This window comes from Shewanella sp. KCT (assembly GCF_007636505.1).
GTDB lineage: Bacteria > Pseudomonadota > Gammaproteobacteria > Enterobacterales > Shewanellaceae > Shewanella > Shewanella halotolerans.
Window position 1 is genome coordinate 115,144 of the sequence record NZ_LVDJ01000005.1, and the last position, 56,054, is coordinate 171,197.

Annotated in this window: 56 protein-coding genes (2 of these 56 only partly in view); 31 read left to right on the forward strand and 25 right to left on the reverse strand. The window is 56.0% G+C overall.

What is annotated here, in order from left to right; all coding sequences use genetic code 11:
- Positions 1-1,686: the 3' portion of an LTA synthase family protein gene (locus AYI87_RS09075; protein ID WP_144201405.1), read on the forward strand. The gene continues 303 nt to the left of window position 1, outside the view; the window shows 1,686 of its 1,989 coding nt (coding positions 304-1,989); its start codon lies off the left edge, out of view; its stop codon occupies positions 1,684-1,686.
- Here the strand turns inward: AYI87_RS09075 and AYI87_RS09080 are convergent.
- Positions 1,679-2,173, reverse strand: coding sequence for a hypothetical protein (locus tag AYI87_RS09080; RefSeq protein WP_144201407.1), 495 nt, complete (start codon positions 2,171-2,173; stop codon positions 1,679-1,681). The genes AYI87_RS09075 and AYI87_RS09080 overlap by 8 nt on opposite strands.
- Positions 2,174-2,231: 58 nt before the next feature.
- A complete protein-coding gene (gene bioH, locus AYI87_RS09085; RefSeq protein ID WP_144201409.1) occupies positions 2,232-3,011 on the reverse strand; it encodes a pimeloyl-ACP methyl ester esterase BioH in 780 nt (259 codons plus the stop codon).
- Positions 3,012-3,042: 31 nt separating this feature from the next.
- Here bioH and AYI87_RS09090 point away from each other — a divergent pair, with 31 nt between their 5' ends.
- Positions 3,043-3,801 carry a ComF family protein gene (locus tag AYI87_RS09090; protein WP_144201411.1) on the forward strand — a complete coding sequence of 253 codons (759 nt, stop codon included), beginning with the start codon at positions 3,043-3,045 and terminating at the stop codon, positions 3,799-3,801.
- Here the strand turns inward: AYI87_RS09090 and AYI87_RS09095 are convergent.
- The 8 genes from AYI87_RS09095 to hslR all read right to left on the reverse strand — a co-directional run bounded on the left by AYI87_RS09095 (position 3,795) and on the right by hslR (position 11,863).
- Entirely contained in the window at positions 3,795-4,277 is a 483-nt protein-coding gene (locus AYI87_RS09095; protein ID WP_011867422.1) for an MgtC/SapB family protein, read from the reverse strand. The two genes, AYI87_RS09090 and AYI87_RS09095, sit on opposite strands and share 7 nt — an antisense overlap.
- Positions 4,278-4,427: 150 nt before the next feature.
- Positions 4,428-4,625 carry a helix-turn-helix transcriptional regulator gene (locus AYI87_RS09100; RefSeq protein WP_011867421.1) on the reverse strand — a complete coding sequence of 66 codons (198 nt, stop codon included), beginning with the start codon at positions 4,623-4,625 and terminating at the stop codon, positions 4,428-4,430.
- The gene (locus AYI87_RS09105) at positions 4,622-5,047 is read right to left on the reverse strand and encodes a hypothetical protein (protein WP_144201413.1); all 426 of its coding nucleotides are present in this window, start codon (positions 5,045-5,047) and stop codon (positions 4,622-4,624) included. Before AYI87_RS09105 ends, AYI87_RS09100 begins: the two co-directional genes overlap by 4 nt.
- 254 nt (positions 5,048-5,301) lie before the next feature.
- Complete coding sequence (locus tag AYI87_RS09110) at positions 5,302-6,528, reverse strand: dicarboxylate/amino acid:cation symporter (RefSeq protein WP_144201415.1); 1,227 nt, start codon at positions 6,526-6,528, stop codon at positions 5,302-5,304.
- A 334-nt stretch (positions 6,529-6,862) separates the two neighbouring features.
- Entirely contained in the window at positions 6,863-8,656 is a 1,794-nt protein-coding gene (locus AYI87_RS09115; RefSeq protein WP_144201417.1) for a hypothetical protein, read from the reverse strand.
- 208 nt (positions 8,657-8,864) lie between these two features.
- Positions 8,865-10,406, reverse strand: a complete 1,542-nt coding sequence (locus tag AYI87_RS09120) for a phosphoenolpyruvate carboxykinase (RefSeq protein ID WP_144201418.1) — start codon at positions 10,404-10,406, stop codon at positions 8,865-8,867.
- A 190-nt stretch (positions 10,407-10,596) separates the two neighbouring features.
- Positions 10,597-11,457, reverse strand: a complete 861-nt coding sequence (gene hslO / locus AYI87_RS09125) for an Hsp33 family molecular chaperone HslO (RefSeq protein ID WP_144201420.1) — start codon at positions 11,455-11,457, stop codon at positions 10,597-10,599.
- 13 nt (positions 11,458-11,470) lie between these two features.
- A complete protein-coding gene (hslR, locus tag AYI87_RS09130; protein ID WP_011867415.1) occupies positions 11,471-11,863 on the reverse strand; it encodes a ribosome-associated heat shock protein Hsp15 in 393 nt (130 codons plus the stop codon).
- A gap of 262 nt (positions 11,864-12,125) precedes the next feature.
- Here hslR and gspC point away from each other — a divergent pair, with 262 nt between their 5' ends.
- The 12 genes from gspC (at position 12,126) to AYI87_RS09190 (ending at position 23,767) form a co-directional block, all read left to right on the forward strand.
- Positions 12,126-13,043: a type II secretion system protein GspC gene (gspC, locus tag AYI87_RS09135; protein WP_144201422.1), complete on the forward strand. Its 918-nt coding sequence runs from the start codon at positions 12,126-12,128 to the stop codon at positions 13,041-13,043.
- Positions 13,044-13,065: 22 nt separating this feature from the next.
- Positions 13,066-15,189 (forward strand): type II secretion system secretin GspD, encoded by a 2,124-nt coding sequence (gspD, locus tag AYI87_RS09140; RefSeq protein ID WP_144201424.1) that lies wholly within the window; start codon positions 13,066-13,068, stop codon positions 15,187-15,189.
- A complete protein-coding gene (gene gspE / locus AYI87_RS09145) occupies positions 15,182-16,753 on the forward strand; it encodes a type II secretion system ATPase GspE (protein ID WP_144201426.1) in 1,572 nt (523 codons plus the stop codon). Before gspD ends, gspE begins: the two co-directional genes overlap by 8 nt.
- Positions 16,754-16,755: 2 nt before the next feature.
- Positions 16,756-17,976: a type II secretion system inner membrane protein GspF gene (gene gspF, locus AYI87_RS09150; RefSeq protein WP_144201428.1), complete on the forward strand. Its 1,221-nt coding sequence runs from the start codon at positions 16,756-16,758 to the stop codon at positions 17,974-17,976.
- A gap of 71 nt (positions 17,977-18,047) precedes the next feature.
- Positions 18,048-18,482 (forward strand): type II secretion system major pseudopilin GspG, encoded by a 435-nt coding sequence (gene gspG / locus AYI87_RS09155; protein ID WP_011867410.1) that lies wholly within the window; start codon positions 18,048-18,050, stop codon positions 18,480-18,482.
- A 20-nt stretch (positions 18,483-18,502) separates the two neighbouring features.
- Entirely contained in the window at positions 18,503-19,081 is a 579-nt protein-coding gene (gene gspH, locus AYI87_RS09160) for a type II secretion system minor pseudopilin GspH (protein ID WP_144201430.1), read from the forward strand.
- The gene (gene gspI, locus AYI87_RS09165; protein ID WP_144201432.1) at positions 19,074-19,478 is read left to right on the forward strand and encodes a type II secretion system minor pseudopilin GspI; all 405 of its coding nucleotides are present in this window, start codon (positions 19,074-19,076) and stop codon (positions 19,476-19,478) included. The genes gspH and gspI overlap by 8 nt, the downstream gene beginning before the upstream one ends.
- Positions 19,459-20,241 (forward strand): type II secretion system minor pseudopilin GspJ, encoded by a 783-nt coding sequence (gene gspJ, locus AYI87_RS09170; protein ID WP_144201434.1) that lies wholly within the window; start codon positions 19,459-19,461, stop codon positions 20,239-20,241. Before gspI ends, gspJ begins: the two co-directional genes overlap by 20 nt.
- Entirely contained in the window at positions 20,234-21,232 is a 999-nt protein-coding gene (gene gspK / locus AYI87_RS09175; protein ID WP_144201436.1) for a type II secretion system minor pseudopilin GspK, read from the forward strand. The genes gspJ and gspK overlap by 8 nt, the downstream gene beginning before the upstream one ends.
- Before the next feature lie 84 nt (positions 21,233-21,316).
- Positions 21,317-22,507: a type II secretion system protein GspL gene (gene gspL, locus AYI87_RS09180; protein ID WP_144201438.1), complete on the forward strand. Its 1,191-nt coding sequence runs from the start codon at positions 21,317-21,319 to the stop codon at positions 22,505-22,507.
- A 1-nt stretch (position 22,508) separates the two neighbouring features.
- On the forward strand, positions 22,509-22,985 hold the full coding sequence (locus AYI87_RS09185) for a type II secretion system protein M (protein WP_011867404.1): 477 nt from the start codon (positions 22,509-22,511) through the stop codon (positions 22,983-22,985).
- Positions 22,986-23,005: 20 nt separating this feature from the next.
- A complete protein-coding gene (locus AYI87_RS09190; RefSeq protein ID WP_144201440.1) occupies positions 23,006-23,767 on the forward strand; it encodes a type II secretion system protein N in 762 nt (253 codons plus the stop codon).
- 78 nt (positions 23,768-23,845) lie between these two features.
- On the opposite strand, the gene AYI87_RS09195 is transcribed toward AYI87_RS09190, so the two are convergent.
- Positions 23,846-24,136, reverse strand: coding sequence for a DUF1145 domain-containing protein (locus AYI87_RS09195; RefSeq protein WP_144201442.1), 291 nt, complete (start codon positions 24,134-24,136; stop codon positions 23,846-23,848).
- Positions 24,136-24,723, reverse strand: coding sequence for a 16S rRNA (guanine(966)-N(2))-methyltransferase RsmD (rsmD, locus tag AYI87_RS09200; RefSeq protein WP_144201444.1), 588 nt, complete (start codon positions 24,721-24,723; stop codon positions 24,136-24,138). Before rsmD ends, AYI87_RS09195 begins: the two co-directional genes overlap by 1 nt.
- A gap of 248 nt (positions 24,724-24,971) precedes the next feature.
- On the opposite strand from rsmD, the gene ftsY reads away from it, so the two are divergent.
- The 4 genes from ftsY to rpoH all read left to right on the forward strand — a co-directional run bounded on the left by ftsY (position 24,972) and on the right by rpoH (position 29,548).
- On the forward strand, positions 24,972-26,597 hold the full coding sequence (gene ftsY / locus AYI87_RS09205) for a signal recognition particle-docking protein FtsY (RefSeq protein WP_144201446.1): 1,626 nt from the start codon (positions 24,972-24,974) through the stop codon (positions 26,595-26,597).
- Positions 26,598-26,716: 119 nt separating this feature from the next.
- Complete coding sequence (gene ftsE / locus AYI87_RS09210) at positions 26,717-27,418, forward strand: cell division ATP-binding protein FtsE (protein WP_144201448.1); 702 nt, start codon at positions 26,717-26,719, stop codon at positions 27,416-27,418.
- 14 nt (positions 27,419-27,432) lie between these two features.
- Entirely contained in the window at positions 27,433-28,398 is a 966-nt protein-coding gene (ftsX, locus tag AYI87_RS09215) for a permease-like cell division protein FtsX (protein ID WP_144201450.1), read from the forward strand.
- A gap of 292 nt (positions 28,399-28,690) precedes the next feature.
- The gene (rpoH, locus tag AYI87_RS09220; protein WP_144201452.1) at positions 28,691-29,548 is read left to right on the forward strand and encodes an RNA polymerase sigma factor RpoH; all 858 of its coding nucleotides are present in this window, start codon (positions 28,691-28,693) and stop codon (positions 29,546-29,548) included.
- A 39-nt stretch (positions 29,549-29,587) separates the two neighbouring features.
- Here rpoH and menE read toward each other — a convergent pair whose 3' ends face one another.
- The 5 genes from menE to AYI87_RS09245 form a co-directional block, all read right to left on the reverse strand.
- Positions 29,588-31,144 carry an o-succinylbenzoate--CoA ligase gene (menE, locus tag AYI87_RS09225; RefSeq protein WP_144201454.1) on the reverse strand — a complete coding sequence of 519 codons (1,557 nt, stop codon included), beginning with the start codon at positions 31,142-31,144 and terminating at the stop codon, positions 29,588-29,590.
- Entirely contained in the window at positions 31,141-32,199 is a 1,059-nt protein-coding gene (gene menC, locus AYI87_RS09230) for an o-succinylbenzoate synthase (RefSeq protein WP_144201456.1), read from the reverse strand. Before menC ends, menE begins: the two co-directional genes overlap by 4 nt.
- On the reverse strand, positions 32,196-32,993 hold the full coding sequence (menH, locus tag AYI87_RS09235) for a 2-succinyl-6-hydroxy-2,4-cyclohexadiene-1-carboxylate synthase (RefSeq protein ID WP_144201458.1): 798 nt from the start codon (positions 32,991-32,993) through the stop codon (positions 32,196-32,198). The genes menC and menH overlap by 4 nt, the downstream gene beginning before the upstream one ends.
- Positions 32,993-34,696 (reverse strand): 2-succinyl-5-enolpyruvyl-6-hydroxy-3-cyclohexene-1-carboxylic-acid synthase, encoded by a 1,704-nt coding sequence (menD, locus tag AYI87_RS09240; protein ID WP_144201460.1) that lies wholly within the window; start codon positions 34,694-34,696, stop codon positions 32,993-32,995. The genes menH and menD overlap by 1 nt, the downstream gene beginning before the upstream one ends.
- Positions 34,697-34,818: 122 nt before the next feature.
- Positions 34,819-35,247 (reverse strand): Lrp/AsnC family transcriptional regulator, encoded by a 429-nt coding sequence (locus tag AYI87_RS09245; RefSeq protein WP_144201461.1) that lies wholly within the window; start codon positions 35,245-35,247, stop codon positions 34,819-34,821.
- Positions 35,248-35,416: 169 nt separating this feature from the next.
- On the opposite strand from AYI87_RS09245, the gene yjeH reads away from it, so the two are divergent.
- Both yjeH and AYI87_RS09255 read left to right on the forward strand, forming a co-directional pair.
- Positions 35,417-36,676, forward strand: a complete 1,260-nt coding sequence (yjeH, locus tag AYI87_RS09250) for an L-methionine/branched-chain amino acid transporter (RefSeq protein WP_144201463.1) — start codon at positions 35,417-35,419, stop codon at positions 36,674-36,676.
- Between the two features lie 156 nt (positions 36,677-36,832).
- Positions 36,833-37,552, forward strand: coding sequence for a class I SAM-dependent methyltransferase (locus tag AYI87_RS09255; RefSeq protein ID WP_144201465.1), 720 nt, complete (start codon positions 36,833-36,835; stop codon positions 37,550-37,552).
- Positions 37,553-37,629: 77 nt separating this feature from the next.
- Here AYI87_RS09255 and AYI87_RS09260 read toward each other — a convergent pair whose 3' ends face one another.
- Together AYI87_RS09260 and AYI87_RS09265 are read right to left on the reverse strand one after the other, a co-directional pair.
- Positions 37,630-38,082, reverse strand: coding sequence for a TerB family tellurite resistance protein (locus AYI87_RS09260; RefSeq protein WP_144201467.1), 453 nt, complete (start codon positions 38,080-38,082; stop codon positions 37,630-37,632).
- A gap of 91 nt (positions 38,083-38,173) precedes the next feature.
- Entirely contained in the window at positions 38,174-38,692 is a 519-nt protein-coding gene (locus AYI87_RS09265) for a DUF2780 domain-containing protein (protein WP_011867388.1), read from the reverse strand.
- A gap of 165 nt (positions 38,693-38,857) precedes the next feature.
- Between AYI87_RS09265 and AYI87_RS09270 the strand changes: the two genes are divergently transcribed.
- The 3 genes from AYI87_RS09270 (at position 38,858) to AYI87_RS09280 (ending at position 42,398) form a co-directional block, all read left to right on the forward strand.
- Positions 38,858-39,571: a hypothetical protein gene (locus tag AYI87_RS09270; RefSeq protein ID WP_041406790.1), complete on the forward strand. Its 714-nt coding sequence runs from the start codon at positions 38,858-38,860 to the stop codon at positions 39,569-39,571.
- 48 nt (positions 39,572-39,619) lie between these two features.
- The gene (locus AYI87_RS09275; protein WP_144201469.1) at positions 39,620-41,038 is read left to right on the forward strand and encodes a tetratricopeptide repeat protein; all 1,419 of its coding nucleotides are present in this window, start codon (positions 39,620-39,622) and stop codon (positions 41,036-41,038) included.
- A gap of 76 nt (positions 41,039-41,114) precedes the next feature.
- The gene (locus tag AYI87_RS09280) at positions 41,115-42,398 is read left to right on the forward strand and encodes a hypothetical protein (protein WP_260865113.1); all 1,284 of its coding nucleotides are present in this window, start codon (positions 41,115-41,117) and stop codon (positions 42,396-42,398) included.
- Here the strand turns inward: AYI87_RS09280 and AYI87_RS09285 are convergent.
- A complete protein-coding gene (locus AYI87_RS09285) occupies positions 42,388-42,738 on the reverse strand; it encodes a hypothetical protein (RefSeq protein ID WP_144201473.1) in 351 nt (116 codons plus the stop codon). The genes AYI87_RS09280 and AYI87_RS09285 overlap by 11 nt on opposite strands.
- A 141-nt stretch (positions 42,739-42,879) precedes the next feature.
- Positions 42,880-43,872 carry a LysR substrate-binding domain-containing protein gene (locus AYI87_RS09290; RefSeq protein WP_144201475.1) on the reverse strand — a complete coding sequence of 331 codons (993 nt, stop codon included), beginning with the start codon at positions 43,870-43,872 and terminating at the stop codon, positions 42,880-42,882.
- A gap of 110 nt (positions 43,873-43,982) precedes the next feature.
- Here AYI87_RS09290 and AYI87_RS09295 point away from each other — a divergent pair, with 110 nt between their 5' ends.
- Positions 43,983-45,185: a multidrug effflux MFS transporter gene (locus tag AYI87_RS09295; RefSeq protein ID WP_144201477.1), complete on the forward strand. Its 1,203-nt coding sequence runs from the start codon at positions 43,983-43,985 to the stop codon at positions 45,183-45,185.
- Positions 45,186-45,263: 78 nt separating this feature from the next.
- On the opposite strand, the gene AYI87_RS09300 is transcribed toward AYI87_RS09295, so the two are convergent.
- Positions 45,264-46,217: a putative porin gene (locus AYI87_RS09300; RefSeq protein ID WP_144201479.1), complete on the reverse strand. Its 954-nt coding sequence runs from the start codon at positions 46,215-46,217 to the stop codon at positions 45,264-45,266.
- Positions 46,218-46,441: 224 nt separating this feature from the next.
- On the opposite strand from AYI87_RS09300, the gene AYI87_RS09305 reads away from it, so the two are divergent.
- On the forward strand, positions 46,442-47,044 hold the full coding sequence (locus AYI87_RS09305) for a tRNA-uridine aminocarboxypropyltransferase (protein ID WP_144201481.1): 603 nt from the start codon (positions 46,442-46,444) through the stop codon (positions 47,042-47,044).
- Positions 47,045-47,232: 188 nt separating this feature from the next.
- On the opposite strand, the gene AYI87_RS09310 is transcribed toward AYI87_RS09305, so the two are convergent.
- Complete coding sequence (locus AYI87_RS09310) at positions 47,233-49,338, reverse strand: putative bifunctional diguanylate cyclase/phosphodiesterase (RefSeq protein WP_144201483.1); 2,106 nt, start codon at positions 49,336-49,338, stop codon at positions 47,233-47,235.
- Positions 49,339-49,606: 268 nt separating this feature from the next.
- Between AYI87_RS09310 and AYI87_RS09315 the strand changes: the two genes are divergently transcribed.
- Both AYI87_RS09315 and AYI87_RS09320 read left to right on the forward strand, forming a co-directional pair.
- A complete protein-coding gene (locus tag AYI87_RS09315) occupies positions 49,607-49,954 on the forward strand; it encodes a hypothetical protein (RefSeq protein WP_144201484.1) in 348 nt (115 codons plus the stop codon).
- Positions 49,955-49,965: 11 nt separating this feature from the next.
- Positions 49,966-50,601, forward strand: coding sequence for a class I SAM-dependent methyltransferase (locus AYI87_RS09320; RefSeq protein ID WP_144201486.1), 636 nt, complete (start codon positions 49,966-49,968; stop codon positions 50,599-50,601).
- A 72-nt stretch (positions 50,602-50,673) separates the two neighbouring features.
- Here the strand turns inward: AYI87_RS09320 and AYI87_RS09325 are convergent, their stop codons facing one another.
- Positions 50,674-51,384: a flagellar brake domain-containing protein gene (locus AYI87_RS09325; protein WP_144201488.1), complete on the reverse strand. Its 711-nt coding sequence runs from the start codon at positions 51,382-51,384 to the stop codon at positions 50,674-50,676.
- A gap of 213 nt (positions 51,385-51,597) precedes the next feature.
- On the opposite strand from AYI87_RS09325, the gene AYI87_RS09330 reads away from it, so the two are divergent.
- From AYI87_RS09330 to AYI87_RS09345, 4 genes are all read left to right on the forward strand, one after another.
- Positions 51,598-52,929 carry a M16 family metallopeptidase gene (locus AYI87_RS09330; RefSeq protein WP_144201490.1) on the forward strand — a complete coding sequence of 444 codons (1,332 nt, stop codon included), beginning with the start codon at positions 51,598-51,600 and terminating at the stop codon, positions 52,927-52,929.
- 53 nt (positions 52,930-52,982) lie between these two features.
- Complete coding sequence (locus tag AYI87_RS09335) at positions 52,983-54,374, forward strand: M16 family metallopeptidase (RefSeq protein ID WP_409928969.1); 1,392 nt, start codon at positions 52,983-52,985, stop codon at positions 54,372-54,374.
- A 203-nt stretch (positions 54,375-54,577) separates the two neighbouring features.
- A complete protein-coding gene (locus tag AYI87_RS09340; RefSeq protein ID WP_144201494.1) occupies positions 54,578-55,129 on the forward strand; it encodes a hypothetical protein in 552 nt (183 codons plus the stop codon).
- The gene (locus AYI87_RS09345) at positions 55,113-55,622 is read left to right on the forward strand and encodes a hypothetical protein (RefSeq protein WP_144201496.1); all 510 of its coding nucleotides are present in this window, start codon (positions 55,113-55,115) and stop codon (positions 55,620-55,622) included. The genes AYI87_RS09340 and AYI87_RS09345 overlap by 17 nt, the downstream gene beginning before the upstream one ends.
- Positions 55,623-55,637: 15 nt before the next feature.
- Here the strand turns inward: AYI87_RS09345 and trmL are convergent, their stop codons facing one another.
- A protein-coding gene (gene trmL / locus AYI87_RS09350) for a tRNA (uridine(34)/cytosine(34)/5-carboxymethylaminomethyluridine(34)-2'-O)-methyltransferase TrmL (RefSeq protein ID WP_144201498.1) crosses the window boundary here: on the reverse strand, positions 55,638-56,054 show its 3' portion. It continues 48 nt past the right edge of the window; only the last 417 of its 465 coding nucleotides appear in the window; the start codon falls outside the window, past its right edge; the stop codon is at positions 55,638-55,640.

Consider the following 56,054-nt stretch of genomic DNA (forward strand, 5'->3'; position numbering starts at 1 on the left):
TTCCTCGAGCTATCGACTCCCTCATTTATCGACGAGTATGGCCTGAGACCGAATCGTCTCTATATCGAATACCTCATCTACCCCAAAGAGGTGCTCTCCATGTTGTGGACCAGCCGTAAGGGAGAGATCTTCCTCGGGCTGATCGTCAGCACCCTGAGTCTGTGGGGCGGCTGGCGCCTGAGTGGGCGCTTACTGAAAGAGGTGGTCTATCCACGCTGGTTCTGGCGCCCGGCCATTGCCCTACTGGTTATCGCCGTGACCCTGATGGGCGCGCGATCTAGCCTGGGGCACAGACCGCTTAATCCTGCCATGGTGGCCTTCGCCGACGATCCGCTGGTGAACTCTCTGGTGGTGAACTCCTCCTATTCGCTAGTGTTTGCCATAGATCAGATGGCGGCGGAAGCCAATGCCTCTAAGGTGTATGGCAAGCTGGAGAAGAGCCAGATCATAGACAACATACGTAAAGACAGTGGTCGCCCGCTAAGCGCCTTCACCTCTGAGTCTCTGCCGAGCGTGACCTATAACCAGGCGAGTTTCCAGGGCAAGCCCAAGAACCTGGTGATCATACTGCAGGAGAGCCTGGGGGCGAGATTTACCGGTTATCTTGGCGGCCTGCCGCTGACGCCTAATATCGATGCCTTGGCGCAAGAGGGCTGGGCCTTCAATCGTCTGTACGCCACGGGTACCCGTTCGGTGCGCGGCATTGAGGCGGTCACTACCGGCTTTACGCCGACCCCGGCACGTTCCGTGGTTAAGCTAGGTAAGAGTCAGACCGACTTCTTCACTATCGCCGATCTGCTGAAGATGAACGGCTATGAGACCCAGTTTATCTATGGCGGCGAGAGCCATTTTGACAACATGCGCAGCTTCTTCCTGGGCAACGGCTTTAGCGATATCGTGGATCAGAACGACTATAAAGATCCTGTGTTTGTCGGTTCTTGGGGCGTGTCGGACGAAGACCTGCTCAAGCGAGCCAATAACGAGTTTGAGCAGTTCCATAAAGAGGGTAAGCCTTTCTTTAGTTTAGTGTTCAGCTCCTCTAACCATGAGCCGTTCGAGTTTCCCGATGACCGTATCGAGCTCTACGATCAGCCAAAGCAGACCCGTAACAACACGGCCAAGTACGCCGATTATGCCGTGGGTGAGTTCTTTAAGCTGGCGAAAGAGTCCAGCTACTGGAAAGACACACTATTTGTGGTGGTGGCCGATCATGAGAGCCGCGTAGGCGGTGCCTCTCTGGTGCCCGTGGAGCAGTTCCGTATTCCCGCGATCATCATAGGTGATGGCATCACCCCTAAGATGGACCAACGTGTCGCCAGCCAGATCGATCTGGCGCCGACCCTGTTGTCCTTGATGGGCGTCTCGGGTAGCTACCCCATGCTGGGACGGGATCTGACCAAGATGGATGACGACTGGCCGGGCCGCGCCCTGATGCAGTACGACAAAAACATGGCCTATCTGCGCGGTGACGATGTGGTGATCCTGCAGCCAGAGCGTGAGCCGACCGGCTATGTCTACGACTTTGCCAACAATACCCTGACCCATAAGGCGCAGAGTGATGAGATGAAGCAGACCGCCTTGTCGTGGGCGCTGTGGGGCAGCATGGCTTACCAACAACAGCTGTATCAAACGCCGCAGCAGAGCACGGCATCGAACACGTCGTCGGATGAAGCGTCGATCAGATAAAGGTGGATAACTCGGGCTCTCCCTTGGGGAGGGTCTGAGTCTGGTAGAAGCTGGCGATATGGGCCGACACGCTCTGATAGAAGCTGCTGGCCTGATTCTCTATGCGGGTCTTAGGTTTCTGGGGCTCTTTTGGCGTCTCAGCCTGCGTGCTACGTATGTCGCGGCGAGCCAGCGCAGGCTTCATCATCAGCGGACGTATGATGGTGGCTGCACCTTGTTTCGCCTGTTGCTGTTGTTGCTGACCTTCCTGCTGATGCTGGCCTTGCCCTTGCTGCTTGGCCTGCACCTTCTCATTGAGTTTTGCCTGAATGTTGACCTGATCTGCCGCGCGCTCATTCTGGGGATTGAAGGGGCGCTCTTCGTTGCTCTTGGCGAGCTGAGGCGCAGGTATGATAGGTGGGCGTTGCTGACTCTCTACCCGCGCGCTATCGGTCGCGGCGTTGGTCGTCGCGATAGGCACTTGCGGATAGTTGGTCACCACTAACATAGAAAACTCCTAGCGTATTGCCTAAATAATAACCAAAAAGTGTTATAAATTAAAGTGATTATTCTTTAAGCGTCTGCAGCCAGGCTTCGACCCCTTCGACGAAGGCATCCCTGTGGGAGAAGAAGGGCGCGTGGGAGGCCTTAGGTAGCACAAGATCCTCAAAGCGTGATTCGAAAACCGGCATCAGTGGCTGTACCCGGCGAGACACCAAGCCGTCCAACCTTCCCCACACCCTGAGCCAGGGCACTTGTATCTCGTCAAGCTGGTCTCTGAGATCCACCTCCTTGAGCATCTGTAAGCCGGCGCGCAGGGCGTCTGCATCCGGTAACGGCTTGGCCATCACCAAGTCCCTGAGCTGCTTGATATCCTGCTTGGCGGTCTCGCTCCCCATGGCCTGGATGGCCAGGAAACGCTCGATCATCTTACCGAGATCTTTTTCCAGCTGATCGCCAAACTGCCCCAGAATTTGTGGTGGAATCCCCGGCCAGCCCTCGTCGTCCCGTGCCATGAAGCAGGGGGAGGAGGCTATGGTCAGCAGGGCATTTATGCGCTCGGGATAACGCAGGGCGGCGCGGGTGGCGACCAGTCCCCCCAGTGACCATCCGGCCCAGATAGCCCGCTCTGGCAACTGTGCCATGAGATGATCGACCCAGGCATCCAGGTCTCCCTCTATGGCCGGGCTATCGCCAAAGCCGGGCAGGTCGACTAACAGGAGTTGATGATCTTTGAGCGTGTGATGCAAGGGGGTAAAGACGGCACTGTTCACCCCCCAGCCGTGCAGCAGGACGATGGGGCGGCCTTGGCCTATAGTTTTAATATGCAAGGATTGCTGACTCACTAAGATGCCTCTGGATCGTAAGGTTAGTTAAATGGATAGGACTCATCTGTATTTATCGCGCTGGCAGTGGCTTGTGCAACTGCGGCGGTTGCTGGCGGCTAGTCTACCCAATCGCTGTATGATCTGCCATCAAAGGGTGGTCTTGCCACAGCGAGGCATCTGTCTCACCTGTCTCAATGCCGGGCTCTATGCGTCGCCAACCTGTCTGGGCTGTGGCCGAGCTATGCCTCAGCAGACCGCCTATTGCGGCGGCTGCATGACGAGCCAGCCCCTCAAGGTGGTGGCGCCTGCCAGTTATCATCAGGGGCTGGGGGAGACGGTAGCGGCAATCAAGTATCAGGGACAGCTCGCCGGTTTAACTCCCTTGGTGCAGGCTCTGGTGAGGCGTATTCGGTTGCTGTCTGAGGCGGAGGTTATTAGCCTGCCTCAGGCCTTGTTGCCTGTGCCCTTGCATCCACGCCGCCTGCGTGAGCGCGGCTTTAATCAGGCCTTTGTTATCGCCCGTGAGCTTGGCCGGGCCCTCGAGTTGCCAGTGTTGCCCTATGCCCTTGAGCGGGTCAGCGATACGCCGCCCCAGGCGGGGCTGACGGGTAAGCAGCGACGGCGTAATCTCGCCGGCGCCTTTCGCTTGATAGAGGAGTTCGATTTTCAGCGTGTCGCGCTGATCGACGATGTGGTGACAACCGGCACCACGGCCAAGGAGATCGCCAAGCTGTTCGAGGCGCGTTATATCCAGGTGCAGGTGTGGTGTCTGGCGCGCGCCGAGGCGCCCCACCTTATGGATCAATAGCCGTTACGGCGCCAGTTGCGATACTTGGTGTGTACGCCTCGGGTGAACAGCGAGGAGTATTCCTCAAGTAGATCGACGCCATAGAGGATGGCGACCACCAGCAGGGAGAGCTTGATCCCCACAAAGGGGTCGACCACGGCGATGCAGACGCCAATTGCCGCCAGCGCCCAGATGGCTGCGGCCGAGGTCACGCCCACAACAACCCCTTCCTTGGCCAGCATGACGCCTGCCCCCAGAAAGCCAATGCCGGTGACCACCTGGCCTATGATGCGCGAGGGATCCGATACCGAGGTGGCCACGGCCATGGAGGCGGTGATGAAGATATAAGTGCCCAGCACGATCAGCGATGAGGTGCGTATCCCCACGGGTTTGCCCCTGAGCTGGCGTTCTAGGCCTATGATGAGGCCGCAGAGCACGGCGCAGCCGAGTTCGCGCCAGCGAAAGGGATCGATAGCTACCCAAGCATCAAGATTCATGGTGTGGTCCTAATTTACTATGTCTGGTGCAGAGGGCTTACGGGCGGAATGACGTCTTGGGCTATTCTGCGGGTCAATTTTCGGCGAGTGTCGATCTAAAAGGCCCCTGAGTCAATAGGGGCCATGGGATATAATTAGTAGGCCTGAGGCCTAGGCCTCGTCTTCCTCGAAGATCGCCTCTATGGGCAGTTGAAACAGCCGGGCGATCTTAAAGGCCAGTGGCAGGCTGGGATCATATTTGCCCTTCTCGATGGCATTGATGGTCTGGCGTGATACATCCAGCAGTCCCGCCAGGTCGGCCTGAGTCCAGTTGCGCTCGGCGCGCAGGGGTTTTAGACGGTTCTTCATCTGTAGCTCAGTCTCCCGAAGATGATCCCCAGCATATAGGTGAGCGCTAGCAGCACCACCAGATAGGCCGCCTTGAGGTCTGGTAGCAGATCCGCCAGATCCAGAATCGAGTAGAGGGAGAAGCCAATGATGCTGACACCGACGGCCAAGGCCAGGGCATCTAGCTGTATCTTGCGCTCCATCTCATCGAGCTGACGCAGGAAGCGTTTGAAGGCAAACAGCATCCAGATGCCGATGGCGCCATGGAGGATGAAGCAGCTTACCACGACCCAGGTGCTGGCCAGATAGCCTTGGTGGGCAAGGAAGGAGGTGCCGCCCAGGCTGAGCGCCCACAGCAGGGCGAGCAGGTTCACCCGGTTAGCATTTTGAATATCCCTTGACGGTAGCCCTCTGGAGCAGATGGCGTCGATGATCTGTTTCATGTGCAGTTCCTCTCGTTTGCTAAAAATGTCAAACACCCTTTACATAACAAGTTAGGCTAAAAAAGAATCAAGGTCAAGTCTGCTTTACATAAAGTTTGGTTTGTTTGACTTTTAAACGGTAGGAAATGGCGCAGAGACTGGACTCGCTTGGAGAGGAAAGTATTGTTCGGGTGCGGATCCAAATGGACGATGGCAGGTATTTAACAGCAGTTAGCCGGATGCCAATGGCACCCGGCTAAGAGATTATTAGTCCGTTATTCGGCTTTGGTGTATTTATCTAGGATCACGGCGCAGGCCGCATCACCAGTGATGTTGAGCGAGGTGCGGATCATGTCAAACACTCTGTCCAGGGCGAACAGCAGCGGCAGGCCATCGATGGGGATGCCCGCGGCCAGCAGCACGGCTACCACCAGAAAGGAGGGGCCGGGTACGCCGGCCTGACCTATGGCGCCCAGGGTCGAGGTGAAGATAATGGCCACATACGCGCCCAGGCTGAGATCTATGCCGTACATCTGGGCAAAGAAGATGGCCACCAGGCCGTAGTAGATGGCGTTACCGCTCATGTTGATGGTGGCGCCCAGGGGCAGCACGAAGGAGGCGGTGGGTTTAGAGACCCCCAGTTCCTCCTCACAGGTTTCCATGTTCACCGGAAGGGTGGCCATTGAGGAGGCGGTAGAAAGTGCCATCACCTGAGGCTTCTTCATGACGCTGATGAACTTCTTGGCGCTGACATTGGAGAACAGCTGTACCAGCAGCGGGAAGAAGAGGAAGCCAAACAGCAAGATGCCGAGGACAAACACGGCGAATAGCTTAAAGACCACCTCTAACGCGTCGAAGCCGAAGGTGCCCACAGAATCGGCCATCAGGCCAAATACCCCGATAGGCGCGATCACCATGACACAGTTGATCATCCAGACGAAGGCATCGACTATGGTGTTGAGCGCCGCCAGGATTGGCTTGCTGCCTTCTCCTTTCACCTTGGTGAGGGCGATGCCGAAGAAGATACTAAAGACCAAGATCTGCAGGATATTGCCGCCGGTCAGCGATTCGAACACATTGGTGGGGATCATGCCGATAAAGGTGTCCATCACGCCGGGCAGGGCACCATGTTCTTCGGTCACCTTCATCAGGCCACTGGCGCTGTGGGCGGTGAAATCGACGCCGTTGCCGGGTTGGAATAGTGAACCCAGCAGGAGTGCCAAGGCAACGGCCACGCCCGAGGTGATGATGAAGAAGCCGAAGGTGCCTATGCCTATTTTGCCTGCCGAGGGGCTGTCACCCAGGCTGGCGGCGCCCGAGATGATGGAGACCAGCACCAAAGGGATAACCAGCATCTTGATCAGGTGGATGAATATGGTGCCCAGGGGGGCAAACATGCTGGCCTGTTCACCCATGATAAAACCGACGGCGGCGCCGATAATCATGGCGATCACCACCTGCACCCCGATATTGCCTATTAGCCTACTTGTCTTGGTTTTCACCTTTGCCTCGTCTTGTCGTCAGTTATGCTTTTGAAATGAGTATAGTCTTGCAGGCGCGCAGCGTAGCACGGGCGAGGAGAAGAGTCTGTGAATTAAGGCTTACCCTGAGGATAAAGCCCAAGCTGAGCTTAAGTACTGAGTCTAAGTATTGGATGCGAGCGGCGAGGTTTTGGGCTGAATAGAGAGACTCATTTGGCAAACTGCTGGGGAAACTATTCATTGAAAGAGACTGAGAAAGAGAAAGAGGATGGCTTTCACCATCCTCTTTCTTATTTAGCTGACAAGCTTGGCTTGCTCTCGCTTAGCAGTAAGCTCTAACGCGTCCGGCTTAAGGTTATTGTCCCTTGACGATCGCCTCCAGGTGTTTGTAGAAGCGCTGGTTGAAGTTGTCTTCATTGCCGTCGAAGCTGATGCTGAGGTAATCGCCGAGCTTGCCGCTGTAGTCGGTGGCCTCGTAGATGCTGACTTCGATGAGCTTATCGCCTTGGATCAGATAGTTATCGACAGAGACAAATTCGGCATAGGCGGCTGGCAGGTCTATCTGCTTCAGACGAAGAACAGGCTCATCGCTTGGGCTGGTGCTCAGCGACCATTGATAAGTCGTGATCTCTCCCGTGATGTTGAGCTTGATGGTTTTGTTCTCTTCATCGACCACTACATCGTCTGGGTAGAAGGCTGGCCAGAAGAGGCGAGCGACATCCGCTGTGGTCAAGAGCTCTGGATCTTGATGGCTCGGCATGGGCCAGGTGGCGAACTCACCCCGTACACGGCACATCACGTCATCTGCCTGCTTTCCACGGTAGCGGTACACCTGGCTTGGCCAGTTGAGTTCGGCCAGCTTGAGTGCCGGTGGCGTGGTGCTGAGAATGGCCTGCCACTCCTCGCCAGTGCCTGAGTATTTAGTGAATTCGATTGTGATGGGTACCGAGGTGCCACTGTACACAGTCTGGAGTGTGTTGTTTTCGTACTTAATTTCGGGCGGCTGATAGTCTTTGTCGCCTTCGATAACCCAATGTTTTAGCTCCTTGTTCCAACACTCCTCTGGAGTGTCAGTTCCGTCGCGATCATCGAATACCCGACCATTGACCTTACCCTCGACGATAGAACCTACGAAGGTGAGATCGGGCGTGCCATAAGTGAGGGTAAAGAGGCTCCGTAGTGTGGCGGGGGCCAGGGTGAAGTTGCTATGCAGCTGGTCGTCCTCAAGGAAGTGGTTATTGATCACCTGCCAGTCGGCGTCCGACATGATCTTCGCGTCTATTGGCGTCTCGATATACTCTTCGGCGATCAGTGCATTGTTGACTAGGAAGCGCACCGCCATGGGGTCGCTGGCTAAATAATCCTCGGTGCTCATGCCACTCTCTTCTACCAAGGTCTTTAGCTGGTCACGGGTAATCGACATGATGTCATCCACGGTCAGCACATCGCTGAGCTGCTCGCCGATCAGCGCCTCTAGATGACGGTGCAGTCGGTAGGTGTCGATAAATTCAGGGGCGAGGGATTGCTCGGCGCTCAGTTTATAGGGATTGCCGTCGCGATCGTAGATAGTCAGCAATAGAGCGGCCAGCAGACCGCGCTGAGTGACGATATCAAGGGACGTGGTACCGGCGGCGCGCATGCGGGCAACGCGCTGATACTCCAGATGAGTCATAGGGTTGATCTCACCGCCGTGTTCCTGCAGGGCGACCAACTTACCGACACCTTCCATGGAGATCACGCCCTGATTGCTATCGGATTTGGAGGCATTGACATTGAGCGCATCGGCGCGGAATGCCGCCTTGAGCAGGGCTGGCTTGCTGCTGGCCTCAGCTGCCTGTTGCCAATTGGCGACTAGCTCATAGACGGGCATCTCGATATCGCTGCTCCAGTCTATCTGGTATTTACCCTCGGCATCTGCAATGGCACTTGGCTCATCGCTATCACAGCTGGCATTTTGGTTGAGATCCACACAGACCTCGGCGCCGGCTACTGCGCCCTGGTACACCACAGTGCCGACAACACTATGGTCGAAACTCGTGGGGGGCGGTGTGCCGCCGTCGGTTGGGGTATCTGAATCGTTATTGGAGCCACCGCAGGCACTGAGTAGACAGGTACCGAGCAGCAGAGAGCTAAGGTGAGTTAAACGCATATTTGTGTCCTTACAAATATTAACAATAAAAAGGACCCGACAACGACAACTTAGCCGAGGTCCAATACGGCTGAAAGGACATTATCTATGGCTTTGATTAAATTACCATTACCCGATCGGGTAGGTTGGAAGGCGGGACTTACTGAGGGTTAGGCAATAAAAAATGGCCCCGAAGGGCCATTTTAATTATTGTCATCAGACCCAGGGCTTAAGCCTTAGGGCCAGCCTGTTTGATGGCGTCAGACACGTCGTACTTAGTGAAGTTGGCGGCAAACTCTTCGGCCAGCTGCTGAGCATACTTGTCGTACTCTGCCTTGTCGGCCCAGGTGTTGACCGGGTTAAGCAGCTTGGCATCCACGCCGGTTACAGCCACAGGCACGTCCAGGTTCAGCTTGTCGATGTGAACGGTTTCCACGTCTTTTAGCTCACCACTGACGATGGCATCGACGATGGCGCGGGTCGTTGGGATATCGAAACGCTTACCTACGCCGTGTGGACCACCGGTCCAGCCTGTGTTGACCAGGTAAACCTGGCTGCCGAATGATTCGATACGCTTCATCAGCAACTCGGCGTAGACGCCAGCAGGACGTGGGAAGAAAGGTGCGCCGAAACAGGTCGAGAAGGTTGACTGAATCGCAGAGGTTGAGCCCATCTCGGTCGAACCCACCTTAGCAGTGTAACCCGAGAGGAAGTGGTAGGCCGCCTGCTCTTTGCTGAGCTTAGACACAGGTGGCAGCACGCCAGACACATCACAGGTCAGGAAGACGACGGCATTTGGCTCGGCGCCACGGTTCTCTTCCTTACGCTGAGCGATGTGCTCCAGTGGGTAGGCCGCGCGGCTGTTCTCGGTTAGCTCTGTGTTGCTGTAGTCAGGGATGCGTTGCTCGTCCAGAGTAACGTTTTCCAGTACGGTACCGAAACGGATCGCGTCCCAGATCACCGGCTCGTTCTTCTGACTCAGATCGATACACTTGGCGTAGCAGCCGCCTTCGATATTGAATACGCCGCCCGGTGCCCAGCCATGCTCGTCGTCGCCGATAAGGAAACGCTTAGGATCTGCTGATAGTGTGGTCTTGCCCGTGCCTGACAGGCCGAAGAATAGGGTCGTATCGCCTTCGTTGCCGACGTTGGCCGAGCAGTGCATTGGCAGCACGCCTTTGGCAGGTAGCAGGAAGTTCTGCACAGAGAACATAGACTTCTTCATCTCGCCGGCGTACTTCAGACCAGCCAGCAGTACCTTGCGATCGGCAAAGTTGATGATGACGGTGGCGTCTGAGTTGGTGCCATCGCGAGCAGGATCACACTCGAAACCCGGTGCGTTCATGATCTGCCATACAGGCTTGTTGGCGACGTTAAACTGCTCAGGCACGATAAACAGGTTGCGGGCAAAGAGCTGATGCCAGGCGGTTTCAGTTTTAACTTCAATGGGTTGGTAGTGCTCAGGGTCGGCACCCACCTCCAGCTCAGAAACGAAAGTTTCTTTGTCGGCCAAGTAGGTTGCGACGCGATCCCAGAGGGCGTTAAAGGCATCCATGGCGAACGGCTTGTTGACCGAACCCCAATCGATATCATTTTCGCTGCTCGCTTCTTTCACGATAAAGCGGTCGTTCGGTGAACGCCCGGTACGCTCGCCAGTTTTTGCCACTAATGCACCATTCGCCGTTAGCTCTCCTTCGCCGCGTGCGAGTGCAAACTCAACTAGTTGTGCCGTAGAGGGATTTTTATGAGTTTGCTTAGATCCATCCGCCATCTGTAAGGTCTCCATCATTCGAGTAGGGTTGGCCGGTCTATGCCAGCTTGTTTTTGTTTTATCTGCATGATAGGCAGAGGCCCGATTGTAACTTAAGCGGAATTGAATGTGTGAGGAAGATCGCGAAAATCGTGAAAAAAAGAGGATGCGCACAGGCATCCTCTATTAATCATGAATTTAAGCCGATGATTTACTGCTGAGTATCGGCCTTGGGGGCGTTTTTGAATAGCGCCTCGATATCGATAGAATCGAAGCTGTAGCTGCTGTTGCAGTATTCACAGCCCATCTCGATCTTGCCCTGTTCGGCCAGGATGGCGTCCAGCTCCTCTTTGGCTACCGTCTTGAGTGCCTGACCGCTACGCTCGCGTGAGCAGGTACAGGAGAAGGTGACTTCGATAGGATCGAACAGGCGAACCTCTTCCTGGTGATACAGACGGTGCAGCACCTCTGTGGCTTCCAGCTCGAATAGCTCTTCGGCCTTGATGGTGCTGGTCAGCTGCTCGAGATGTTCGAACTCTTCGTTGTGCTCGTCCTCACCCGGTAGAACCTGAAGCAACATGCCGGCAGCCTGCTTGCCGTTGGCAAAGAGGCGGATGGCGGTAGGCAGCTGCTCAGATTGCAGGAAGTATTGCTCCAGGCATTCGGCCAGAGTTTCCTTCTCCAGCGCCACTACGCCTTGATAACGCTCGCCGTTGTTGGGCGTCAGGGTGATCACCATGTGTCCCTGGCCCATCAGCTGTTGCAGGCTGGCCTCTTTGGCGACTTCGCCTTCCCAGCGCGCGACACCGCGCAGCTGCTGCAGATTGTTGCCATTGATCACCGCCAGGGATACCGGGCCGTTGCCCTGTACCTGGACGCTGATGTCGCCATCAAATTTCAGTGTGGCGGTGAGTAAAGAGGTGGCCGCCATCAGTTCGCCCAGCAGACGGGCAATGGCCTCAGGGTAGGTGTGGGCCGACAAGATCTCTTGATAGCTTTTCTCTAGCTGTACGATTTGTCCGCGCACATCGGCGTTGTCGAATAGGTAACGGTTTAAGATATCTTTACTCATTTGTGTCTCACAGTTAGCTTTCTTTAAAGCGTATTAGTTGGCGACGCTGTTTCTTGTCTGGCTTGGTATCCGGCGCGGGATTGTTGAGCACATTCAAGCGTCTTGCCTCGGCATAGGTCTCGCGTTTGGCTATGCTTTCTGGCGTCTCTTCATATAAGGTTTGGGCGACCACCGCCTTCTGGCGCTGCTCGGATAATTTTTTTATGACGATCTCTTTTTCGTCATATCCTTGTCGTAATCTAATCACGGCGTCGACTTCGGCCAGCTTACTCGACTTAGTGCGCTGGCCATTGTAGTGTACCTTACCGCCGTTGATCATCTCTTTGGCGATTGCACGCGTCTTGTAGAAGCGGGCGGCCCACAGCCACTTGTCGAGCCGAACGCCAAGCTCTTTCTCTGAGGTCATGGTGATCAGGTCTCCTTAGGTGTATAAAGATGTGCAAGCTCACAGGCTGAAAAAATAGTCCATACTTGTCGTTAGCCAACAGATGAGATAGCGACAGACCTCACACCCTTTTTAGGCGCGTAAAGTTAGCATAAATCGGCTCTATAGGCCAATAAAGAGACTGTTATGGGCTTGTTGCGATTAGCTGTGTAGGTTAGCATGAGCCACAGCTAGGAAATTATCATAATCAGATTAGAGGCCTGCAAAGAGGGTCCACAATAATATGGATTTATTAGACAAAGTAATATCTAAGGCCTCTGCCGTACCGCAGAAGCCTCTGAGTTCGGCCGTATTCTGGCTCGGTTTGATTATCGCTATCTATCTATTGGCGCAGATCACATGGAAGTTGGTGCCCGTCGCAGAAACCCCACAAAAATGGCAGGCGACCCCTGTCTCCAGCAGTCAGTCATCGTCTCAGGTGAATGTCTCTACGCTGCAAGCGTTAGCCCTCTTCGGTAAGGCAGATCCTAATTCGGATAAGCCCAAGCCCGTGGTGGAAGAGAAGATCACCGATGCCCCTAAGACCTCGCTGTCGATTCAGTTGACCGGGGTGGTTGCCTCGACCGCAGAGCAACATGGGCTGGCGGTGATCGAGTCGGGCGGCAGCCAGAACACCTATAGCTTGGGCGATAAGATCAAGGGCACCTCGGCTTCGCTTAAAGAGGTGTATGCCGATCGCATCATCATCTCCAACAGTGGTCGCTATGAGACCCTGATGCTCGATGGCCTCAAGTATGAGACCCAGGGGGCAGCCAATAGCCAGTTGCAAGAGGCACGTTCCTCTCGCGATGTGCGCACCATAGATAAGCGTAGCAACAGCGCCGTCTCCAGAGAGCTGGAAGAGTCGCGCGACGCCCTGCTGGAAGATCCCAGCAAGATCACAGATTACCTTGCTATCTCACCAGTCAACGTCGGCGGCGAGCTGCAGGGATATCGCCTGAATCCGGGCAAGGACAGACAATTATTTGAACAGGCTGGCTTTAAGGCCAACGATTTAGCAAAATCAATGAACGGCTATGATCTGACTGATATGAGCCAAGCATTGGAAGTGATGGCGCAGTTGCCAGAATTGACCGAAATTTCTCTGATGGTTGAAAGAGAGGGTCAGCTGGTTGAGATCATGTTTAGTTTGCCGCAATAAAAAGGGTTAGGGGAAGTCATTAATGAACAACAAGAAAATACGCCGCAATCTTATCGCGAGCGTCGTGATGGGCGCCTCGCTGTTAGCGCCACAAGTGGCGTGGTCGGAACAATACGCGGCTAATTTCAAGGGCACTGACATTCAGGAATTTATCAACATAGTTGGTAAGAACCTGAACCGGACTATCATCGTCGACCCTACCGTACGCGGCAAGATCAACGTACGCAGTTACGATCTGCTTAACGATGAGCAGTACTATCAATTCTTCCTTAACGTGTTGCAGGTCTATGGCTACGCTGTTGTCGAGATGGACAACAACATCATCAAGGTGATCAAGGACAAAGACGCCAAGACCTCGGCGATCCGCGTTGCCGACGACAACACCCCAGGCCTTGGCGATGAGATGGTGACCCGAATCGTCGCGCTCTACAACACAGAGGCGAAACAGCTTGCTCCCTTGCTGCGTCAGTTAAACGATAACGCAGGTGGCGGTAACGTGGTCAACTATGACCCGTCAAACGTATTGATGATCTCTGGCCGTGCGGCCGTGGTGAACAAGTTGGTGGAAATTGTTCGCCGCGTCGACAAGCAGGGTGATACCGAGGTGCAGGTTGTGCCGTTGGAATACGCCTCTGCCGGCGAGATGGTGCGCATTATCGACACCCTGTATCGCGCCAGTGCCAACCAGTCACAGCTACCGGGTCAGGCGCCTAAGGTGGTTGCCGACGAGCGTACCAATGCCGTGATCGTCAGCGGTGACGAGAAGAGTCGTCAGCGTGTAGTGACCCTGATTAAGAAATTGGATGCCGAGCAGGCGACCACAGGTAATACCAAGGTGCGTTACCTGCGTTACGCCAAGGCCGAAGACTTAGTGGAAGTGTTGACCGGCTTTGCCGAGAAGCTGGCCAAAGATCAGGATGGCGGTCAGGCCCAGGGTGGTCGCAGCAAGCGCCGCAACGAAATTAATATCATGGCCCATCCAGACACCAACGCCCTGGTGATCAGCGCCGAGCCGGATCAGATGCGCACCCTGGAGAGCGTCATCAACCAGTTAGATATTCGCCGCGCGCAGGTATTGGTGGAGGCCATTATCGTCGAGGTCGCCGAGGGTGACGATGTCGGTTTCGGTATCCAGTGGGCCACAGAGGCAGGTGGCGGTACCCAATTTAATAACCTAGGCCCTACTATCGGCGAGATCGGTGCCGGTATCTGGGCGGCGCAAGACGAGAAAGCGACTCAAACATGTACCGGCTCGGGTGATAACCTGACTTGTACCAAGAATCCAGATAAGAAGGGTGACATCACCCTGCTGGCCCAAGCGCTGGGTAAGGTGAACGGTATGGCCTGGGGTGTAGCCATGGGTGACTTCGGCGCCCTGATCCAGGCGGTGTCGAGCGATACCAAGTCGAACGTGCTGGCAACGCCTTCTATCACAACCCTGGATAACCAGGAAGCCTCCTTCATCGTCGGTGATGAGGTGCCCGTACTCACAGGTAGCCAAAACTCCAGCAATGGTAATAGCAACCCCTTCCAAACGGTCGAGCGTAAGGAAGTGGGCGTGAAGTTAAAAGTAGTGCCACAGATCAACGAAGGCACAACGGTTAAGCTCACCATCGAACAGGAAGTCTCAGGCATTAACGGTAAGACAGGGGTCGACGTAACCTTCGCGACCCGTCGCCTGACGACTACTGTGATGGCCGACTCAGGCCAGATCGTGGTGCTCGGTGGTCTGATCAACGAAGAGGTGCAGGAGAGCGTGCAGAAGGTGCCTTTCCTGGGCGATATCCCTATCTTAGGTCACCTGTTTAAGTCCTCTTCTAGCGGCAAGAAGAAGAAAAACCTCATGGTCTTCATCAAGCCGACCATCATACGCGATGGCCTGACCATGGAAGGCATTGCCGGTCGTAAGTACAACTACTTCCGTGCCCTGCAGCTCGAGCAGCAGGAGCGTGGCGTGAATCTGATGCCAAATACCAGCGTACCTATCCTGGAAGAGTGGAATCAGGAAGAGTACCTGCCGCCCGAAGTTAACGAAGTACTGCAGCGTTATAAGGATCGGAAGGGGTTAGAGACCAAGATGCGTGAAACCGATCCTGCGCTGAAACAGATCAACGAAAACAAGCAGCAAGATAAGCAAGATGAGTGATATCCAAGCCACGCAAAACGAGGAACTGGCCCAGGTAACGAGTGAACTCGGGCTAGCCTCGGAGGCCGAATCCGATGAGGTATTTCACTCAAGCAGCCGGGATCGTCTGCCCTTCGCCTTCGCCCACAGATTCGAGTTGGTGCTGGAGAAGGACGACGAAGCGGGATTAACCCTGTACCACACAATCAACACGCCTATCGACGCTATGTTGGAGGTGCGCCGTTACACAGGAAAAGAGCTGGCGCTGGCACAGCTGGAGCCCTCTGTATTCGAGGCCAAGCTGACCCAGGTCTATCAGGCCAACTCTTCCGAGGCGCAGCAGCTGATGGAAGATATCGGCAACGAGATGGATCTGTTTACCCTGGCCGAGGAGCTGCCACAGACCGAAGATCTGCTAGAGGGTGACGATGATGCACCTATCATCAAGCTGATCAACGCGCTCCTGTCCGAGGCGATCAAAGAGGAAGCCTCGGATATCCATATCGAGACCTACGAGAAGCAGCTGGTGGTGCGTTTTCGCGTCGACGGCGTGCTCAAAGAGGTGCTCAAGCCTAATCGTAAGCTCTCCTCGCTGCTAGTCTCACGTATCAAGGTAATGGCGCGTCTGGATATCGCCGAGAAGCGGGTGCCGCAGGATGGCCGTATCTCGCTGCGTATCGCCGGTCGTGCGGTGGACGTGCGTGTTTCGACCATGCCTTCCAGCCACGGCGAGCGCGTGGTGCTGCGTCTGCTGGATAAGAATGCCGGCAACCTGGATCTTAAACAGCTGGGGATGACAGATGAGATACGTCATCAGTTCGACGAGCTGATTCGCAAGCCCCACGGCATCATCCTGGTCACAGGCCCTACGGGCTCGGGTAAGAGTACCACCCTGTATGCGGGTCTGACCGAGATCAACTCCATCGACACTAACATACTGACCGTTGAAGACCCGATTGAATATGAACTGCCTGGCATAGGCCAGACTCAGGTCAATACCAAGGTCGACATGACCTTCGCCCGTGGCCTGAGGGCCATACTGCGTCAAGACCCGGATGTGGTGATGATAGGTGAGATCCGTGACCTGGAAACCGCGCAGATCGCGGTGCAGGCCTCGCTAACGGGTCACTTGGTTATCTCCACCCTGCACACCAATACCGCCTCGGGCGCTATCACGCGTCTGCAGGACATGGGCGTCGAGCCCTTCCTGGTCTCCTCGAGTCTGCTCGGGGTGCTGGCGCAGCGCCTGATCCGTACCCTGTGTCCTAGTTGTAAGACAGAGCACACGCCGGACTTGCGTGAGCGCGAGCTTTTGGGGATCAGCGAAGACGATCCACGCACCATCTACCGGGCGACCGGCTGTTCTGCCTGTGGCCACAATGGCTACCGTGGCCGTACCGGTATCCACGAGCTGCTGCTGGTGGACGACTATGTACGCGAGCTGATCCACACGGGTCGCGGCGAGCTGGCCATCGAGAAGCATATTCGTAAGACGGTACCTAGCATTCGCCATGACGGCATGATCAAAGTCCTCGCCGGGGTGACTACGCTGGAAGAAGTGCTGCGCGTCACTCGCGAGGAGTAGCCATGCCAGCATTTGAGTACAAGGCGTTAAACGCCCAGGGCAAACAGCAGAAAGGGGTTGTCGAGGCCGATACGGCTCGCCATGCCAGGGGGCAACTGCGCGAGCTGCGTCTGATGCCGCTGGAGATCACCCCTGTGGTCGAGAAGGAAGCCAAGGCCAAAAGCGGCGGCTTCAGCTTCAAGCGTGGCATCTCGGTCGCCGAGCTGGCGCTGATCACCCGTCAGATCGCCACCCTGGTGGCCGCCGGCCTGCCGGTAGAAGAGGCCCTCAAGGCCGTGGGTCAGCAGTGTGAAAAGGATCGTCTCGCCAGTATGGTGATGGCGGTGCGCTCTCGCGTGGTCGAGGGTTACAGCCTGGCCGATTCCATGGCCGAATTTCCCCATATCTTCGACGATCTTTACCGGGCCATGGTTGCCTCGGGCGAGAAATCGGGCCATCTCGAGGTGGTGCTCAACCGCCTCGCCGACTATACCGAGCGTCGCCAGCAGTTAAAGACCAAGATGACCCAGGCGATGATCTATCCCATCGTTTTGACCCTGGTTGCCATCAGCGTGATCGCCATCCTGCTGGCCGCCGTGGTGCCTCAGGTGGTGGGTCAGTTCGAACATATGGGTCAGGAACTGCCCTGGACCACACAGTTTTTGATCGCCTCATCGGATTTTGTTCGCGACTATGGCCTGATCGTCATAGGCGTCATCATCGCCTTGGTGGTGGGCGCCAAGCAGCTGCTACGCAGCGCGGCTAACAGGATGAAGTTCGATACCGCAATATTAAAGATGCCGGTTGTCGGCCGGGTGAGTAAGGGCTTGAATACGGCGCGTTTTGCACGCACCCTGAGTATCCTTACTGCCAGTTCGGTGCCTCTGCTCGATGCCATGCGTATCGCCAGCGAGGTCTTGATGAATGTCCGGGTACGGGCGGCGGTCGAAGAGGCCACCGCCAGGGTACGTGAAGGTACTAGCCTAGGCGCGGCACTCGCCAATACTAAACTTTTTCCCCCGATGATGCTCTATATGATCACCTCGGGTGAAAAGAGTGGTCAGCTGGAGCAGATGCTTGAGCGCGCCGCCGACAACCAAGACAGAGAATTTGAGTCTAACGTCAACATCGCCCTTGGGGTGTTCGAACCCATGCTGGTGGTCAGCATGGCTGCCGTAGTGCTGTTTATCGTCTTGGCGATTCTTCAGCCGATCTTAGAACTCAACAACATGATTAGTGGTTAACGCCCAGGCGTTTATCACCAACTGCCGTCCTAGCCGCAGATGTTAGGGCATTTTTTATAGAGGAAGTATTAATGCAAGCAAGAAACAAGCAAAAAGGTTTTACCCTACTGGAAGTCATGGTGGTTATCGTTATCTTAGGGATCCTTGCTTCTATGGTTGTGCCTAACCTTATGGGCAACAAAGATAAAGCCGACATCCAGAAGGCGGTATCTGACATTGTTGCACTGGAAAATGCCTTGGACATGTATCGTCTGGACAACAGCGTCTATCCGACGACAGAGCAGGGTCTCGAAGCCCTGGTACAGAAGCCGACTATCTCACCCGAGCCGCGTAACTACCGCGCCGACGGTTATGTGAAGCGCCTGCCACAGGACCCATGGCGTAACGATTACCTGCTATTGAGCCCAGGCGAGCAGGGTAAGATCGACATCTTCAGTGCCGGTCCTGACGGTCAACCGGGTACCGAAGATGATATCGGTAACTGGAATCTACAAGATTTCCAATAAGCCTTAAGACGAGTCTGTTTATGCGTGGCGTCCGCCAATTCGGTTTCACCCTGCTAGAGGTCCTGCTGGTCGTCTTGCTGATGGGATTGGCTGCCGCCGCGGTGACTTATACCACGAGCGGCGCCGATCAACACAAGGCGCTGGAGCGTACGGCCCGCCAGTTTATGGCGGCCACCGAGCTGGTGTTGGATGAGACCATACTCAGCGGCCATTTCATCGGCATCGTCATCGATAAGCAGCGCTACGAGTTTGTGGTCTACGATGAGGGCAAATGGAAGCCGCTGCAACAAGATCGCCTGCTGGCGGCCAAAGAGATGGAGCCTGGGGTTGAGATGGAGTTGGTGCTCGATGGTCTGCCCCTGACCCAGGAAGATGAAGAGGATGAGTCCTGGTTCGATGAGCCACTTATCGAACCCAGCGAAGAAGAGAAGAAAAAGTTTCCCGAGCCTCAGGTGCTGCTGTTTCCTAGCGGCGAGATGAGCGTCTTCGAGCTGACCTTCGTCGGTAAAGATGAGCGTGGCCAGGAGATTGAGGCCCTGGTGGTTGGCGATGCCTTAGGCCGCCTGACCCTGGGCAGAGAGGATGGATTCGATGAGTAAGCGCAGGCTAGGCCTGAGTCTCACGGGCAGACGCCGTAGCGCCGGCATGACCCTGCTCGAGGTGATCGTGGCCCTCATGGTGTTTGCCATCGCTGCCGTCTCCATCACCAAGAGCCTGGGTGAGCAGATGGCCAACATGCCGATCCTCGAGGAGCGCACCCTGGCTCAGTGGGTGGCCAGCAATCAGATGGTGGATGCCCGCCTGGAGAAGAAATTTCCAGATCTCGGCCGTAAAGACGGCAGCGTCGAACTGGCGGGAAAAGAGTGGTATTGGCGCAAAGAGGTGGTGAAAACCACAGATGACAATTTTCGAATGATACGCATCAGTGTCAGTGACGATGAGCGCTATAAGCGCATCATCGCCCAAGTGAGCAGTTATGTGCTTAAGCAAGACTAAGCGGGCACAGGGCTTTACCCTGCTGGAGATGCTGATCGCCATCGCCATCTTCGCCATGCTGGGGCTGGCGGCGAATGCCGTGCTCAGCACTGTGATGAAAAACGATGAGGTCACCGCCGAGTTTGCCCAGCGGCTCAAGTCGTTGCAACAGGGTTTCGGTGCCCTGGAGCGGGATTTTGGTCAGATGGTGGCCCGAACTCCGCGTCTGCTAGAAGGCGGGCGTGGCTCGACAGTGATTCAGACCGGCAAAGACCTGTTCGATTCAGAGTCTGAGGCCATCGTCTTTTACCGTATCGGCTGGTTGAATCCTGACGGGCTCTTGCCCCGGGGCAGCCTGCAGTCGGTGGCCTATGTGGTGCAGGAAAACAACCTGGAGCGTTGGTATTTTCCCTATCCCGAGCCGGAGTTTGGCGCCGAGCCGATTAAGACTGTGGTGATTAAAAACGTCCTTTCGGTGGAGTATTCCTTCTATGTCGAGGACAAATGGCAGCGTAAGTTTGATGCTACTAGCCTGCCCAAGGCGATCGCCATGGAAATTGAGGTGGAAGGCCTGGGCAAGGTACAGCGCAAGTTCCTGTTACCTTTGGGAGCTATGCTGAGTGAAAATGGCTCGGGCAACAACAACGGTAACAATAACGGTAATAACAACGGCAACAACAAGGGTAATAACGGCGGCAATAACAACGGCAACAACTCGGGCGGTAATAATACGGGTGGCAACAACAGTGGCGGTGCCGGTGGCAAGGAAGATGACGATGAATAGCTTGCCAGGAAAGCAGCGTGGGGTCGCGCTGATAGTCGTCTTGTTGATCGTGGCCATGATCGCCATCATAGCCACCAACATCAACAGCCGTAACCAGATCTCTGTGCGCCGCACCATCAACCTGGCGCAGTATGATCAGGCCTATTGGTATGCGATCTCGGCCGAAGAGCTGGCCAAGAAGGTGTTGAAACAAGATTTGGACGATGCCGATGACGGCAAGGTGCATCGCCAGCAATATTGGGCCCAAGCCGATGTGGTGTTTCCCGCCGAGCAAGGTGAGATAGGAGGTCGTATCAGCGATCTGCAGGCCTGTTTCAACCTAAACGCCCTGGCGATCGAGACCACAGAGGTGGAAAACGGCCAACCCAAGCTGCCGCTGGCGGCGGTACAATTAAAGGGACTGTTGGTGGCGCTGGGGATGGATGACTTCTCCGCCGAGCGCCTGACTCATACGCTGAAAGATTATATCGATGAGGATACGGTCGCCAGCCCGTTCGGTGCCGAAGATGCCGACTATGAGTCGCGCACCGTGCCTTACCGAGCGGCAAACACCCTGATGAGCCATCGCAGCGAGCTGCGAGCGGTGATCGGCTTTAGCCAGGAGGTCTACCTCAAGTTGGCGCCTTATATCTGCATTATCCCCGGATATGACCGGCAGGTGTTGAACGTCAACACTGTAGAGGTGGAGCAGGCGGCGCTGCTGGCGGGCATGTTTGATAATAAGATCAGCGTGGGCGAGGCCGAAAGCATCATTAATCAGCGCCCGGGTGACGGCTATGACAGCCTGGATGACTTCTGGTCTAATGGTTCTATCTCAGGGCTGCGTCAGGACAAAAATCTGGAGTCGAGTTTTAGCCTCAAGAGTCAGTATTTTCTGCTGGAGGCGGGCGCTAAGGTTGATAGCGCCACCTTCAGGATGCAAAGTGTATTACGTGTGGGCGGTAACAACCAGCTGGACGTCTTGACCCGTCAATATGGCGGCCAAAAATAATCTCTTAGGTGGGCAGCGCTCGTCTAGGCTAATAAAAGGACAAGCTCATCGAGAGCAACTTAATGAGACTTGTGGAGAAAGACATTGAGTGAAAGATTATTTATCCGATTAGGAAGAAGCGCGGAGCAGAGCTGCTCTTGGCTGGTATGGTCGGAGCAAGAGCAGGAGATCATCGCCTCGGGAGAGCTGAGCGACGCCCAGGGGCTGTCGACCCTGACCGAGCGCGCCGGCAACCGTCCGGTGGATATTCTGGTGCCCGCCTCAGCCATTACCCTCACCTCGGTGCAGCTACCGGAAAAGGGGCAGCGTCAGGCGCTCAAGGCCCTGCCTTTCATGCTGGAAGAGACCCTGGCCGAGAATGTCGATGAACTGCATTTTGTCCCCGGCCCCCGCAATGGCGAGTCGCTGAGTGTTGCCGTGGTGGCTCACGAGCAGATGCAGACCTGGCTCTCCTGGTTGAGCGAGGCCGGTATCAAGGCGCGTCAACTGGTGCCCGACTGTCTGGCGCTGCCGCTACAGGAATGCCAGTGGGCGGCGATGAAATTTGGCCCGGATTACCTGCTGCGTACCAGCACGGGTAGCGGTGTCAGCCTGGATGCCAGCTGGTTCCAGGCGGCCCTGCCAAGACTCGCCGAGGCCCAGGAAGAGACGCCTATCACCCTGGCCAGCTACAGCGATCTGGATATTCAAGGGGTCGAGGTCAAGCCTCAACCGCTGGACCTGCCTATGTTGGTGTTGGCCAAGGGGATCCTCAACGCGCCATTAAATCTGCTCAGCGGTATCTATACCCCTAAGCGCGAATACAGCAAGCATCTGCTTTTATGGCGTAATGCCGCTATCGTCATCCTGGTGGCCCTGGTGTTGGCCCTGGTCAACAAGGGACTCAATATCCATCAGATGAACGTCGAGCGTGAAGGCCTGCAGCAGCAGACCGGTGAGATCTTCAAGCAGGTGATGGGCAGCTCGCGCATGGTGAATGTGCGCTCACAGATGGAGAGTCAGCTACGCACACTGCAAGGCGCGGGCGGCGGCATGGCCTTCTTCACCATGCTAGACGATCTTGCCGTTGGTTTCGATAAGGTGCCTGAGCTTAAGCCGACCAGTCTGCGTTTCGACGGCGGCCGTAATGAGCTGCGCATGCAGATCACCGCCAAGAGTTATGCCCAGATCGAACAGTTTAAGGAGCTTATCTCGCCTCACTTCCAGGTGGATTCTGGCGCCATGAACAGCGGCGAAGATGAAGTGACCAGTACCTTAACCCTGAGGAGCAAGTAAGATGGACAACATTAAGACGTGGTGGAATGGCTTAGTGTTGCGCGAGCAGCAGCTCGTGGCGGCTTGCGCCATAGTGTTGGTGCTCGGCATTTTCTACTGGGGGATCTGGACGCCTATCAGCCAAGCCGAAGAGGATGCCCAGCGCAACCTGACGGCTCAGGAGAGCACGCTTAACTATGTGAAGCAGACGGCCAACAAGATAGCCGGTCTCAAGCAAAGCGGCGGTAAGAAGGGCTTCTCCGGCAGTCTCAGCGCCGTTGTGACCCAGAGCGCTAAAAGCTATGGCCTGGAGATCACCCGCATGCAGCCCCAGGGTAACAAGATCCAAGTGTGGATGGACGAGGTGCCCTTCGATTCGCTCTTGGATTACCTGAGCGATCTGGTACAACAGAAGGGGCTTTCCCTGGAGAATATCGATCTGGCCGATGGTGAGACCGAAGGCTTCGTTAAGGTGCGTCGCATCCAGTTCTCGCAGTAACAAAGTAGTAAGGGTTTTTTGTGAGTCTAGTGAAAAAAATTGTTATCGGCGTTTTCGTCTATCTGGTGTTTCTGATCGCCCTGTTTCCGGCGAGTCTGGCGGTTAAGTTAGCGCCCCTGCCTAAACAGGTGAGCGCCTCTGGGATCTCTGGCACCATCTGGTCCGGTGAGATTGATAGCTTAATGCTGCAGAAGCGTCGCCTGGAGCAGGTTAGCTGGCAGCTGAGCCCATGGGGCCTGCTGACGGGCAGGGCTAACATCGACTTCGTAGTGGGCAGCCGCGCTACCGCCGTAAACGGTAAGGGTTTCGTGAGCCTGTCCATGTCTGGTATCGATGCCAGCGGCGTGCGTTTCGACGCGCCGAGCGAGTTCCTGGTAGGTAACACGCGTCTGCCGTTTCGTACCCAGGTGGGGGGCAACTTCAGCCTGATGCTGCAAGACCTGGAGCAGGGCGTGCCCTGGTGTCAACAGCTCACGGGTAAACTCTTTGCCCAGCAGTTGCAGGTGAATAACCAGTTCGGCAAGTATCCTCTGGGTGATGTCGCCGTGGCGCTGAGCTGTGTCGATGGCAACATCAAGGTGCAGACGGATGACAGCATGAATGCCTTAGGCCTCAGTGGCCATGCGCTGCTTAAGGCCGACAAGCTGGTGCAGGTAACCGCCAAGATCAAAGAGACAGAGGCGCAGCCCGACGATCTTAAGCAGGCGCTAAGCTTCCTCGGTAAGCGCGACAGCCAGGGCTACTACCCGATCAACTATCAGGGACGGGTTCCCGGCCTCTAGTGGTTAAGATTAAGATATAAAAAAGCCCCTCTATGGGGCTTTTTTAATGGCTACTTATCTTTAGCAAAAGATCAGCGTTTAGGCCTGATTGTCGGTCATGCCCTGCTGTATCACGCGCTGGCGATATTCCAGCAGGCTGAAGACGCCAAAGAGCATGACACTCAGGTAATGGCCGAAACCTATGGTCATCAGCGGCTTAAACAGGGTGCGGAAGATCAGCGTCTGCAGGCCGTGCATCACCAGGGTGATCCCAAGCAGTAGCGTCAGCAGCATGCCTATGTTGCCTTCTGCCGGGACAAACAGGTTGTAGAGCATCACGGCCCAGGCAAATAGGGTGATCCCCTTGCCGATAAGAATGACCATTTTCATTATTCTGCCTCCGGACGCTCTACTCGATAAAGACGATAGGTCACCTGACCGGCCTGTTTCTCCTTGAGAGGAAGCCAGTGGCCAGGCAAGTTTAGCGGCGGATGCTCACGCTCCGTCTCCACATAGACCAGCGCATCCTCATTGAGCCATGCCTGGGCATTCAGGCCGTCGATACAGGCCTGGGCCAATCCCTTACGAAAGGGGGGATCGATGAAGACTACATCGAAGCCCTCGGCGGGCGGCGTCTTGAGATGCACTAAGGTGTCGCCCTGTACCACCTCGGCGCAGTCGCATTTGAGGGTGGCAAGGTTCTGCTTGAGCTGTTTGGCCGCGCCGGCCTGTAGCTCGAATACCTTGGCATACTTGGCGTAGCGAGAGAGCGCCTCGAAGCAGAGGGCGCCGCTGCCGCCGAAGCAGTCGAGCACGCGGGCACCGGGAAGATCCCCCGCGATCCAGTTAAACAGGGTTTCCCTGACTCTGTCTGTGGTGGGCCTTAGCCCCTCGAGATCTTGTATCGGGAGTTTTCTGGAGCGCCATTGTCCGGCGATGATCCTCACCTGTCCGCTTGCGGGTCGATTTCTTGCCATTTTCTACCTGTATTTTGTGGATTCATTTAGCGGAATTTGGCCTGACCAGATTAAGTGTTAGACTGTTGCGCTAAATTGAGGTCGCTATTTTAACGTAAAGCATAATAAAAAGGTGTAAAGCCCGGGGCATTAGCGAAAAAAATGCCGTGTTTTTCTGCGTCAATAGCCTAGCTATCTGGTTATAATAACGGGCGCAAAACGACTTTATAGCGAATTTTGAATCAGTTAGTTGAGTACTGGTATTACACATGGCAAAAAAAGGTTTTTTTTCTTGGTTCCGCAAAGATAAATCTGAGCAGGAAGCGGCGGCACCAGAAGTAGAAGTTTCGACCCAGGCAGAAGCCGAACAGGCTAGCGTCGAAGAAGATAATGCACGCCTAGCTGCCGAGCAGGCAGAGCAGGCAGAGCAGGCAGAGCAGGCAGAGCAGGCAGAGCAGCAACGCCTAGCTGCCGAGCAGACAGAGCAGCAACGTATAGCCGAGGAGCAGGCTCGCGTCGAAGCGGAGAACGCCCGTCTGGCTGCCGAACAGGCCCGTCTCGAAGCAGAGAGTGAGCGTCTAGCTGCGGAACAAGCTGAGCTGGAGCGTTTAACTGCGGAGCAGGCTGAGCAGGAACGCATCGCCGAGGAGCAGGCCCGCGTCGAGGCAGAGAATGCCCGTCTTGCTGCCGAGCAGGTAGAGCAAGAGCGTTTAGCAGCCGAGCAGGCTGAGCAGCAACGCATCGCCGAGGAGCAGGCTCGCGTCGAGGCAGAGAATGCCCGTCTTGCTGCCGAGCAGGCTCGCGTCGAGGCAGAGAATGCCCGTCTTGCCGCCGAGCAGGCAGAGCAAGAACGCCTTGCAGCCGAGCAGGCAGAGCAGGAGCATCTAGCCGCTGAGCAAGCAGAACAGGCAGCGCAAGAGGAGCAGGTTGAACAACAGCCCGAGCCGCAGCAGAAGCCGACCAAAGAGGGTTTCTTTGCCCGCCTTAAACGCGGACTGAAGCGCACCAGTGAGAATATCGGTAGTGGTTTCATCGGCCTGTTCAAGGGCAAGAAGATCGATGATGAGCTGTTCGAAGAGCTGGAAGAGCAGCTGTTGATCGCCGATGTGGGGGTAGAAACTACCAGTCGCCTGATCGCCAGCCTGACCGAGCAGGCAAGCCGTAAGCAGCTGAAAGATGGCGAGGCCCTCTATGAGTTGATGCGCGAAGAGATGCAGAAGACTCTGGAGCCGGTGAGCATTCCTCTGGTGCCGGAAAACAGTGACGGACCTTTCGTTATTCTTATGGTCGGCGTTAACGGCGTGGGTAAGACCACCACCATTGGTAAGCTGGCCAAGCAGTATCAACAACAGGGCAAGTCGGTGATGTTGGCGGCGGGTGATACCTTCCGCGCCGCGGCCGTTGAGCAGCTGCAGGTCTGGGGTCAACGTAATGATATTCCTGTGATCGCCCAGCACACAGGTGCAGACAGTGCCTCGGTACTGTTCGATGCGCTGCAGGCGGCGCGTGCCCGTAAGATAGATATCTTGATCGCCGATACGGCGGGACGCCTACAGAACAAGGCCCATCTGATGGATGAGCTGAAGAAAGTGGTGCGTGTGATGAAGAAGCAAGATGAGAGCGCCCCTCATGAGGTGATGTTGACCCTGGATGCGAGTACGGGTCAGAATGCCATTAGCCAGGCGCAGCTGTTCAAAGAGGCGGTTGGCGTCACGGGTATCACCATGAGCAAGCTTGATGGCACGGCCAAGGGCGGGGTGATCTTCGCCATCGCCGATAAATTTGGCATCCCAATTAGGCACATAGGTGTCGGTGAGCAGATCGACGATCTAAGGCCTTTCGATGCGAAAGACTTTGTCGACGCCCTGTTCAGCCATGAGGATGATGCCAAGTAGCAAATGTCTGAACTAGGGCATAATGCCAGGGCCAGCCGATTTCGGCTGGCCTCATCAAGACATTATTGCAACAATCTAATTTCAACAATCTGATTTCAACAACCTAAGATTGGGTACTTATGATTCGATTTGAGCAGGTTAGCAAGGTTTATCCCGGTGGTCAGAAGGCCCTCTCCGACGTAAGTTTTCATCTGAAACGCGGTGAGATGGCATTTTTAACCGGCCACTCCGGGGCGGGCAAGAGTACCCTGCTTAAATTGATCACTGTGATCGAACGGGCCAATGCCGGCCGAGTCGCCATCAATGGCCACGACATTGCTAACATCCGACCCAAGGATGTCCCCTTCCTCCGCCGGGATATCGGCATGATCTTCCAAAACCATCACCTGCTGATGGATCGCAGCGTCTTCGACAATATTGCCCTGCCGCTGGTTATCGAGGGCTTCGCCCTGCATGAGATCAAGAAGCGGGTGCTAGCGGCGCTGGATATGGTGGGTCTGTATGGCAAGGAGCGTCACTATCCCATCATGTTGTCCGGCGGTGAACAGCAACGGGTGGGGATCGCCCGCGCCATCGTCAACAAGCCGCCACTGCTGTTGGCCGATGAGCCTACGGGTAACCTGGATCCTAAGTTGTCCATGGATATTCTGCGTCTGTTTGAAACCTTTAACGATGCCGGCACGACTGTGCTGATCGCCACCCATGATCTGGGCCTGATCGCCAGAATGCGTTATCGCACCCTGACCCTGAAACAGGGGCGTATCCTGGGTGGTGACGAGCTGGCGAGCACTCATACAACTGCCAGCGCCTTCGGCGAATAATTGAGGAGAGTCACATGAGTCAGCAACCTCAATTGGTGCGCAGTAAGCTTCCTATCAGCGGTCGTATCGTGATGTTTTTTATCCGTCATATTCAACATGCCATGGGTAGCATGGGGGAGTTATGGCGAAATCCCGTTTCCTCGCTGATGACCATGGCTGTGCTGGGGGTAAGCCTTAGCCTGCCCGCGGCCCTGCAGGTGTTGGTGAAGAACGCCGAGACCATTACTCAGTCCTGGAACAGCGCCGCCGAGATCTCCCTGTTTATCGACGAGGGACGCAGCGAGCGCAGCATACAGAGCCTCATCAGCCGTATCAGCGCCTACCCTGAGGTGAGCGCCGTCAGCTATATCGACCGCGACAAGGCCCTGGAGGAGTTTCAGCGCCTGTCGGGCTTCGGCGAGGCCTTGGCCTATCTGGATGAGAATCCGTTACCTGCGGTGATCACGGTAACCCCGAGCATCAAGCACGCCAGCCCTAATGGCGCCCGCGAGCTGCTAAAGAAGCTAGAGCTCGAACCTGAGGTAAGCTTTGGTCGCCTAGATATTGAGTGGCTGGAGCGCCTGCAGGCCGTGGTGAGGCTGCTGGAGCGCACCGTGATGGCCATCGCCGCCCTGCTGGTGTTGGCCGTGGTGCTGGTGATAGGTAACACCATACGTCTGGCGATCATGAATCGCCGCACCGAGATCGAGGTGATGAAGCTGGTGGGCGCCACAGAGGCCTTTATTCAGCGTCCCTTCCTCTATACCGGGATCTGGTTTGGGGTGATCGGCGGCGTACTGGCCTGGGTGATCATCAATCTGCTGGTTTGGTATCTGGACGGCGCCCTGGCGAGCCTTCTCGGCCTCTATGGCAGTACGCTGGAGATGCAGTCGCTGACCCTGGTTGAGCTGGGCGAGCTGATACTCTTGGCCTCCTTCCTCGGTTGGTTAGGTTCCTACCTGTCGGTGCGTCAACACCTAAGGGCGATCGAGCCTTCCTAGGGGCTGTGCCACACAGGCTAAGCGGGTATTTATTGCCGTAGAAATAGGCTGGCCTGGGGGCTGGACTCCCGGGAATTTATGAACTAATTTTCACTTGCAATGTCTATAGAATCGGGTGAAATTAAACCCTGTTCAGCTTCGAGTGTTGACATAGACTGTCAGATAGTTAATAGTTCATCAGCTTGTCCCTGGGCGTAATCCCTTTCTTTATACTCCCACGGAATGCTGTCTTCAGACGGCGCTGAGCACCCGAAGCGTTAAATTTAAGCAAGATAAGAAGTTAGGAGCGTTAATGACTAATCAAACGCAATCAATGGCACTAATGGTACCTCAAAGCAGCAGTAGCATAGAGGCTTATATCCATTCTGCGCACAACATTCCTATGTTGGAGGCGAATGAGGAGTATGAGCTGGCGAAACGTCTGCAGGAGACCGGTGACATTCAGGCTGCGAAGCAGTTGATTATGTCTCATCTTCGTTTCGTTATTCATGTCGCCAAAGGTTACGCGGGTTATGGTCTGCCACAGGCGGATCTCATCCAGGAAGGTAACATTGGTCTGATGAAGGCGGTAAAGCGCTTTGATCCCGATGTGGGTGTGCGTCTTGTCTCGTTTGCCGTGCATTGGATTAAAGCCGAGATCCACGAATACGTGCTGAAAAACTGGCGTATCGTTAAGGTCGCGACCACCAAGGCGCAGCGTAAACTGTTCTTCAATCTGCGTAAGGCTAAGAAACGTCTTGGCTGGTTCAGCGATGAAGAGGTGACCATGGTTGCCGAAAACCTGGGCGTCTCGAAGAGCGATGTGACTGAGATGGAATCACGCATGGCGGCGCAGGATCCAGCCTTCGATCTGGCCAGCGACAACGATGACGATCAGGACTATGCCCCGGTGCATTACCTTGAGGATCATTCGTCTGATATCGCCTCTCAGGTCGAAAATGACAACTTCGAAGCCGATAACCAAACTCGTCTTCTGGCGGCCATCAAAACCCTTGATGAGCGTAGCCAGCATATTCTACAGGCGCGTTGGTTAGACGAAGATAAGACCACGCTGCAAGAGCTGGCGGCCACTTATCAAGTTTCTGCCGAGCGTATCAGGCAGCTTGAGAAGAACGCCATGAACAAGCTCAAGGGCCGCATGGAAATGTAACGCCCTAAGGTGAATAACAAAGAATGAAAAAACCTGCTATCAAGCAGGTTTTTTTGTGGCTAATCCATGGCGCTCGGCTACCGCATGTATCACGAGTTTGCGGGGCAACTTGAGTCCCGTCTGCTCGACCTCGGGCCAGGGGAAATAGCGCCGTGGGCGTTTAAAGCGGGCGATATGCTGGCAGAGAAACCCTTCGAGCTTCTCAAACGATGCGACTTCCCCTTTGATGATGGCCACCGGCAGCAGGCCGAACTCCTCATCTGCTACGCCAAACACCAGCGCCTCCTCGATGCCGGGATAGCTTCTCAGCACTGCCTCTATCTCCTCGGGCTGCACGTTTTCGCCGCCACAGATAAACATGTTGTCCGTGCGCCCTAGTATGAGCAGCTCACCCTCGGGCGTGAATCGGCCGCGATCTTGGGTGCAGAACCAGCCATCGTCATCCAGCGGTCTGGCGATGCTATGGGGCGGTTTATCGCCCAGATAACCGAGAAACAGTGTCTCGCCGCGCACATAGATCACCTCATCGATAATATTCAGCTGACGCCCAGGCAGAGGCATGCCGCAACTGCCCTGGGCATTGGCTCTTGCCGTGGTGATCTGCGAGCTCATCTCTGTCATACCGTAGCTGGTAAATGCCGGAATGCCCAGCGGCGTCAGGCGTTCGATCAGCTGCTCATCCATAGCACTACCGCCCAGCAGCAGCGCCTTGAGGCCCTTAAGACTCTCGGGTGCGTCGTTAAGCAATCTCACTAGCTGAGTGGCCACCAGGGAGAGGTGAGTCAGAGGCATTGCCTTAAGCTGCTTTGCCAACGACAGGCCTGGTGCTGGCAGGGTTAGGGCCGCGCCGGCCAAGGCGCAGCGATTGACTATGGCCAGGCCGCCGATATGAAACAGCGGCAGGGAGAGCAGCCAGTTGTCCCCGCAAGCAAGGGGGATCTTCTGGGTCGAGCCCAGGGCACTGGCGATATGATTGTTGAGGCAGTGCACGGCGGCCTTGGGCATGCCGCTGCTGCCCGAGGTGAGTATGATGTTGCAGGGCCGCGCCGTGTCTATCCTGATTTTTTCTACTTTAGTTGCTTCTACTTTGGTTGGTTCGACTTTAGTTGCTTCTGCCTTGGTTGCTTTCTTGCTATCGCGAGTCGTGGTGAGTGACGCCTCGGCGTCTAATGTAAGCGTCAGGCCCGGTTCCGGCAGTAAGGCTTGATAGGCCTCGCCTGCCCAGAAATACTTAAAGCCGTAGCGATCGGCTATTGCGGCGATCTGCGCCTTGGGGAACCTTGGGTTTAACGGGCAGAAGATGGCGCCGAGATCGATACAGGCCCAGTAGAGGATCACCAGTGCCAGAGAGTTTTGGTCGACGCAGGCCAGCTTGTCGCCTGACGTTACGCCTAGATCATGCAGCTGGCGTGCGCACTGTCGTATCCTTTGGGATAGTTGAGCATAGTCGATGGCGCGGTAGCCGCCATCCTGCCAGTGATGCAGGGCGACTTGCCCGGGCGCCTTGGCCGCCATCAGGTGCAGCGGCGAGGTGTCTATGCTTTTCCGGCCAATGTCCTGGCTAGTTTCGTGGCCAATTTCCTTGCTGTGCTTCAAACCGCCTCCCGCAAGACCTGTTTCAGGCAGATCAGGTTTTCCAGCGTCAGGCAGCGACTCTTACCCGTAGATACCAGCAGATCGGCGCTAAAGGCGCTTAGGGTATCCAGTCCTGGCACCTCGTCAGGGGTCAGGGCCTCGCTGAGATCTCTCAGTGCATTGATGCCCAGGCTGGCTTCCAGGCTGGCGCTGAGAATGACCCGCACGCCCGCCTCGTGGGCCTTCTGAGTCAGGGTTTGAAGATTCGCCAGCGAGCCTAAGATCATCGGCTTGACGATGAGGGCGCTAAGCCCCGGCATCATGGTAAATCGGTAGCCTGGGTTACTCAGGGTCTCATCCAAGGCAAATCCTACTCCCAGGGCCTGATACAGGGCCGTGTTGTCGCCCGGGTTTTCACAAGGCTCCTCGATATACTCAATCGCCTCCAATGGCAGACAGGCGAGGAAATCGATAGCTGCTTCCAGGGTGAAGCAGCCGTTGGCGTCCAGCCTTAGCTTGAGATCGGGGCGACGGGCCAGGATGCGATGGATCATGGCAACCTCTTGCTCCATCGAGGTCTGTCCCACCTTGACCTTCACCGCATGAGTCGAGTTTTCCAAGTCATCTATGCGGGCATCCAGCGCCTGGGGCGATTCATCCTGCGCCTGATAGATGAGGGGGATGGTTCGCGCGCCTCGTCTGGCGGCGGGCAATCGGCCCGAGAGTCTGGCGTGAAGCAGCGAAAGGCCAAATGCCAAGGAGGGAAGTTGTGTCTCCTGGGCGAGTCTTGCCAGCTCGTCGACCGGTTGGTTTATCAGCTCATCCAGCAGGGGCATGAGTTGGTCGATCACTTGGTTCAGCGACTCCTGGCTAAAGCCTTTGAGGGGCTGTTCGTCCACATCCTGGCCGCTCAGGGGGGCTATCTCTACCTCATTGGTGACAGATTCGTCCTGCTCGGTTACCGCGCTGGCTCTGAGGACCAGCCCCTGACGGTTATCGATACGCTGCTTGCCCACCGGCAGCAGCTTGTCCAAGGGGATCTGATAGCGATAGAGGCTGAGTTGGCTGAGTATCATGCTTGTATCCTGAGATTAGCGATAAGGGTATCGCAAAAGGCCTCTGGCTGCGCCAGATGCACGTTGTGTCCGGCTTCCGGCACCTTGGTTAGGGATATCCCCTGTCTCGCCTGCCAGGCGCTCGCCAGGGCGAGAAACTTATCGTCCTGCAGGCCGACATAGTAGTGCCAGGGGAGCGCCAGCTCACTGGGTAACTGCGCCAGATTCGCCTGCTGCCCCAGAGAGGTGGGCAGGTAGATGCTGGCCAGCGCCTCGGGACTATTATGGGCCCGCTTCTGGATGAGCCTCTGCCGCTGCGCGTCGCTAAGGGAGGCAAACACCCCCTGCCTGTACCAGAGGGCGAGAAAATCTGTGATGGGCAGAGACAGTAACTTCTGCTGCCAGCGCCTATCCTGCTCCAGCCTCTGGGCTCTTTCTTCGTCATTGCTAAGCCCAGGATGACAAGATTCCAGATGTAGGCTGAGCAGACGCTCGGGCGCCCGTTTTACAAGATGTTGGGCGAGATGCAGGGCGATGCGGCCACCGAGTGAGTAACCCAGCAGATGAAAGCGATTTACCTTTAGCTCGTCCAGTGTCGAGAGGATATGGGTCACGACCCGCTGAAAGCCTGACGAGTCTGGATTGCCTTCGAGCGAAGGGCTGGCGCCATGACCGGGCAGATCCAGGGCGATACAGCAGAAATGGTGACTGAGCCGAGGGAGGATGGCCTGCCAGTCATCTTTATCTCCCAGCAGTCCATGCAATAAGACTAAGACGGGTCTTTGGCTGTCGCCATCGCATCGGTAGGCCAGCATCAGCTTTGCTTGATCCAGGCGGCGAGGCGCTCGATCTGTTCGCTGGCCTGATCCTGCGCCACACAGACCTCGATGACAGAGGCACCCGGGTAGGTGAGGGCATCGTCGTATGCCTCGTTGAAACTAACTATATCCTCGACGCGATTATAGGGCAGGCCGAACATGGCCGCGCCATAGCCAAATTCCAGGCCGTGGGCCAGACGATAATACCCGCTGCGCAGCTTCTCGTCGGGCACGGGCAGCAGGTTGAAGATGTTGCCGCCGTCGTTGTTGAGTATGACGATCACCAGAGTGCCCTGTTGCTTCGCCGCCAACGCCAATGAGTTGAGATCGTGCAGCTGTGACAGATCGCCGATGACAAGCGTGGTCGGGCTGGCCTTGTGGGCCGCTATTCCGCAGGCGGTGGCCAGCAGGCCGTCGATACCCGAGGCGCCGCGGTTGGTAAAGACGCGAGGCGCTAAGGGGGTGATGGGGGCGTACATGTCGTAGAGGCGTACCGGCAGGCTGTTACCGATAAACAGCTGCTGCTCACCGCGTCCGGCGATGGCGCGCACCACCTGGGCCTCACCAAACTCGGCGTCGTCTATCTGCTGCTGGAACAGGGTTGCCAGCTGCTCGTTGGCCTCGATCAGTTGCAGTGCCCAGTTGGCCTCGGAGGATCTCGGCCAGGGCAGTTGAGCAAAGGCGGCAAGTGGGCTTATCCACACCTGCTTGGCGCTATGGCTAGGATCGAGCCGGGTCTGACGCGGCAGCACCTGCCAGTAACGTTTCCATTTCTGCTCGCTAAGATAGTTAATCAGGCGTTTCGACAGCAGACGTCCGCCGAACACCAGCACAGTGTCGGCTTCCTGCAGCAGCGCCTTGGCCTTGGGCTGCAGCAGGAGTTGATCTATGTTGCCGATTGCCGCGCCATGTTGTCTCAGCTGAGACTGGGCGTCGGTCAGCAGCGGCCAGCCGAGCTTCTGCGCCAGTTCGATAAGCTGTTCGGGTTGCTGCTCGGGCGCCAGGGTGCCTGCGATAATCACGCCCTTGCCATGAACGAAGCGCGCCAGGGCATCGGGCGTCGGCGCGCTGATAAGCTGGGCGTCGGCAAACTGGTTATAGGGCAGGGCGCTATGTTGCCAGTTGCCCAGCGGACTGAGGTAGTGGGTGAAATCGGCGCTCATGGAGCCCGGATAGAGGGGCTCCCGGTACATGCAGTTGACGTGTATCGGCCCCTTGGCGTTGGCGATCGACTCATCCAGCAGGGTGAGCAGCGCCTGGGGCGGTATCGCCATATCCGGTGTCGGCAGATTGACCTGTTTGGCATAGTCGGCAAAAATCGCCGGCTGCACGATCGCCTGATTGGCGCCGCAGCCCAGCAGCTCTGGCGGGCGATCGCCGGACAAGACGATTAGCGGTACCTGGGTCAGCCAGGCCTCGACTATGGCTGGATAGAGGTTGGCGACCGCCGTGCCCGAGGTGGTGATGATGGCGACGGGGGCGCGGCTGGCCTTGGCCAGCCCAAGGGCCAGAAAGCCAAGGCCACGCTCATCGAAATGAAGATGCTGCTTGAGCTTGGTCTGTTTGGCCGCCGCCAGGGTGAGTGGGGTCGAGCGAGAGCCGGGCGCCATGCAGACATGTTGCACTCCAAGGCGTGCCAGCTCCTCGAGGATTAGCGAGCCCCAAAGAAGGTTCAATTCGGCGGTTTTTTCAATCTGCATAATGGTTTAACCAATGAAAGAGTTAAACGATAGTCTATCGTTAAGCATATAGTAAAGGAAACCACAGGCCTAAACTGTTACTCATGTTCAGGCATGAGAAATATCCATGTTAGCCGCGGTCGTTAGCCGCGATTATCGATCCATTCGCTCATCACCACATGGGTCTTGAGCTTGATAATGTCGGTCTGGGCGTCGATATATTCGCGGATCTCATGCAGGCGGCGCATGGAGTCGGCCTGCACATAGACCAGGAGATCCATGTCGCCCGTGATGCCGCGGCAGGTGATCACCTCGGGGATAGACTGGAATACATGCACCACGTCGGCGCAGCGGGGACAGCGATGTTGGATCTCGAAGTAGGCGGAGACTCCCTCTTTCTGCGACTCGCTGAGCAAGACCTGATAACCGCGGATGATCCCTGTCTGTTCCAGCTTCTTGATCCGTTCGGAAACCGCGCTGCGCGACAGGCTGACGGCCTCGGCGATGCTGGAAACGCTCTGTCTGGCGTCTTGTCTCAGGGCGTTGATGATGGCCTTATCAAACTTGTCCAAGCTGTCCTCTCTGGTATCTGATCAAATATGTGACCGACAAAGTGTCGGTAAATTGATAAAATTCCGTCAAAGTGTCGGCTCTAATTTGAGTTTCGGCGGAAATCTTTGACAGATTGTTTGACCCGCTAAGTCTATACTATCGCCATAGATAACCCTAACAGAACCTAAGATGGAACATAATCACGGTACTATTGGTCGCTGGCAAGGTGCCGGTCTGATGGCCACCACTTTGCTTGGTACAGGCGTATTTATCCTGCCGGAGATGACGATTGCCACCGCAGGCAGTGGTGCCCTGCTGGCCTGGATATTACTCACCCTGGCGATCATCCCTGTGACCCTGGTATTTGCTCGCCTGGCGGGGGTATTTCCCCATGCCGCCGGCCCAGCCTACTTTGTCGAGAAGGCCTTCGGCCGCACCGCCGGGCGCACGACCGGACTTATCTTCCTCCTGGTGGTGCCAATAGGCACGCCCGCCGCCATCTTGATGACCTTCCAGTTTATCAATGCCCTGGTGCCCCTGGTGGGTTGGCAGCAGTTGATGACCGAGCTGGCGCTGTTGCTACTCCTGCTCGCACTTAACCTCAAGGGAATACAGGTGTCGGCCAAGTTGCAGTTTGCCCTGACCCTGGCCATAGTCTCCGTGGTGGTGATTTTGTTCGGCGCCGGTGGTGCCAAGCTTGGCGATCTCGAACTGGCGGCGCCCCAGGCGGGAAGCGATATGGGACTGGTGATGGCGGCGGCCGGTATCGCCTTCTGGAGTTTTCTCGGTATTGAGGCAATGACCCATCTGGCCAACGACTTTAAGCGTCCGGATAAAGATATGCTGCCGGCGATGATCATAGGCACCATCTTGGTGGGCCTGGTCTATGTCACCTGCACCTTACTCCTGCTGTTTGTGCCTAAGGGTGAAGGGCTCGCCATGGTGACCGCCTTCGATCATCTGCTTGGCGGTTATGGTGCTCAGGTGATAGGAATTCTGGGGATCGCCGGCGGGCTCTCTACGGTCAACGTCTATACCGCCAGTGTGGCGCGGCTTATTTGGAGTTTCAGCCGCGAAGGCGTGCTGCCCAGGTATTTCGACAAGCTCAATCAACACAGGGTGCCGGTACGGGCGCTGGTGGCCGTGCTGATCACCATGGCCACGGTTATCTGCCTGACCTATCTGCTAGGGCAGGAGCTGGAACATCTGATCGCCTGGACCAATGGGGTGTTCGTGCTCATCTATCTGGTTTCCATGCTGGCGGCGGCCAGGCTGCTGAGTAAGCGCTATCTGCCTCTGGTGATCATGGGCGTGGCCTTCTGTCTCGCCATGGCCGTGGCGCTGGGCGCTAACATGCTCTATGCCCTGCTGCTGGTGTCTGTGCTGGCACCGCTACTTTGGTGGCAGAAGACTCACCTGGTGCGTAAGCAGACCTATCCGGCAAGTTGATAAGTAGATTGATGTCCTGCATAGGATACGTTTGATTACAAATTTGTAACCTTTATCCGATGAGAAATGTGTACCCTTGGCTATCTGTCATTAAATGGCTATGAGGGTATAGTGAATATTTCGAGTCGATTATTGAGTTACTTTGTAGGAGGCGTAATGCTAAGCATGGCAGGACAAGTGATTGCCGAGGATACCGCGAAGGCAATTGAAGCAGCTGTGCATCATGAGGCTAGGCTAGAAAGGGACAAGGCGCGTGACGGGAACCGGCATCCAGAAGCTATCTTGAACTTCTTCGAGGTGGCGCCTGGGCAGAGAGTGCTCGATCTCTTCTCCGGTGGTGGCTACTACAGCGAGCTGCTGGCCCGTGTGGTGGGCGAACAGGGTAGTGTGCTGGTACACAATAATCAGGCCTATCTGCCCTTTGCCAAGGAAGATCTGGCCGAGCGTCACTATCAAGAACGTCTGCCCAATGCCGAAGTGATTATCAGCGAAGCCGACGAGCTGCAACTGCCCGCGGCGAGCTTTGACCGCATCTTCTTCATTCTGGGCTTTCACGACACCTATTATCACGAACCAGGTTGGCCGGCCATCGACAGGGAAAGGCTATTGCAGCAGATGTTTACCAGCCTGAAACCCGGCGGTATCGTGGCGATTATCGATCACGACGCCGCACCGGAAAGTGACATCAACACGGCCCATGAGCTGCACCGTCTGGCCAAGAGCCATGTGGTAGATGCCATGGAGGCGGCCGGATTTAAACTGCAAGGGAGTCTGGCTGTGCTGGAAAACCCAGAGGATAAGCTGACGCTGTCGGCCTTCGATGAGGCGGTGCGCGGCAAGACCAGCCGTTACGTGCTTAAGTTTGTGAAGCCCTAGTTGTGAAGCCTTAGCTTTTGAGAGCGAGTTTGAGAGCGAGTTTGAAAGCTGGGTGCTGAGATTGAGAGTAGGCAACCCTAGCGCGTCTTGTTGATGGCGGCGTTTCTCAGCCGAATCAGTTCGCTGTGCTTGAGGTAGAGGAGTTCGGCGGTGCGGCGGATGATCTGATCTTCATAGCGGCACAGGTTGCCATCGGCGTAGGCCAGGGTCCACATGGCAAGGATCAGCTGCTGTTTCTGCTCCAGCGTGCACTGGTCGTTGATCTCCTTGGTAAATTCAAACAGTGAGGTGGCATTGCCCTGCACCTGCCTGGCCTCGGCAATTAGCGCCTGAGCCTCTTGCATGCTCAGCGATAGCGCCGAGGTGAGCAGCTCAGGCAGCAGCGCGGCTTCCTGCTCATCCAGGGTCTGATCGGCGTAGATCACTTCCAGCAGCAGACAAGCGGCGGCCAACTGCAGGTGTTTGGCCTTCTCTTCGGGAGACTCCGTATGTGTCTGGGCGGTGAGAAATTGCTTTAGCTTGGCGATCATCAGGCATACCTTTCAAGACTTGGGTAGAAGTTAGAGTCCCTGGAAAGGACAGAGTTCATCTTGTGTAGATGAACTCTGTTTCATCCAATCTTTAGAGCAGGGCGCCCAGCCCCTGCATCAGCAGATCTGTGGTACCTGCGCCGGCGTTGGCGTCGAGATACCCCTTAACGATATCGACCATAGGCTTAGCCAGTTCCTTGGAGATACCTAGCTTCTCAAAGGAATCATATACCTGGGCGCCACCCTGAAGTGAGCTGCCGAGATCGCCCGCCTTAGAGAGTAGGCCCGACATGCCAGAGTCGCTGTCGAGCTGCGGCGCCGCCGATAGCAGGCCATCTATGCCAGGAATCGCCTCGGCGATAGGGCCGAAGCTGTCGCCGCCAAGGGTCGTCTTCGCCAGCGATAGCAGGCTACCCAGTCCACCTTCCGCCTGGGTCTGGTTGAGACCTAGCTGAGACATCACAGTGCCAACGAGATCGTTGTTTTGAGTCTGGGTGGCGACCTGAGGTGCCTCTTCTTTCTTGGTGAGGTCGTCAAACCAGCCAGCCGATGCCGGGCTGCTGAGCAGTAATGAGCCTAAGATAACCGCGCTGATAGTGGATAATTTCATGAATCGCCATCCCATGGTGATTAAGTGCTAGATAGGCGACCTATTCTAGCCTAGCCTGGCAACAAGTTTGTATCTATTTTTAGACATGTGTTGTGCATTGGCGGCGAAATTTCGGTATCCTGTCGCACTCACAAGTTGGTTTATATCTATCTAATGGAAAGTCACATGTCATTATCAGCGATTTTGACCGAAGCTTATAACTTCTTTCGTAACCATATCCGCCAGTTAGCCGCACTTACCGTGCCTATCTTGTTCCTACAGGTGGGGATTCAGATGTGGTTAGGAATGGAGATCAATAGCGCGGATCTGGAGAATCCCCAGTTTGGCGTGCCCCACATGATCGCTATGATGGTGCTCTTGTTGGTCTTTTCACTGCTTATTGCCGCCCTGACGCTGTTTATGGAGGTGAGATCCCATGGGCATGAGCCGTCGACCGGCATACTGCTCAAGACCAGCCTGAGTTTCGTGCCGCCGCTGCTGCTGGCCGGTGTCTTCTCTGGCCTGGCAATTTTGGCACCTGTGATGCTGTTTGCCGCCTTTGGCCCTATCTGGCTGGTGGGTCTAGTGATCAGCATCTATGTGTTCGCTCGCCTGGCTTATGTGAACTTTATGGTGGTGGTCGAGCGCCTGACGCCGCTGGAAGCGATCAAGGGTAGCTTCAAGTTTAGTGGTCCTATCGCCTTTAAGACCTTGCTGGTGCTCATGCTCTACATTCCGCTGTCGCTCATCGGCGGCACCCTCTCTAGCCTGGCACAATCCGTAGGCTTCCCGCTGGTGCTGGTGGTCGAGGTGCTGGTGGCCTTCTTCGGCCTGTTCGTCAACGTTGCCCTATTCCGCCTCTACATGGTGTCGCGTCCCAGCATAGACGAGCAGGTGTGATCCTAAAGAGCAGCGCCTTTTAAATACAGCACAGACGGAGTCCTCACCTTGCTCAGCGATATCGAACTGGTTAGCCAATTTTCGCACGAACTGGGTGAAGACTACCGTGTGGCCAAGAGCTATGTGCGTGACGTGCCGACCCAGGCACTGCTGCACGTGCGTAGCTTCACCCATAGATTGACCGATAAGCTGGCGGCCTCCCAGCAGCTGGTTTTCGACAGTCCCAACCTCTACGACCGAATCGAACTGCTCAACCGTCAGCGGGTGATCAATGTACGGCTGACCCGCGCCTTGCATAGGCTGCGCAGCGACGGCAACCGTGGGGCCCATCCCGAGAAATATCACCTCACCGCCGAGGCGCTCGAGCAGCTGGCCGAGAAGGCGATCGAACGTCTGGTCAAGCTGGTGGAAGATCTTTATCCGCTGCTCTGCAATGGGCCAGCCCCCGAGTATCGCTTCGAGCCTTTCGATGCCTTCGCCGGGCGGGATCTCTGCTACCGGGCCGTGATGGAAAACGATCCTCAGGCGCAGTATCTGGTGGGCATGTCGCTCAAGACCCGCGCCCTGATGCAGAAGGAGCAGGAGCAGGCCCTGCATGACGAGGCGGAGCAAGAGCTTGACCCTCAGAGTGAGGCCAACTTCAAACAGGCGGCCCACTGGTTTGCTCTGGCGGCGCCCCATCTGCCCGAGGCGAAATATGAACACGGCGTGAGCCTGCTGCACGGCTATGCCGGCAAGGCGGACGTGGCGGCGGGCGAGAGCGCCATCATAGCCGCGGCCAAGGCCGGGGTGGTGAATGCCATGGCCCTGCTGGGCTATTTCTATCTGGTTGGCAGCGAGCAGATCAGCATAGATACTCAGCTAGCCTATCGATACCTGCAGGCAGCGGCGGATCGCGAGCAGTCGGAAGCCATGGCGAACCTGGGGGTGCTCTACTATCAGCAGGCCAACTATGCTCAGGCGTTTCACTATATCTCCAGTGCCGCCCAAGCCGGATTCCCCCATGCCCAGTATCACCTGGCACTCATGTTGGCGCGGGGCGAGGGCTGTGAGGCCGATCCCCTGGCCAGCGAACAGTGGATGGCCGAGGCCGCGGAGCAGGGGCAACTCGACGCCATGCTGCACTGTGCCCAGCAGATGCTCAACAACGAGAACACCCTGGGCAATGACTTCTCTCTGGCCGAGCGTTACCTGAGAGAGGCGGTGAAATATGGCCACAGCGTGCCGGCCATGATAGAGCTGAGCATCGCCCTGGCAGACGGCATATTGGGGCGCATCGACGTTGTGGGCTCGGCGGCGCTGCTGAAGATGGCACGCCAGCGGGGCAATGAACGCGAACGTGAGGTGATAGCCCCGCTGTGGGAGTCGCTGTCTCTGCAGATCGATAAGGTCTTGAGCGTCACCCAAGACGCCGAGGAGCAGAGAGCCCTGCAGCGCGCTCGGGAACTGTTGAGCGATCCTGTCTAATAGTCAACAATTATTGCATACAATATGCATTTGTGGCTAAATGTGCGCCTCTGTTCTCAGTCGGTGTGGAGTCGCCTTGTCACAAATCCAACCTATTCGCTGTCATTTCTGCCTGCAGACACCTTGTTTGACGCGGTGCGCCGAGCACGACGACAAGCTCAACCAACATGCCGCAGAATACGTCAAGCTGGTGTTGGCCATAGGCCATCATGAGGCCCTCTATGTGGATGCCTATTATGGTCCCGCCCAGTGGCAGGCCGAAGCCTCAAACCTGCCCCTGCCAGAGCTGGCTTCGCGCTGCGCCTTACTTATGGCAGGGCTCGTTAATGCCGGTCAGGGCCTGCCCTGTCAGCTCCTTAGAGATCGTCATGGCTTCCTGAGCAAGCAGCTCGGCTCAGTAGGGAGTTACTTGAAGTGCCTGATGGGTCATACGTTTAGTTTCGATGCCGAGTCGCACCTACTCTACGATACCCTGGCGCCCAAATTGAATCTGAGTGACTTCAGTGAGGTGCTCGCAAGCATCGATAGCCTGCTGCCCGGAGAGGGGAGTCTGACTAAGCGGTTTGACGCCTACCGGAGCCAGTTTATCGTGCCAGCCGACAGAGTGCCTCAGGTGTTTACCGCCGCGGTGGAGCAGGCAAGGCTGTTGACAAAGCGCCATCTGGCCCTGCCGGAAGGGGAGCAGTTCAGGGTCGAGTTCGTCAAAGATCAGATCTGGACCGCCTATAACTGGTATCAGGGGAATTACGCCAGCCTGATCCAGCTCAATCAAGATCATCCCCTGCATCTTGAGCGCGCCCTGGAGTTGGCCAGTCACGAGGGGTATCCGGGCCATCACGTGTTTAACCTGCTGCAGGAGCGTGAACTGGTGAAGGGGCTTGGCTGGTGGGAATATGCCATCTATCCCCTCTATAGTCCCATCTCGTTTCTCTCCGAGGGCAGCGCTAACTATGGCCTGTCGCTGCTGATGTCCAAGGAGGAGAGAATCGATTTCGAGCAGCGGGTGTTGATGCCCATGGCGGGCATAGAGGGGGATCTGCAGCATTATCATGAGGTGATGGAAGCCTATAAAGTCCTGGCTAATCTGGATACGCTGGTGTGCAGGCAATTGATCGATGGTGAGATTCAGGCTGATGAGGCTGCGCAGTTACTGGTTGAGTTTGCCCTCTACACACCAGAAAAGGCGGCGCAGCGGGTGCGTTTCTATCAGGCTAATCGTAGCTATGTGCTCAACTATCACCATGGTGAGGCGAGCATCGGGGAGTATGTTACAAATCAGGCCCGTGATAACGCACAGGCCTGGGAAGTGTTTGCCGCTCTACTGGCAAGGCCAAGGGCGGCGAGCGGGATTATTCGTTAGGGTCGTGCTCGAAGGTGCGACCCTGACGTGGGGCTTGGGTCTTGCCAAAGGGCGAAGCGGTCTCAAGCGACTGCCGCGAAAACCCCTTGTGGTCAAAACCTTGCGTCTGTCCGCCGAAGGCGGCATTCCCCTGCTGGCGGAACTTGGCCAGCTGGCGCTTAAGAAAGACCCGGCCAAACAGGCTCAGGATGATGAAGCTTAAGGCGCCGACAAGAATGACAAAGGGAAGCGCTAGCAAGACCAATGTCATCACAACTAAACCGATAGCGAAGGCCATCCAGCCTTTAGTGCCCGAGAACCTATGCTGGAAAGGCGTCTGTTGAAATTGATGATAAATCATAGTTTCTCCTTCATGGCGATGGCTCGATTGTGCCCATATTCGCCCCACGAGATCACGTTAAATTCGTTTAATCTTCTTCGTAAACTGTTACTAAATGTCTCGGTGGCGGCAGAAACTTATCTTAACTGCCATAAGGTTAACCTAAGCTGAACCGGATGCCGATAACGCATCTTCGGGCTGGTTGACCGCCTGGGCGACGCGCTTGCAGATGGTCTCGCGGATCCACTTGTGCCCGGGTTCGTCATCATTGCGCTCGTGCCATAGCAGTACATAGGCCAGGGAGTGGAAGTCGAACGGCAGCGGCAGCTCCTCCAGCGCGTAGAGCTTGCGGGCGTGGGCGGCGAAGCTCGAGGGAACTGTAAAGATAAGATCGCTATGGGCGCAGACGCTGGCGGCGCCATAGAAGTCGGGCACTGTGGTGCTCAGGTGACGTCGCTGCCCAGATTTCGCCAGAAAATAGTCCAGCGCCCACCACTCGTTGCCCTCGCAGCGCACCTGCACATGGGACATTTCCAGATAGATGTCGAGATCCCACTGATGATTACGGATGGCCGGCAGCATGGGGTGGCCTTGGCGCACCAGGCAGACCTGATGATCGGTAAACAGCGTCTGGTGAGCGATCCCTTCCGGCAGCCTGTCGATGATGAGATCCGACTGTGGGTTGATGTCTCTGCCCGTGATGCCGAAATCTATCTGGCCCTTCTGCAGGGAGGAGAGAGACTTCTCCGTCCACAGGTAGGAGTCTAGCCTGAGATTGGGGGCGTTGTTGAGCAAAGGGCCGATGAAGTAGGGGATCAGCGTCTCATAGGCACTCTCCACCATGGCGAAGGAGAACTGGCGTCTGCTGCTGGCGGGATTGAAGCTAGGCGGTTGAGTCAGCAGGTAGAGTCCCTGCAACATGTCAGGCAGCTGCTGGCCAAGCAGGGCGGCGTGGGCCGTGGGCTTGAGGCCGTGGGCGGTGCGGATAAACAGGGGATCCCCCAGGGTATCGCGCAGCCGGTTGAGGCTCTTGCTCAGGGCAGATTGACTCAGATGCAGACGGCTGGCGGCGCGGGTTACGCTGCGCTCCTCAAGTAACACCTGCAACATCACCAGTAGATTGAGGTCGATACGCGCCAAGTTGTCGAGATTCATAGATATTCCTTACAGGAAACTAGCTTTTGAAATTATACCATTTCTGTTCATAACTTGGCTGGTCTAAAATAAGCATCATTACCTTTACCCCTACATAAAATTAGAGAAATATGCGTCGGAACCTGTTACCCATACTCATGTTGATGGTGGTCTTGAGCCCATTAGCCATCGACATCTATCTGCCCTCTATGCCCGTGATGGCGGCCGAATTTGCAGTGTCGGCCAGTCAGGTGCAGTCGACGCTGGTGCTGTTTCTGTTTGCCATGGGTGTCGGTCAGGTGCTGATCGGCCCGCTGGCGGATCGTTACGGTCGTCGTCCTATCGCGCTGGGTGGTCTGCTGCTCTATATCGCCAGCAGCCTGTTGGCTGCGGTGGCGATGGAGTTTCAATGGCTGCAACTGGCGCGAGTGCTGCAGGGGCTGGCAGCATGCTCAACCTCTATCGTGGTATTTAGTGCCGTCAGAGACTGTTTCACTCCTAAAGAGGGCGCCCGCTACTACAGCTATCTTAACGGTGTGATCTGCGTGATCCCTGCTCTGGCGCCGACTCTGGGCGGCCTGCTGGCGCTGCAATTTGGCTGGCGATCCACCTTCGTGTTTATGACACTGTACGCCATCATCATAATGATCATCGTCGGCTATCGTCTGCCAGAGACGCGTCCGGCCAACACGGTTACCGAAGGGCCGCTCTATCGCTGGTCGCGTTATAAGCCTGTGTTGATGGACCCGCACTTTATGTTTTATGCCTTCGCCTGTATGGCGGGCATGGCGGCGATTCTTGCTTATGTCTCTTACTCGCCCGTGTGGCTTATCGAGACCATAGGCGTGTCCGAGCTGACCTTTAGCGGCCTGTTCGGTCTCAATGCCCTGGTGAATATCGGCGCCTGTTTCGCTGCGCCTGTGGTGATTCAGAAGCTGGGGAACCGCCCGACCGTTATCGTCGCCCTGAGCGCCATGTTGGTTTCGGCACTGCTACAGTTTGCGGTGCAGTGGGCAGGGCCACAGACAGGACTCGCGGCTGCTTTCGGCTTCATGCTGCCTATGATGCTCTTGTGTATCGGTTTCGCCCTGCTGCTTGGTCCGGCGACCAGCATGGCCCTGGCGGGCTTTGGCGAGCGTGCCGGTACGGCGACCGCCATGCTTGGCTTCATTCAGATGAGCGGCGCCTCGATTCTGGCGGGTCTGGTGCAGCAGACCTCGCTGACCGCTCCCTACGCCGTGGTCGTCGTCATGGGTGGCCTGGCGAGCCTGCTGCTGGTTGCCATGAACATGAGTCGATTAGACACCTGGCACCAGGAGCGTCACGCCCATTGATAGGCGCAACCTAATCCATTAGCAACACCCTTTTAGCCTGCATTAGTGACCTCAATGCAGGCTTTTTTTGGGCTGACGTTAGAAGCGGGCGTTTACCCCAATACCGATAAGGAACTCATCTGCTAAATCTTCATCGGAAAATCGCTTAACCCCGGCGAAGTTAGCGGCGAAGTTGTTGGAGATTTGCCACCAATATTTCGTCGACAGGCTAAACAGGTTGATGCTGTCATCATAGGTCTGTGTGTTAACTGCATTATCTTGGGTAGGCCACTGGATTTTTGCATCGCTATTGAACCAGCTATAACCGGCGCCAACGGACCAGGCCGGGGTGATATACCAGTCGGCGCTCAGGCTCACGTGAGTCGTGTCATTTTCATAGCGACTCTCTATCGATTGGGAAGGTATGACACTGCTGCTTTCTAGTTTGCCATATTCGATCTGGGCCTTTAGATCTAAGCCTGTGGTCGATTGCAGCGGGAAGTAGGTACGGATATGAGCGCCATAGAGACTATTGTCTAGATCGTAATTAACGACTTCCTCTGTGCTCAGGCTCCAAGAATCTGAGTTACCTTGATACTGGTAATAGATGGCGACTTCGGAGCTGTCGTTAAAATAGTAGCCAAAGTTGACGCCATAGCCGGTTTGATCTTCATCCCTCGGCACCGCAATAAAGTCTTCTTGATCTACATCGAGATAGAGATAATTTGCACCTATGAACCATTTGGAGTCCATCACATATCGACCATCCACTGTGTAGCGAACCGTATCGTCATAGGCGTTTTCCTGAGCATACATACCGCCTAGATAGGAGGATTGCGCCAGGAATCCCGCCAGTGCATGGGGGGCATTGCTATTCTCCACAGGTTTAAAATAGAAGCGGTAGTCAAGGTTCCAGACACCGTCTTCGAAGTGATCTGTGTCGGTGCCGAAGCTCACATTGGCTTCATGTTGAAAGGTATTAACGGCTTCACCGGCAAACGCCTGTGTCGTTAACCCTAGGAGGAGAGGGAGTGTGAGTAGCTGTTTTTTCATGTTCTTCTTCCTTGTTGATTTATTGGCAGCGTCCATGCTGTGATAACACTCAGCTGCCCGTTATAATCTTGCTTTAAGACGAGCCATTGCCCAGCGCTGGATTATATTTGTTAATCGATTGTTGTGTAAAGGTTTGATTTTTATGCGTGAGTTTTAAGTGGCCGAGTCGCGCAGTGTGTTAGCTCGGTTAGATATAGCACTCAGCCATCGCTATCGAGGATCTTGTGAGCCGTCCCGTTTGCCCCCAATGCCAATACCCGGTTAATGCCTGTCTGTGCGACAGCATTCGTCCACTAGAAACCCGCGTCGAGCTGATCGTGTTGCAGCACCCCAGCGAGGTGTCCCATGCCAAGAACAGCGTCAAGCTGATGCAGGCGGTGATGGGGGAGCAGTTGCGGTTGGTAGTGGGGGAGACGCCGGAAGATTTTGCCGACCTGAGGGGCTATCTTGCAGCGCAAAGCGGGCCTGTGTGTCTGCTCTACCCCAGCGAAACCAGCCAGCCACTGGAGGCGTCGGTGCAGCACCATGATGCGATCTTGTTGCTGCTGGACGGTACCTGGCGCAAGGCCTACAAGTTGTTGCAGCTAAATCCTTGGTTGCTTGAGTTTACCGGGGTACACCTGGATCTCGACGCTCCCTCCAAGTACACCATACGTAAGGCCAAACGCGACGATAGTCTGTCGACTCTGGAGGCGGCGGCGCTGGCCATAGAGACGCTAGAACCTGGCTGTGATGTGTCGCCACTCCATGACGCCTTGGCGGCCCTGGTGGAGAAACGTCTGGCGGCCATGCCTGCGTCTGTGAGGCAAAGATACGAGCCCAAATAACTTGGTGATAAAACTGTGAACCAGCTATAGGTTGCCGGAAAAGCCTATGGAGTAGATCACGATAATCTGAAACGAATTAAGGTCTAATAGCGTGAGTCACTCAAGATAGAGTGGTCAGATAGCTGTGTCAGTTTACTGTCCATGCAGGGAGGCAGTATTGCCCTCGAGGCGCTGACACAGTTATCGGTTCAATGCAGGATGAAGTTTGCCTTGGTGAACTGCTCCGCCGCCGTCGGATAACCATAAAAATACCCTTGGGCGAACCCTTGGCCCATCCCCGCCAGTATCTGTTTCTGCTCCAGCGTCTCGACCCCTTCCACTACAAATTGGATCTTAAGCGCCTGAGCCAGCTGTATCATGGCCTGGCAGAGTTCGCGCCCCTGGGGATCGTTGAGTCGCTCGGCGAAGCCCGCATCTATCTTGAGCGTGTCTATGGGCAGGCTGCCCAACTTGCTGAGGGAAGAGAGCCCGGCGCCGAAGTCGTCGATGGCGATACGCACCCCTAGTGCCTTGAGGTGATTGAGAGTTGCTTTCACCCGTTTGGGTTGGCGCAGCAGGGCCGATTCGGTGATCTCCAGTACCAGGCCGTTGGCGGGCAGGCCGCTGGATTCGAGTGCATGGGTCACCTGCTTCACAAAATCCGGATGTTCCAGTTGGGTCGCCGACACATTCACGCAGGCCTGAAGTGGTTTATCTATCTCGCTGCGCCACTTGGCGACCTGCTCACAGGCAGTGGTGAGCACCCACTGACCTATGTTGATCAACAGGCCGGTTTCTTCCAGCAGGGGCACGAAGTCGCTGGCCTCGATTATCTCTGTCTCACTCTTGTGCCAGCGCAGCAGCGCCTCGACTCCCAATACCTGGCTGCCATCGAGGTTGACGATCACCTGATAGGCCAGCTGGAACTGGTTCAGGCTAAAGGCATGGCGCAGGTCGTTGATGGTCTTCAGCTTGTATTGGGCATCCCTGTGCATCTGGCTGTCGTAGAAGAGCACATGGTTGGGGCTCTTCTTGGCGCAATACATGGCGGTATCGGCAAAGCTGAGCAGCTGCGCGGCCTGGTCACTATGCTCGGGGAAACAGGCTATGCCTATGCTGGTCCCCAGGAAGAACTTCTGACCGTTGATCTCGAAGGGCGCGTCGAATATCGCCAGCAGCTGCTGTGAGATGGCCTCTATCTCCTCGCTATCCTGGCAATCGCTCAGCACCAAGGTAAATTCGTCGCCGCCGAGACGTGCGATATGGGCATTGTCGATGCAGCTGGCCTCGAGGCGTGCGGCCACCAGTTGCAGTACCTTGTCGCCAGTGGCGTGGCCGAAGCAATCGTTCACATTCTTGAAGCCGTTAAGGTCCATAAACATCACGGCGCCCGGCTTAGCGCCCACCTCCATGGCATCGGCCAGCACCTGATCCAGATGCAGCTTGAGTTGGTGGCGATTGGGCAGGCCGGTCAGGGTGTCGACCATGGCCTGCTCGGTCAGGCGCGACTCCAGCCGCTTTTTGGCGCTGATGTCGCTAAATAGGGTGACATAGAAGATCTCGCCGTCTATCTGCAGCTTGCGGCAGCTCTTCCAGGCAGGAAATTGGCTGCCATCGGAGCGTGTCTTCAGGGTCTCGCCCTGCCAGCTGCCGCGATCTTCCAGGCTCTGTAGAAAATCGGTTTGTCTTTGGCTGGCCTCGCAAAATCCCTGTAGATCCAGCGGGCTCTTATTCAACAGTTGGTCGGCGCTATAGCCGCAGATGCGACACATTGCCTTGTTGACCGCGATGATCTCATGCTGGTGGTTACTGATGTAGACGGCTTCGGCGCTGTCTTCCAATATGCTGGAGACCAACTGTGCCGGCAGGCGATCGAATCCGTTGGATACCGTCTCGCGCCGTTTTGCCCTGCGATCGGCGGGATCGAAGCGCGCCAATATCACCTGGCTGCCCTCATGATCTGCCGGCAACATGGTGACCTTGGTGGGGAGTTCACGCCCCAGCTGGCTCATGTGCAGCCAGTTGATGCTGACCACCTCGCCCTGATGGACGCGTTCGATCAGCTGCTGCGCCACCTCTATGCTGTTGATGCCGCTGGCCTGGATCCGTGGGGAGAAGTCGTAGGGGGTGGCCGTGATGAAGCTGTCGCGCTGGGTGTCGAAATAATCCAGCGTGCCCTGACTGGCCCCTATGAAGGCGTGTCCCTTGAGAACGGCTAGGTAAGCGCACTCATCCTGGCGCCAACTGTCGAGTTGCCGCTGAATCTCAGGCTGTGCGCTGCGAAGCTGCGCCAATAAGGTAAACCAAGGGCCCATAGGGTGCTCCAAGAGATGGCTCGCAAATGGGGCATAGAGCAGCTTTATATCTTGCCTGCGCTGGTCTTCTCTGTGCCAATTGGGTTAAAAATACCGCGAATCGATAAGAGACTCAAACCTAAGGACAAGTTTTTGCATGGTTTTTCAGTCATTTTTATGACATTTGTTAACAAATGCCTTTGGAGATCCGAGTCTGAGGTTTTTCAGCTTTGCGCTCGCGATAGTGCTAGAATCACCACAGACCCTCATCTGGTTAAGGATAACTGTCATGTTGACCCGCTCAATTTCTTGTATCGTCTTGGTGTTGCTCGCTAGCCTGAGCTGGGATCTGGCGGCGAAGGAACATAAGCGCATGAGCCCTAAGGCCGAGGAGGCCAGCAAGATTGCCCGCCAGACGGAGGCGGAGCAGCTGGAGAAGGCCAGAAAGGCAGCCAACGCCACCCAGGCGAGAGAGCAGGCCGTGCTCGAACGTCAGCAATCGGGCGAGTGGCAGGAAGATCAGCGCGAGAAGGCGCAGCGTCAGTTTAATGAGCGTGAGAGTCGAGAGTCTAAGTACTTAAAAGAGGCGCGCGAAGCCGCGGCCCAAGAAAGAAAAATTCCCAAACCCAAAAGCTAATTGGAAGCCCTGTGAGTCTTTGTCCCCTTTGTCATAGTGATAACCTGGCGTGCTTTCATCGCGATAAGCACAGAGCATATGAGATCTGTAATCAGTGCCAGCTGGTGAGCGTCCCCGACCAGTACCTCCTAAGCGCCGAAGACGAGAAGGCGTTTTACGACCATCACCAAAACGACAGTAAGGATCAGGGCTATCGGCGCTTCCTGGGGCGCACCTGGTTACCCCTGAGTGAGCGATTGACTTGCGAGCATAGAGGGCTGGATTTTGGCTGTGGCCCGGGGCCGACCATCAGCGTGATGGCGGGCGAGGCGGGGATTGCCATGGATAACTATGATCTCTACTACTTTCCCGACGAGCAGCTGCTGCAGCAGCAATATGACTTTATTACCATGACAGAGGTGATAGAGCATGTGGCCGATGCCTCGGCCCTGCTGAAGAGGCTGGATGCCATGATGAAGCCGGGGACCTGTCTGGCTGTCATGACCAAGCGGGTGCTGGATGAGGCCGCCTTTGCCAACTGGCATTACAAGCAGGATCAGACCCATATCCGCTTCTACAGCACGGCCACCTTCGAGTGGATCGCTAAAGCGTTTAACTGGCGGCTCGAGGTGATAGACAAGGATGTGGTCTTCTTTACTAAATGCTAAGCCTCAGATTCAGCCTCAGATTAAGCCTCAGATTAAGTCTCTGGCCGTGGCCTTAAAGACTCATTTTTAGGGCTATGCCTTAGGCTGCTGCATCAGGTGATTGATGATCACCTTCTGGGCAAAGTCGCCCAACGTCTCCTCATCCTGACTCTCATCTAAGATGAAGCCATATTGATACTGGCTGCGCCCCACGCCTGGAGGCTGGATGTTCTTGAGCAGGATAGGCACGCTGAGGGTCTCCAGCGACTGCCCAAACTTGACCTGTAAACGATAGCCCTGATTCAGGGCGCCTCCCTCAATCTCATCGCCCATGTAGGCACCGCCCTTGACCGAGATATCCTGCAGAAAGCCGCTGGAACAGACATGGGTGGAGTGGCTCTCTGCCGTGCGCTCATGTATCGAGGCGGCCAGATTGACCGGAATGCGGCAGTGTTGTCTCAGGGCCACGCTCTGCAGCACCTTGGGGTATTTCACCACCAACCAGCGCCCGGCGTTGTTGAGCAGGGTCTTGATCTGGCTGCGAAAGGCGAGGATGTTGGCCTCGGGGTCGTCGCTGTTGATCAGGCGCACCACCACACCTTGTCCCTGGGTAATATAGTCCTGGGCGGCCTGCCAGTATTTGTCCTGGCCCAGGGCGAGAATGATGGCGTTGTCCGGGTCTATGCCGATCAGCCGGGTCTTGAGCCTGATGGGCCTGAGCGGCGTGAGCACCTGCAGCTGGGCCTCTGTGTTGCAGTTGATGCGGTTTAGGTAGGCTAAATCGATCTCTGTGGCTTGTGGCAAGGCGTACTCTCCCTCGGGTTAGGTGTCGTCATACTTGTGTCTTAGCATGGCACAAAAGCAATAAGTTACAATTCTCTCGCGTGATACTGGCTACAACAGACTTGATCTTATTTATAATTTCGCCTCTTATAGTTGTCGATGATTGGGGGCTCACAAACGATGCCACCAGATACCGAGAAAAACTCTATCTGCTCACGAATGAGGGAACGACAGATGATGCGAAAGATTATCGCACTGTGCCTTTCCATTGGGGGAATCCTCTCCTCCATGGGGGCGCAGGCAACTCAAGCCGAAGACATAAAAAGCTTCACGTTAGATAATGGCATGAAAATCATGGTGCTAGAAGACGCCTCGATCCCAAATGCCAACATGTATCTATTTTGGAAGGTGGGATCCCGCAACGAGGTGCCGGGCATCACAGGGATCTCTCACTTCTTCGAACATATGATGTTCAACGGCTCGAAGAAATTTGGTCCTAAGATGTTCGACCGCACCATGGAGGCGGCGGGCGGCGCCAACAACGCCTACACCACAGAAAACCTGACCGTCTACACCGACTGGTTCCCGGCCAATGCCCTGGAGACCATCTTCGATCTTGAGGCCGACCGTATCGCCCATCTGGATATCAATCCTGAGATGGTCGAGAGTGAGCGTGGCGTGGTCGCCTCCGAGCGCACCACAGGCCTGGAAAACTCTAACTGGCGCACCCTGCAGGAAGAGATCAAGGGCGCCGCATTTCGCGCACACCCCTATAGCTGGTCTGTCATAGGTCACGAGTCGGATATCGCCGCCTGGACCCAGGACGATCTGGTGCAGTATCACAAGACCTACTATGCGCCCAACAACGCCGTAGTGGTGATTGCCGGTGATGTAAAGCTTAACGAAGTCAAAGCCTTGGCCAACAAGTACTTTGCGCCGATCCCCGCTCAGACTCCGCCCCGCGAGGTGAAGACGGTCGAGCCTTTGCAGAAGGGTGAGCGCCGGGTCTTCGTACAGAAGGCCTCGGTCAGCACGCCGAACGTGATGCTGGCCTACCATGTGCCGGCGACCTCGAATCAGGACTACTACGCCCTGGACTTGTTGTCTTCTATCCTGACCACGGGCAACAGCTCGCGCCTGTATCAAGGCTTGGTGGAGAAGCAGGTGGCCATTGAGGTGGAAACCTATATGCCGATGAGCTTCGACCCTAACCTCTTCTATGTGATGGGCGTTGCCAACCCAGGCATCACAGCCCAGGAGCTGGAGAGCGGCATGATCGGCGAGATCAACCGTATCGCCCGCGACGGTGTGACCCAGGATGAGCTTGAGAAGGTGAAGAATATCAAGCTGATGAATTTCTACCGCGCCATGGAAACCATTAACGGCAAGGCCAACACCTTAGGAACCTACGAGCTCTATTTCGGCAGCTTCGACAAGCTGTTCAATGCGCCTGAGGCTTATAACAAGGTGACCCCAGAAGATATTCAGCGTGTTGCGCAAACCTATCTACGTCGCGCCAACCGCACAGTTGCCGTACTGGCGGCCACAGAGGAGAGTGACCAATGAAGACCCTATTGACTCAAATTCCCCAAGGCTTTGCCAAGCTGGGCACGGCGGCCATGGTGGCCGGCGCCCTGGCACTCTCGGGCTGCGCCGCGACGACAACGAGCCAGACGGTCGACACCGGCAGCTTCAGCATGCCCGCCTATGAGCAGTATCAACTGAGTAACGGCATGACTGTCTATCTGATGCCACAGACAGAGGTGCCGCTGATCACCGTCAGCGCCGTGGTACGCGCCGGTGCGGTCAAGGACACCACCTCTGGGGTGGCCAACATGACCGCCAAATCCTTGTTGCTGGGCGCTAACGGTAAGAGCAAGTCAGATATCGAGCAGATGGTCGACTTCTTAGGTGCTTCAATTGCTGCCGATGCGGGTAAGGAAGGCAGCTTTATCGATGCCGACTTCATGGCGAAAGACACAGACAAGATGCTGCCTCTGGTGCGGGATCTGCTGCGCGCTCCCGACTTCGATGGCGGCGAGTTCGACAAGCTGCGTCAACGTGAGATGGCGGGCCTGGCCCAGGAGAAGGAGAGCCCACGTGTGGTGATCCATCGCTACTTCGATAAGCTGGTATTTGGCGATCACCCCTACGGTAATCCGGCATCGGGTACCCGTGACTCGCTGGCCGAGTTGACGGTTAACCAGCTGCGCGCCTTCCACAAGAGCTATTATCAGCCACAGAACATCGCCATCTCGGTCGTCGGCGATTTTAAGCCAGGCGAGATGAAGGCAAGACTCGACAAGCTGTTTGGTGATTGGCGCAACGGCGAGGCGATCGCCAAGCAAGATCTAGCTGAGGGTCAGCCATCGCTGGATGCCAGCAAGGTACTCTTGGTCAACAAGGGCGATGCTATCGAGACTACCTTCCTTATCGGTGGTAAGGGCATTAGCCGCAACAATCCAGATTACGTGGGGCTGCAGGTGGTCAACACTATCCTGGGTGGCCGTTTCACCTCATGGCTCAACGACGAGCTCAGGGTGAACGCCGGTCTGACCTATGGTGCCCGCTCGGCCTTTACCCCCTATTCACAAGGGGGCGTATTCAGGATCAGTACCTTCACCAAGAGCGATACTACCAAGGAGGCGATCGATCTGGCGCTGAAGACCTATTCACGTTTGTGGCAGACTGGGATAGATCAGCCGACCCTAGACTCGGCCAAGGCCTATGTGAAGGGGCAGTTCCCGCCTAAGTTCGAGACCAGCGAACAGCTGGCCGGCCTGCTGTCGAGCATGTACCTCTACGGCTTCGACGACAGCTTTATCAACGACTTCCAGAAGAATGTTGATGGCCTGACCCTGGCGGAGACCCAGCGCCTGGTGAACAGCTACTTCCCACAGGACAAGCTGCAATACGTGCTGATTGGCAATGCCAGCAAGATCGCCGATATCGCCGCCCAGTATGGTGAGGTGAAGCAGGTGGAGATCAATGCGGTCGGCTTCTCGCAATAAGCCTTCTCAATAAGAGATAGCTTAAATCATAAAGGCTCGTCGGCTAACGCTGGCGGGCCTTTTTTATCGGCGATTGGCGCCAGCATATGCGGGTGAGCGGTTCGCATTTCGATGGGCTTTCATCTAGGGTTAACTAACACCTTAACTAACACCTTAACTAACACCTTAACTAAGTCTTAGCCCAGCCCTATCAGGAGATGCCCATGACCCAGGATATACCGCCTCGCTGCGACACATGCGCCTGTGATGACGCCGACTGGTGTCACCTGCAGGAGACCACTAAGCTGCTGCTATTGGCGACGGCGCAGATAGAGCTATCGCTCACCGATGGCGACCATAATGTCACCGGCCTCGGACAGCTGTTTACCCAGATGGCCGGGCATCTTACCGAGGTCAATCGTCACCTTCATGGCACGGCCGATACGCCTGCGGCGATTCTGGCCCACAGCGATAGCCTGATGCAAGCCATCGACAGCGGGGTGATGGCGTTTCAGTTCTACGATCGCATCTCCCAGCGGCTGAATCATGTGATCACCGCGCTGAGTCTGATGGAGGCCATGTTGGGGGATGAGCAGCGGCGCCACTCTCAGGCGGCCTGGGCAAACTTGCAAGGGGAGATACAGGCACATTATTCTCTCGATTGCGAGCGGCAGATGTTTGCGGCCCTGCTTGAGGGCGTGCCGATACACGAGGCGCTAAACGCCTATCGAGAAACTCATTTACACCAAACAAAACAAGATGTTGAACTATTTTAAATCGCTCATTTTATTCTCGGCCATGCTGTTTTCATCGATGGCATCGGCGGAGAAGATAGCCTTGCCCGACTTCTGTCAGGCTCTGGCGGGGAGCTGGCAGGGGGAGGCGTCCAGGCCCAAAGGACAGGTAAAAGCGGTACAGGTACAGGGGCTCTGCAGCGGCGATCGGCGTCAGCTGATGCTCTCGGTGAGCGAGCACGCCAGCCACCCGCTGAGCGAGACCTGGTGGTTTCGCGAGGGAGATGGTGAGATAAAGCTTACCTATTTTAACGGCGTCGACCCGGATAAGACCCTCTTCTTTACCCTGTACCGGGAGGAGAGCGGCTTCTCTCTGCTGGGCAAGGGCCTAGTGCAGCAGCGCCCGGCGATGATCCGCCTCAGCTTCGTGCCACAGGGAGATGGCTGGTTATGGCTACAGAAGGTGCAATATTTGGATCAGGACGATGACGATTATCAAGTCTATCGCGGTATCGCCCTCAACCCTGCCTCATAAATTCACAGAAAGGGTTTAGCAGGCGCCCTCGTAGCCGAGCTGACGCCAGGCCTCATAGCTGATGATGGCGACCGAGTTAGACAGGTTGAGGCTGCGGCTGCTGGCGGCCATTGGGATGCGCAGGCGCTGGCTGGTGGGAATAGATTCTATGATTTCCATCGGCAGGCCGCGGGTCTCGGGGCCAAATAGCAATACATCGTCCTTCTCGAAGGCTATTTCGCTATGGGGGCGACTGCCCTTGGTGGTGCAGGCCATGATGCGCTTGCCGGCCATGGCAACTAGAAAGCTCTCGAAGTCCTTGTGGCGGGTGACCCGGGTCAGATCGCTATAGTCCAGCCCGGCGCGGCGCAGCTTCTTCTCTTCAAGATCGAATCCCAGAGGCTCGATAAGGTGCAGCTGGCAGCCGTTGTTGGCGCACAGGCGGATGATATT

What these genes read in the sequence shown, in the direction of transcription:
- menH (WP_144201458.1), bottom strand. Translation starts at nt 32,993, where the DNA reads ATGCTGGCCTACCGATGCGATGGCGACAGCCAAAGACCCGTCTTAGTC.
- AYI87_RS09300 (WP_144201479.1), bottom strand. Translation starts at nt 46,217, where the DNA reads ATGAAAAAACAGCTACTCACACTCCCTCTCCTCCTAGGGTTAACGACA.
- gspG (WP_011867410.1), top strand. Translation starts at nt 18,048, where the DNA reads ATGCAAGCAAGAAACAAGCAAAAAGGTTTTACCCTACTGGAAGTCATG.
- AYI87_RS09090 (WP_144201411.1), top strand. Translation starts at nt 3,043, where the DNA reads ATGGATAGGACTCATCTGTATTTATCGCGCTGGCAGTGGCTTGTGCAA.
- menC (WP_144201456.1), bottom strand. Translation starts at nt 32,199, where the DNA reads ATGATACTCAGCCAACTCAGCCTCTATCGCTATCAGATCCCCTTGGAC.
- AYI87_RS09105 (WP_144201413.1), bottom strand. Translation starts at nt 5,047, where the DNA reads ATGAAACAGATCATCGACGCCATCTGCTCCAGAGGGCTACCGTCAAGG.
- hslR (WP_011867415.1), bottom strand. Translation starts at nt 11,863, where the DNA reads ATGACCTCAGAGAAAGAGCTTGGCGTTCGGCTCGACAAGTGGCTGTGG.
- ftsE (WP_144201448.1), top strand. Translation starts at nt 26,717, where the DNA reads ATGATTCGATTTGAGCAGGTTAGCAAGGTTTATCCCGGTGGTCAGAAG.
- rpoH (WP_144201452.1), top strand. Translation starts at nt 28,691, where the DNA reads ATGACTAATCAAACGCAATCAATGGCACTAATGGTACCTCAAAGCAGC.
- ftsX (WP_144201450.1), top strand. Translation starts at nt 27,433, where the DNA reads ATGAGTCAGCAACCTCAATTGGTGCGCAGTAAGCTTCCTATCAGCGGT.
- AYI87_RS09095 (WP_011867422.1), bottom strand. Translation starts at nt 4,277, where the DNA reads ATGAATCTTGATGCTTGGGTAGCTATCGATCCCTTTCGCTGGCGCGAA.
- AYI87_RS09265 (WP_011867388.1), bottom strand. Translation starts at nt 38,692, where the DNA reads ATGAAATTATCCACTATCAGCGCGGTTATCTTAGGCTCATTACTGCTC.
- gspF (WP_144201428.1), top strand. Translation starts at nt 16,756, where the DNA reads ATGCCAGCATTTGAGTACAAGGCGTTAAACGCCCAGGGCAAACAGCAG.
- gspD (WP_144201424.1), top strand. Translation starts at nt 13,066, where the DNA reads ATGAACAACAAGAAAATACGCCGCAATCTTATCGCGAGCGTCGTGATG.
- AYI87_RS09255 (WP_144201465.1), top strand. Translation starts at nt 36,833, where the DNA reads ATGCTAAGCATGGCAGGACAAGTGATTGCCGAGGATACCGCGAAGGCA.
- gspH (WP_144201430.1), top strand. Translation starts at nt 18,503, where the DNA reads ATGCGTGGCGTCCGCCAATTCGGTTTCACCCTGCTAGAGGTCCTGCTG.
- gspJ (WP_144201434.1), top strand. Translation starts at nt 19,459, where the DNA reads ATGTGCTTAAGCAAGACTAAGCGGGCACAGGGCTTTACCCTGCTGGAG.
- AYI87_RS09340 (WP_144201494.1), top strand. Translation starts at nt 54,578, where the DNA reads ATGACCCAGGATATACCGCCTCGCTGCGACACATGCGCCTGTGATGAC.
- gspK (WP_144201436.1), top strand. Translation starts at nt 20,234, where the DNA reads ATGAATAGCTTGCCAGGAAAGCAGCGTGGGGTCGCGCTGATAGTCGTC.
- AYI87_RS09260 (WP_144201467.1), bottom strand. Translation starts at nt 38,082, where the DNA reads ATGATCGCCAAGCTAAAGCAATTTCTCACCGCCCAGACACATACGGAG.
- gspE (WP_144201426.1), top strand. Translation starts at nt 15,182, where the DNA reads ATGAGTGATATCCAAGCCACGCAAAACGAGGAACTGGCCCAGGTAACG.
- menD (WP_144201460.1), bottom strand. Translation starts at nt 34,696, where the DNA reads ATGCAGATTGAAAAAACCGCCGAATTGAACCTTCTTTGGGGCTCGCTA.
- AYI87_RS09270 (WP_041406790.1), top strand. Translation starts at nt 38,858, where the DNA reads ATGTCATTATCAGCGATTTTGACCGAAGCTTATAACTTCTTTCGTAAC.
- gspC (WP_144201422.1), top strand. Translation starts at nt 12,126, where the DNA reads ATGGATTTATTAGACAAAGTAATATCTAAGGCCTCTGCCGTACCGCAG.
- AYI87_RS09120 (WP_144201418.1), bottom strand. Translation starts at nt 10,406, where the DNA reads ATGGCGGATGGATCTAAGCAAACTCATAAAAATCCCTCTACGGCACAA.
- AYI87_RS09310 (WP_144201483.1), bottom strand. Translation starts at nt 49,338, where the DNA reads ATGGGCCCTTGGTTTACCTTATTGGCGCAGCTTCGCAGCGCACAGCCT.
- AYI87_RS09335 (WP_409928969.1), top strand. Translation starts at nt 52,983, where the DNA reads ATGGTGGCCGGCGCCCTGGCACTCTCGGGCTGCGCCGCGACGACAACG.
- AYI87_RS09100 (WP_011867421.1), bottom strand. Translation starts at nt 4,625, where the DNA reads ATGAAGAACCGTCTAAAACCCCTGCGCGCCGAGCGCAACTGGACTCAG.
- AYI87_RS09285 (WP_144201473.1), bottom strand. Translation starts at nt 42,738, where the DNA reads ATGATTTATCATCAATTTCAACAGACGCCTTTCCAGCATAGGTTCTCG.
- AYI87_RS09080 (WP_144201407.1), bottom strand. Translation starts at nt 2,173, where the DNA reads ATGTTAGTGGTGACCAACTATCCGCAAGTGCCTATCGCGACGACCAAC.
- AYI87_RS09345 (WP_144201496.1), top strand. Translation starts at nt 55,113, where the DNA reads ATGTTGAACTATTTTAAATCGCTCATTTTATTCTCGGCCATGCTGTTT.
- AYI87_RS09330 (WP_144201490.1), top strand. Translation starts at nt 51,598, where the DNA reads ATGATGCGAAAGATTATCGCACTGTGCCTTTCCATTGGGGGAATCCTC.
- ftsY (WP_144201446.1), top strand. Translation starts at nt 24,972, where the DNA reads ATGGCAAAAAAAGGTTTTTTTTCTTGGTTCCGCAAAGATAAATCTGAG.
- gspI (WP_144201432.1), top strand. Translation starts at nt 19,074, where the DNA reads ATGAGTAAGCGCAGGCTAGGCCTGAGTCTCACGGGCAGACGCCGTAGC.
- AYI87_RS09295 (WP_144201477.1), top strand. Translation starts at nt 43,983, where the DNA reads ATGCGTCGGAACCTGTTACCCATACTCATGTTGATGGTGGTCTTGAGC.
- yjeH (WP_144201463.1), top strand. Translation starts at nt 35,417, where the DNA reads ATGGAACATAATCACGGTACTATTGGTCGCTGGCAAGGTGCCGGTCTG.
- hslO (WP_144201420.1), bottom strand. Translation starts at nt 11,457, where the DNA reads ATGAGTAAAGATATCTTAAACCGTTACCTATTCGACAACGCCGATGTG.
- AYI87_RS09290 (WP_144201475.1), bottom strand. Translation starts at nt 43,872, where the DNA reads ATGAATCTCGACAACTTGGCGCGTATCGACCTCAATCTACTGGTGATG.
- AYI87_RS09195 (WP_144201442.1), bottom strand. Translation starts at nt 24,136, where the DNA reads ATGAAAATGGTCATTCTTATCGGCAAGGGGATCACCCTATTTGCCTGG.
- AYI87_RS09315 (WP_144201484.1), top strand. Translation starts at nt 49,607, where the DNA reads ATGTTGACCCGCTCAATTTCTTGTATCGTCTTGGTGTTGCTCGCTAGC.
- AYI87_RS09115 (WP_144201417.1), bottom strand. Translation starts at nt 8,656, where the DNA reads ATGCGTTTAACTCACCTTAGCTCTCTGCTGCTCGGTACCTGTCTACTC.
- AYI87_RS09185 (WP_011867404.1), top strand. Translation starts at nt 22,509, where the DNA reads ATGGACAACATTAAGACGTGGTGGAATGGCTTAGTGTTGCGCGAGCAG.
- rsmD (WP_144201444.1), bottom strand. Translation starts at nt 24,723, where the DNA reads ATGGCAAGAAATCGACCCGCAAGCGGACAGGTGAGGATCATCGCCGGA.